Annotated in this window: 45 protein-coding genes; 24 read left to right on the top strand and 21 right to left on the bottom strand. The window is 73.0% G+C overall.

Annotated elements, in window-relative coordinates:
• The coding region (locus ACFVX6_RS27895) for a purine-cytosine permease family protein (RefSeq protein WP_389696045.1) at positions 1-1,538 on the bottom strand (1,538 nt) is incomplete at its 3' end.
• Between the two features lie 244 nt (positions 1,539-1,782).
• Between ACFVX6_RS27895 and ACFVX6_RS27900 the strand changes: the two genes are divergently transcribed.
• The 11 genes from ACFVX6_RS27900 (at position 1,783) to ACFVX6_RS27950 (ending at position 15,158) form a co-directional block, all read left to right on the top strand.
• Positions 1,783-2,511, top strand: a complete 729-nt coding sequence (locus ACFVX6_RS27900; RefSeq protein WP_389695972.1) for a TetR-like C-terminal domain-containing protein — start codon at positions 1,783-1,785, stop codon at positions 2,509-2,511.
• A 268-nt stretch (positions 2,512-2,779) separates the two neighbouring features.
• Positions 2,780-3,700 (top strand): hypothetical protein, encoded by a 921-nt coding sequence (locus ACFVX6_RS27905; protein ID WP_389695974.1) that lies wholly within the window; start codon positions 2,780-2,782, stop codon positions 3,698-3,700.
• 31 nt (positions 3,701-3,731) lie between these two features.
• Positions 3,732-4,055 carry a putative quinol monooxygenase gene (locus ACFVX6_RS27910; protein ID WP_389695976.1) on the top strand — a complete coding sequence of 108 codons (324 nt, stop codon included), beginning with the start codon at positions 3,732-3,734 and terminating at the stop codon, positions 4,053-4,055.
• Positions 4,056-4,495: 440 nt separating this feature from the next.
• Positions 4,496-5,545, top strand: a complete 1,050-nt coding sequence (locus ACFVX6_RS27915; protein ID WP_389695978.1) for a beta-ketoacyl-ACP synthase 3 — start codon at positions 4,496-4,498, stop codon at positions 5,543-5,545.
• A 230-nt stretch (positions 5,546-5,775) separates the two neighbouring features.
• Entirely contained in the window at positions 5,776-6,024 is a 249-nt protein-coding gene (locus ACFVX6_RS27920; protein ID WP_389695980.1) for a phosphopantetheine-binding protein, read from the top strand.
• Entirely contained in the window at positions 6,021-7,277 is a 1,257-nt protein-coding gene (locus tag ACFVX6_RS27925; protein ID WP_389695982.1) for a beta-ketoacyl-[acyl-carrier-protein] synthase family protein, read from the top strand. Before ACFVX6_RS27920 ends, ACFVX6_RS27925 begins: the two co-directional genes overlap by 4 nt.
• Positions 7,278-7,314: 37 nt before the next feature.
• The gene (locus ACFVX6_RS27930; RefSeq protein ID WP_389695984.1) at positions 7,315-8,310 is read left to right on the top strand and encodes a 3-oxoacyl-ACP synthase III family protein; all 996 of its coding nucleotides are present in this window, start codon (positions 7,315-7,317) and stop codon (positions 8,308-8,310) included.
• 5 nt (positions 8,311-8,315) lie between these two features.
• On the top strand, positions 8,316-8,882 hold the full coding sequence (locus tag ACFVX6_RS27935) for a carboxymuconolactone decarboxylase family protein (RefSeq protein WP_389695986.1): 567 nt from the start codon (positions 8,316-8,318) through the stop codon (positions 8,880-8,882).
• Positions 8,879-10,189: a cytochrome P450 gene (locus tag ACFVX6_RS27940; RefSeq protein WP_389695988.1), complete on the top strand. Its 1,311-nt coding sequence runs from the start codon at positions 8,879-8,881 to the stop codon at positions 10,187-10,189. The genes ACFVX6_RS27935 and ACFVX6_RS27940 overlap by 4 nt, the downstream gene beginning before the upstream one ends.
• A gap of 118 nt (positions 10,190-10,307) precedes the next feature.
• Positions 10,308-13,679 carry a S8 family serine peptidase gene (locus ACFVX6_RS27945; protein ID WP_389695990.1) on the top strand — a complete coding sequence of 1,124 codons (3,372 nt, stop codon included), beginning with the start codon at positions 10,308-10,310 and terminating at the stop codon, positions 13,677-13,679.
• A gap of 216 nt (positions 13,680-13,895) precedes the next feature.
• Positions 13,896-15,158 (top strand): MFS transporter, encoded by a 1,263-nt coding sequence (locus ACFVX6_RS27950; RefSeq protein WP_389695992.1) that lies wholly within the window; start codon positions 13,896-13,898, stop codon positions 15,156-15,158.
• A 47-nt stretch (positions 15,159-15,205) separates the two neighbouring features.
• Here ACFVX6_RS27950 and ACFVX6_RS27955 read toward each other — a convergent pair whose 3' ends face one another.
• From ACFVX6_RS27955 to ACFVX6_RS27975, 5 genes are all read right to left on the bottom strand, one after another.
• Positions 15,206-15,415 carry a hypothetical protein gene (locus ACFVX6_RS27955; protein ID WP_389695994.1) on the bottom strand — a complete coding sequence of 70 codons (210 nt, stop codon included), beginning with the start codon at positions 15,413-15,415 and terminating at the stop codon, positions 15,206-15,208.
• Positions 15,416-15,512: 97 nt separating this feature from the next.
• The gene (locus ACFVX6_RS27960; protein ID WP_389695996.1) at positions 15,513-15,992 is read right to left on the bottom strand and encodes a diadenosine tetraphosphate hydrolase; all 480 of its coding nucleotides are present in this window, start codon (positions 15,990-15,992) and stop codon (positions 15,513-15,515) included.
• A 33-nt stretch (positions 15,993-16,025) separates the two neighbouring features.
• Positions 16,026-16,439 carry a hypothetical protein gene (locus ACFVX6_RS27965; RefSeq protein WP_389695998.1) on the bottom strand — a complete coding sequence of 138 codons (414 nt, stop codon included), beginning with the start codon at positions 16,437-16,439 and terminating at the stop codon, positions 16,026-16,028.
• Between the two features lie 208 nt (positions 16,440-16,647).
• Positions 16,648-19,173: a discoidin domain-containing protein gene (locus tag ACFVX6_RS27970; protein WP_389695999.1), complete on the bottom strand. Its 2,526-nt coding sequence runs from the start codon at positions 19,171-19,173 to the stop codon at positions 16,648-16,650.
• A gap of 220 nt (positions 19,174-19,393) precedes the next feature.
• Positions 19,394-20,023, bottom strand: coding sequence for an MBL fold metallo-hydrolase (locus ACFVX6_RS27975; protein ID WP_389696047.1), 630 nt, complete (start codon positions 20,021-20,023; stop codon positions 19,394-19,396).
• A gap of 209 nt (positions 20,024-20,232) precedes the next feature.
• Here ACFVX6_RS27975 and ACFVX6_RS27980 point away from each other — a divergent pair, with 209 nt between their 5' ends.
• The 4 genes from ACFVX6_RS27980 (at position 20,233) to ACFVX6_RS27995 (ending at position 23,936) form a co-directional block, all read left to right on the top strand.
• Positions 20,233-21,141: a GlxA family transcriptional regulator gene (locus tag ACFVX6_RS27980; RefSeq protein ID WP_389696049.1), complete on the top strand. Its 909-nt coding sequence runs from the start codon at positions 20,233-20,235 to the stop codon at positions 21,139-21,141.
• A gap of 107 nt (positions 21,142-21,248) precedes the next feature.
• Positions 21,249-21,737 carry an isochorismatase family protein gene (locus tag ACFVX6_RS27985; RefSeq protein WP_389696001.1) on the top strand — a complete coding sequence of 163 codons (489 nt, stop codon included), beginning with the start codon at positions 21,249-21,251 and terminating at the stop codon, positions 21,735-21,737.
• Positions 21,738-21,792: 55 nt separating this feature from the next.
• The gene (gene thpR / locus ACFVX6_RS27990; protein WP_389696051.1) at positions 21,793-22,404 is read left to right on the top strand and encodes an RNA 2',3'-cyclic phosphodiesterase; all 612 of its coding nucleotides are present in this window, start codon (positions 21,793-21,795) and stop codon (positions 22,402-22,404) included.
• 158 nt (positions 22,405-22,562) lie between these two features.
• Positions 22,563-23,936, top strand: a complete 1,374-nt coding sequence (locus ACFVX6_RS27995; protein ID WP_389696003.1) for an MFS transporter — start codon at positions 22,563-22,565, stop codon at positions 23,934-23,936.
• A 66-nt stretch (positions 23,937-24,002) separates the two neighbouring features.
• On the opposite strand, the gene ACFVX6_RS28000 is transcribed toward ACFVX6_RS27995, so the two are convergent.
• Together ACFVX6_RS28000 and ACFVX6_RS28005 are read right to left on the bottom strand one after the other, a co-directional pair.
• Entirely contained in the window at positions 24,003-24,356 is a 354-nt protein-coding gene (locus ACFVX6_RS28000) for a VOC family protein (protein WP_389696005.1), read from the bottom strand.
• Between the two features lie 65 nt (positions 24,357-24,421).
• On the bottom strand, positions 24,422-24,790 hold the full coding sequence (locus ACFVX6_RS28005; RefSeq protein WP_389696053.1) for a GntR family transcriptional regulator: 369 nt from the start codon (positions 24,788-24,790) through the stop codon (positions 24,422-24,424).
• Positions 24,791-24,803: 13 nt separating this feature from the next.
• Between ACFVX6_RS28005 and ACFVX6_RS28010 the strand changes: the two genes are divergently transcribed.
• Positions 24,804-24,992 carry a DeoR family transcriptional regulator gene (locus ACFVX6_RS28010; protein ID WP_389696007.1) on the top strand — a complete coding sequence of 63 codons (189 nt, stop codon included), beginning with the start codon at positions 24,804-24,806 and terminating at the stop codon, positions 24,990-24,992.
• A gap of 107 nt (positions 24,993-25,099) precedes the next feature.
• Here ACFVX6_RS28010 and argG read toward each other — a convergent pair whose 3' ends face one another.
• The 3 genes from argG to ACFVX6_RS28025 all read right to left on the bottom strand — a co-directional run bounded on the left by argG (position 25,100) and on the right by ACFVX6_RS28025 (position 28,561).
• Positions 25,100-26,548, bottom strand: coding sequence for an argininosuccinate synthase (gene argG, locus ACFVX6_RS28015; protein ID WP_389696009.1), 1,449 nt, complete (start codon positions 26,546-26,548; stop codon positions 25,100-25,102).
• 160 nt (positions 26,549-26,708) lie between these two features.
• Positions 26,709-27,884 (bottom strand): GDSL-type esterase/lipase family protein, encoded by a 1,176-nt coding sequence (locus ACFVX6_RS28020; RefSeq protein ID WP_389696011.1) that lies wholly within the window; start codon positions 27,882-27,884, stop codon positions 26,709-26,711.
• Positions 27,885-27,982: 98 nt separating this feature from the next.
• A complete protein-coding gene (locus tag ACFVX6_RS28025; protein ID WP_389696055.1) occupies positions 27,983-28,561 on the bottom strand; it encodes a TetR/AcrR family transcriptional regulator in 579 nt (192 codons plus the stop codon).
• 71 nt (positions 28,562-28,632) lie between these two features.
• On the opposite strand from ACFVX6_RS28025, the gene ACFVX6_RS28030 reads away from it, so the two are divergent.
• From ACFVX6_RS28030 to ACFVX6_RS28040, 3 genes are all read left to right on the top strand, one after another.
• Complete coding sequence (locus tag ACFVX6_RS28030) at positions 28,633-29,166, top strand: FBP domain-containing protein (protein WP_389696013.1); 534 nt, start codon at positions 28,633-28,635, stop codon at positions 29,164-29,166.
• Between the two features lie 197 nt (positions 29,167-29,363).
• A complete protein-coding gene (locus ACFVX6_RS28035) occupies positions 29,364-30,776 on the top strand; it encodes an Ig-like domain-containing protein (protein ID WP_389696015.1) in 1,413 nt (470 codons plus the stop codon).
• Positions 30,777-30,831: 55 nt separating this feature from the next.
• Positions 30,832-31,740, top strand: coding sequence for a glycosyltransferase family 2 protein (locus ACFVX6_RS28040; RefSeq protein ID WP_389696017.1), 909 nt, complete (start codon positions 30,832-30,834; stop codon positions 31,738-31,740).
• Positions 31,741-31,774: 34 nt separating this feature from the next.
• On the opposite strand, the gene ACFVX6_RS28045 is transcribed toward ACFVX6_RS28040, so the two are convergent.
• Positions 31,775-33,055, bottom strand: a complete 1,281-nt coding sequence (locus ACFVX6_RS28045) for a PucR family transcriptional regulator (protein ID WP_389696019.1) — start codon at positions 33,053-33,055, stop codon at positions 31,775-31,777.
• Between the two features lie 128 nt (positions 33,056-33,183).
• Between ACFVX6_RS28045 and ACFVX6_RS28050 the strand changes: the two genes are divergently transcribed.
• A complete protein-coding gene (locus ACFVX6_RS28050; protein WP_389696021.1) occupies positions 33,184-34,074 on the top strand; it encodes an esterase/lipase family protein in 891 nt (296 codons plus the stop codon).
• A gap of 16 nt (positions 34,075-34,090) precedes the next feature.
• On the opposite strand, the gene ACFVX6_RS28055 is transcribed toward ACFVX6_RS28050, so the two are convergent.
• From ACFVX6_RS28055 to ACFVX6_RS28075, 5 genes are all read right to left on the bottom strand, one after another.
• A complete protein-coding gene (locus tag ACFVX6_RS28055; protein WP_389696023.1) occupies positions 34,091-35,050 on the bottom strand; it encodes an aldo/keto reductase family oxidoreductase in 960 nt (319 codons plus the stop codon).
• Between the two features lie 9 nt (positions 35,051-35,059).
• Complete coding sequence (locus tag ACFVX6_RS28060) at positions 35,060-37,066, bottom strand: peroxidase (protein WP_389696025.1); 2,007 nt, start codon at positions 37,064-37,066, stop codon at positions 35,060-35,062.
• Between the two features lie 86 nt (positions 37,067-37,152).
• Complete coding sequence (locus ACFVX6_RS28065; RefSeq protein ID WP_389696027.1) at positions 37,153-39,027, bottom strand: galactose oxidase-like domain-containing protein; 1,875 nt, start codon at positions 39,025-39,027, stop codon at positions 37,153-37,155.
• Positions 39,028-39,095: 68 nt separating this feature from the next.
• On the bottom strand, positions 39,096-39,860 hold the full coding sequence (locus ACFVX6_RS28070) for a hypothetical protein (RefSeq protein WP_389696029.1): 765 nt from the start codon (positions 39,858-39,860) through the stop codon (positions 39,096-39,098).
• A gap of 235 nt (positions 39,861-40,095) precedes the next feature.
• On the bottom strand, positions 40,096-40,587 hold the full coding sequence (locus ACFVX6_RS28075) for a GNAT family N-acetyltransferase (RefSeq protein WP_389696031.1): 492 nt from the start codon (positions 40,585-40,587) through the stop codon (positions 40,096-40,098).
• Between the two features lie 194 nt (positions 40,588-40,781).
• Between ACFVX6_RS28075 and ACFVX6_RS28080 the strand changes: the two genes are divergently transcribed.
• Both ACFVX6_RS28080 and ACFVX6_RS28085 read left to right on the top strand, forming a co-directional pair.
• A complete protein-coding gene (locus ACFVX6_RS28080) occupies positions 40,782-41,603 on the top strand; it encodes a hypothetical protein (RefSeq protein ID WP_389696033.1) in 822 nt (273 codons plus the stop codon).
• 112 nt (positions 41,604-41,715) lie between these two features.
• Complete coding sequence (locus tag ACFVX6_RS28085) at positions 41,716-42,387, top strand: TetR/AcrR family transcriptional regulator (RefSeq protein ID WP_389696035.1); 672 nt, start codon at positions 41,716-41,718, stop codon at positions 42,385-42,387.
• Positions 42,388-42,436: 49 nt separating this feature from the next.
• Here the strand turns inward: ACFVX6_RS28085 and ACFVX6_RS28090 are convergent, their stop codons facing one another.
• A complete protein-coding gene (locus tag ACFVX6_RS28090) occupies positions 42,437-44,338 on the bottom strand; it encodes an ATP-binding cassette domain-containing protein (protein WP_389696036.1) in 1,902 nt (633 codons plus the stop codon).
• Positions 44,339-44,811: 473 nt separating this feature from the next.
• Here ACFVX6_RS28090 and ACFVX6_RS28095 point away from each other — a divergent pair, with 473 nt between their 5' ends.
• Positions 44,812-46,764: a bifunctional metallophosphatase/5'-nucleotidase gene (locus tag ACFVX6_RS28095; RefSeq protein WP_389696038.1), complete on the top strand. Its 1,953-nt coding sequence runs from the start codon at positions 44,812-44,814 to the stop codon at positions 46,762-46,764.
• Positions 46,765-46,792: 28 nt separating this feature from the next.
• Here ACFVX6_RS28095 and ACFVX6_RS28100 read toward each other — a convergent pair whose 3' ends face one another.
• Complete coding sequence (locus ACFVX6_RS28100; protein ID WP_389696057.1) at positions 46,793-48,160, bottom strand: sensor histidine kinase; 1,368 nt, start codon at positions 48,158-48,160, stop codon at positions 46,793-46,795.
• Positions 48,161-48,308: 148 nt separating this feature from the next.
• Positions 48,309-48,986 (bottom strand): response regulator transcription factor, encoded by a 678-nt coding sequence (locus ACFVX6_RS28105; RefSeq protein WP_389696040.1) that lies wholly within the window; start codon positions 48,984-48,986, stop codon positions 48,309-48,311.
• A 132-nt stretch (positions 48,987-49,118) separates the two neighbouring features.
• Between ACFVX6_RS28105 and ACFVX6_RS28110 the strand changes: the two genes are divergently transcribed.
• Positions 49,119-49,823, top strand: a complete 705-nt coding sequence (locus tag ACFVX6_RS28110) for a PepSY domain-containing protein (RefSeq protein WP_389696042.1) — start codon at positions 49,119-49,121, stop codon at positions 49,821-49,823.
• 91 nt (positions 49,824-49,914) lie between these two features.
• Here the strand turns inward: ACFVX6_RS28110 and ACFVX6_RS28115 are convergent, their stop codons facing one another.
• Positions 49,915-51,555 carry an AMP-binding protein gene (locus ACFVX6_RS28115; RefSeq protein WP_389696043.1) on the bottom strand — a complete coding sequence of 547 codons (1,641 nt, stop codon included), beginning with the start codon at positions 51,553-51,555 and terminating at the stop codon, positions 49,915-49,917.
• Positions 51,556-51,683 lie beyond the last annotated feature (128 nt).

Raw genomic sequence — 51,683 nt, forward strand, 5'->3', positions numbered from 1 at the left:
CCACCCCCCCGCGGGGGGGCGCCGGCTCCCCGCGGGCGGCGGGGGGGGGCGCCCTCCCCCCCCTTTGGGGGGGGCAGCCCCCCCACTCGGCGCCCGCCCCCCCGGGCCCCCCCGCCCCCCCCCGGCGGCGCGGGGGCCCGACCCCGTAGGGACCGGCGCATCAGGAGCCCGTAGACGGAGGCCGCCACGACGATGCCGGCGGGCAGGGAGAGGTCCGCGCCGCCCAGGGCCCGGGCGACGGGGCCCGTGTACAGGGTGTCCACGCACAGGGCGGATGCCGCGATGCCCGCCGTCAGGGCCAGCGCGCCCGCCCAGTTGACGCCCCCGGTGTACCAGAAGGGGCCGCCCGGGGTTTCGTCGGTGAGCGCGAGGCCGTCGTAGCGGCCGCCGCGCAGCAGGATGTCGGTGGCGTAGACGGCCGTGCTGGGCCCGAGCACGACGACGGTCAGCTGGAGGAGGTTGGCGACCGTGTCGAGGAAGTCGGAGACGAGGAGCGCGTACAGGGTCACCGCGACCCCGAGCGCTCCGTCGACGAGGACTCCGAGGGAGCGGCGGACGCGGACGCCGGCGGCCTGGAGGGCGAGGCCGGAGCTGTAGGCGGTCATGGCGTTGTTGGCGATCGTGCCGAGCACGATCGCGGACAGGAAGACGGGTGAGAACCAGGAGGGCAGGATGCCCTCCAGTCCGGCCTGCGGTTCGGCCATGTCCACGACGGTCGCGGCGAGGGCGCCCAGTGAGGTGAGGAGGACGCCGGGCAGGAATCCGCCGAGCGCGGTCCAGCCCGCGACGGCCATCGGGGAGGTCGTTCGCGGCAGGTAGCGGGAGAAGTCCGCGCTGTTGGTGTACGAGAGCGGGCCCGAGGCGATGAGCGTGAGGCCGGCCGCGAGGGCGGCCCGCAGGGCGCCACCGCTCAGTGGCTCCGCGGGCTGGCGGCCGAGGTCGGCGCGAGCGCACACGAAGACGGCGACGACGGCGAACGTGACCGTGAGGGCGATCGCGATCGGCGGGTAGAGCTTCACCATGGTGGCGTGTCCGTAGACGCCGATGGCCAGGGTGAGGGCGGCGATGACCACCACGACGGCGACCTTGACACCGCTGTTGGTGTCGATGCCCGCCTTCTCCACGAGGACGAAGGCGGCGACCGCGGCGGCGGCCAGGTTGAGGGCGATGTAGCAGATGCAGAGCAGCCAGCCGTTGACGGCGATGTTCACCCGGTTGCCGCGGATGCCGTACATCGCCCGCGCGATCACCTCGCTCGGCGTGCCCGAGGCCGGGCCCGAAACGGCGAGCAGGCCGATCGGAGCCCAGAACAGGCTGCCCGCCACGATGACCGCGACGGCCTGACCCAGGCTCAGGCCCATGAGGATCAGGGCGCCGCCGACCACCATGCTCAGGTAGTTCACGTTCGCCGCCGCCCAGACGGGGAACAGCTCGCGGGCCCGGCCGTGGCGTTCCCGGTCGGGAACGTGGTCGATGCCGTGGGCCTCGATCCGGCCGGGCCGGTCCGTATCCGTATCCGTGCCCGAGCCCGAGCCCATGCCCGAGCCCGTACCGGTGCCCGTGTCCCTGGATGCCATGGAGCCCTCCGTCTGCGGTCGTACCCACCTGCGATCTTCACGCACCCGGGGCGGGGCGGCGTACGACGACATCAGCGCACTCGGGCGCCGCGGCCGGCCGGGGCCCTCGGTCCGGTGCATGGTCCGGGCCCGGGGCCGGCGCCTGGTCCGGTGCCCTACGGAGGCCGCACACAGGGCAGTTGTCGACGACAGGTACGGTTTCGGCATGGACGATTACGCAACGAATTCGACATCCGGCGACGTGATCCTGTCAGAATTGGTCAAGGACACCGCGCGGGTGCACCTGCTGAAGCTGGGCGGCGCAGGGCTGTCCCTGGACTCGGTCGCGCAGGACTGCGGTCGTGCCGCCGACGAGGTGCGAGCCCTCTTCCCGCACCGGGACGACCTGCTGACCGCGCTGGTCATCGATGCCTACGACGCGTCCGGCGCCGCCATGGAGCAGGCCGACGAGGCAGCCGCCGGCCTCGGCGCACCGGCGGGTGCGAGGCTGCTCGCGGTCACGCGTGCGCTGCGGCAGTGGTCCTTCGACCACCCCGCCGAGTTCACCCTGATCTACGGATCGCCCGTACCCGGTTACCACGCCCCGCAGGACACCGTCCTGCCCGCCTCCCGCACGCCCGGCGTCCTCGCCCGTATCGTGGGCTCGGCCCTGGAGGGCGGCGAACTCACCCCGTCCCGGCGGACGGTGCCCGGCCCGCCCCTGCTGCTGCCGGCTGCCGTGGAGGCCTTCGGCGGCTTGCCCCCGGCGCCGTTCTCGGACGTCATCGAGCGCGGGATCGTGCTGTGGAGCAGCCTGATCGGACTCCTGGTGTTCCAGGTCTTCAGCCGTACCCACGACAGCGTCCGGGACGAGGCCGCCTTCTTCGACTACGCCGTTGCCGTGGCGGCCGAAACCATCGGACTCGTGGTCCCCCTGGACGGGGACGCCCGCTGAGGACCGGAGGGACGTGACGGGGGCCTTGGCCAGGGCTTTCACGGGCGGGTTACGGTATCCCTTCATTCGAGGGGGAACAACGATGTCGCATCACACTGGGTGGGGTAACCACCCGGGTCAGCCCATGCCGCCGCAGTGGGGAGGTGGCTGGATGCCGCCTCCCGCACCACAGCCGGGCGTCATACCTCTGCGCCCGCTCGGGACGGGCGATGTGCTGGGAGGGGCCTTCGGGACTTTCCGGCGGTACTGGAAGCCCCTGATCGGCGTCATGGCCGTAGTACAGGGCATCGGGATCCTGCTCGTTGCCGCCGCTCTCGCCGTCACCTTCGTGGCCGCCCAAGACCGGTTCTCCGCCGTCTTCGATCTCGCCCCGGGGGAAGACCCCCAGGGCTCGGACGTGGCGGCCTTCTTCCTGTCCTTCGTACCGGCGGGCGTGGTGATGCTCGTCGCGATGACGGTGGGCGCGGCGATGTTCAGCGCCCTGTGCCCCGCGTTGATCCAGGAGGCGGTGCTCGGCCGCTCCGTGACCTTCGGCTCGCTCTGGCGCCGCAGTTGCTCACGGCTGCCGTCGGTGCTCGGGACCGTACTGCTCACCGCACTGATCGCGGGCGGGCCGGCGCTCGTGCTGTACGCGATCTGCATCCCGCTGATCATCACGTCCACGGACCTGGACAGCTCGGGCCCGCCGGCCGCCTTCTTCGTGCTCCTCCTGGGCCTGCTCCTGTCCGTGCCCTTCTCCATCTGGCTCATGGTCCGGTTCAGCCTCGCGCCCGCAGTGGCGGTGTGCGAAGGACTCGGCCCCGTCGCGGCCCTGCGGCGCTCTTCGCACCTGGTCCGCGACGGCTGGTGGAGGGTGTTCGGCATTTCGCTGCTCGGTTACGTCGTGGCGATGGCCGTGGGGTACGCCATCCAGACGCCGTTCGGCTTCGTCGGCATGTTCGGCCTCTTCCCGACCCTGCCGGGGACCGGCGATCCCACACCGGAGCTCAGCACCCTGATCTTCGGATTCGTGATCTACGCCGCGACCATGCTGCTCGGCGGTGTCATCAGCGCGCTGTTCCAGTTCAGCTACCCACAACTGGTCATCGCCCTGATCTACGTCGACCAGCGGATGCGCAAGGAGGACCTCGCGGCGGCGCTCACCGCCACCGCCTTCCCGGCGCCGGCGCCGGCGGCGGCGGCTCCGTAGGCCCCGGCGGGCTCGCGCCTACAATGCTCGAATGATCTTCATTGTGGTCAAATTCCCCGTCAAGTCCGAGTACGTCGACCAGTGGCCCGAGCTGGTCGCGGAGTTCACTCAGGCCACCCGTGGCGAGGCGGGCAACCTGTGGTTCGAGTGGTCCCGCAGCCTGGAAGAGCCCGACACCTACGTGCTGGTCGAGGCGTTCCAGGACGACGCCGCCGAAGCGCACGTCACCTCCGCGCACTTCGGCAAGGCCCTGGAGACCATGCGCCCCCTGGTCACCCGGACGCCGGAGATCGTCAGCACCACCATCGAGGGTGCGACCGGCTGGAGCCGGATGGGCGAACTCCAGGTCGACTGACGGCAGGCCCGCACCACTTCATTGCCCGGCCCCTCCCGGCCCCCTCCCGGCATCGCGTGCCCCGGAGCGGCCCGGGAGGGGTGCGCGTGCAACACGTTCAACAACGGCACCCCGTCCCCACCGTTGCCCTCGGGCCGTGGAAGCGGTTGATGGCCCCGAGGGCGGCAGCACCGGCAGCACCCCGGCGTCAGCAGGACGCCTGGACAGCCCTACCTGGTTCAACCTTTGGGGCGATACCCCGATGGCCCATCGGCCGTAACGTTTCTCCCTCCACACCCCCTGAGCTGCGGCGATGCCGCCAAAGCAGGCGTCCAGCACATCCGTTCCCCTTCGCCTCGGCGCCCGCCGTGATCTTGACCCGTCCTACAGTCGTGCCGCTCCCCCGAGATCCCTCCTGAGAGACGTGCGTGACCTCCCTCTTGCCTTGCCCAGAAGACCAGTTGACATCCCCGACCACCCGGTCCGCCCCGCCCGCGGCGGTGCTGGAGGGAATCGCCGGATACGTTCCGTCCCGGGTGGTCGCCAATGCCGGACTCCCCTCGGCCTGGGGCGTCGACGACACCTGGGTGCACCGCCGCACCGGGATCCGCGAGCGACGCCGGGCCGAACCCGGCGTCTCGACCGGCGAGCTCGCCCTCGAAGCGGGGCGGCGCGCCCTGGCCGTGGCGGGCGGCGCTCCGGTGGACACCGTGCTCGTGGCCACCTCCACCCCGGACCGGCCGATGCCGGCCATGGCCCCGCAACTGGCCACCCGTCTGGGCCTGGGCGGCGCTGCGGCCTGGGACGTGAACGCAGCCTGCAGCGGCTTCCTGTACGGGCTCGCAACCGCCGCCGGCGCCCTGCTGTCCGGCTGCGCGGACCGGGTCCTGCTCGTGGCGGCCGACCTGTACTCGACCCTCCTGGACCCCGAGGACCACTCGGCCGGCATCGTCTTCGGCGACGGCGCAGGTGCCGTCGTACTCCGCAGGGGGCGCTCCGGGGAACCGGGGAGCATCCTCGCCTTCGACCTCGGCAGCGACGGCTCGGGCGACGAGCTGATCGAGGTGCGCGGCGGTGGAGCCCGGGAGCGGTCGACCCCGGACGCCTACGGCCCCGGCGACCGGCACTTCCGCATGCAGGGGCGCGAGGTGTTCCAGCACGCGGTGACCCGGATGACCCAGTCCTCGCAGACCGTACTGAAACACGCAGGCTGGTCGCCCGAGGACGTGGACCGGTTCTGCGCCCACCAGGCCAACGCCCGCATCGTGAAGGCCGTCGGGGAGCGCCTGCCGGTCCCCGGTCCGCGCCAGGTGACCAACATCGAGCGGGTCGGCAACACCGGCGCCGCGTCCATCCCGCTCGCTCTGGCCGACGCCGCCTCGCGCGGCGAACTGCGCGCCGGGGAAAGGGTGTTGCTCACCACCTTCGGCGCCGGGCTCACCTGGGGCTCGGCGGCCGTGCTCTGGCCGCGGCTCGAGCGTGCGGTGCCCGGCATCGAACCGGCGCCCTGAGCTCGACCGCTCCTTCACGCCACCGGGCTCCCCACGAGGTCCCGGCTCCCCACCGCGTCGGCCACCCGCCCCGAAGCGGCCTTCGCGCCCTCAGCCGTGATCCCTGATCCCTGATCTCGATCCCCGATCCTGGCCGCTTCACCCTGCCCACTTCCCCCTGTCCGCTTCCCCCTGCCTGCTTCACCCTGCCCGCTCGCCGATCGCCACCCGTCCCGGAAGGACACCACGCCATGCCCCCGGTCCAGACCGTCCTCACCACCGTGCTCACCGAGAAGTTCGAAGTCTCCCCCGAGAGCGTCCTGCCCGACGCCACCCTGGAAAGCCTTGACCTGGACTCGCTCGCCCTCGCCGAACTGGCCCTCGCCCTCCAGGAGGAGCTCGGTGTGAAGGTCGAGGAGCACGAGGCCGCCAAGCGCACCACCATCGGCGAGCTCGTGGCCGTGCTCCACTCCAAGCGGACCGAGCAGGAAGCCCTGTGACGGGCTCCCCGCACCCCCGTGCCGTCGCCGTCACCGGCCTGGGGTTGATCACCCCGGCCGGGGTCGGCCGCGAGGACACCTGGGCCGGAGTGCTCCGGGGCCGCTCGACCGCGGACACCGATCCCGAGCTGAAGGACTGCCCGGTCGACTTCTCCTGCCGGATCCCGGCCATGACCCCCGAACAGGGACGCATCGGCGGCCGCAAGGCCTGGCGGATGGGCCGCTTCACGCAGCTCGCGGTCCTGGCGGCCCGGGAGGCCGTGGCCGACGCCGGACTCGACCCCGCCTCCTGGGACGGGGCGCGCGTGGCCGTGGTGATCGGCTCGGGACTGGCCGGAGCCGCCCACCTGGAGACCCAGACCCTGCGCCACCACCAGGGGGGACCCGACCTGGTCTCGCCCTCCCTCATCCCGATGCTCATCCCCAACATGGCCGCCGGCGAGGTGTCGGCGGACCTCGGCGCCCACGGCCCCTCCCTGGCCACCGAGACGGCCTGTTCCTCCGGGGCCACCGCCTTGGCCGTCGCCCGGGACCTGCTGCTTTCCGGCGCCTGCGACATCGCGATCGCCGGCGGCTCGGAGGCCGCCGTGACCCCGGTGGTCACCACCGGGTTCGCCCGGATGGGCGCCCTGTCCGGGCGGGTGGACCGGCCCGACCTGGCCTCCAGGCCGTTCTCGGCGGACCGGGACGGCTTCGTCATCGCCGAGGGGGCCGCAGTGCTCGTACTGGAGCGGCCGGCGGACGCGGCGGCCCGCGGGCGGCGCGGATACGCGCACCTCGCCGGAGCCGGCCTCACCTCGGACGCACACCATCCGACGGCGCCGTCCCCCGGCGGGGAGTACGCCGAGGCGGCCCTGCGGGCGGCGCTCGCCGAAGCCGGACTGTCCGCGGCCGACGTCGACCACGTCAACGCCCACGGAACCTCCACCCCCCTCAACGACCGCACCGAGGCCGCACTCATCGCACGCGTGCTGCCGCACGGCCCCAGCGTGACCGCACCCAAGGGGGTGCTCGGCCACACCCTCGGCGCCGCCGGCGCCGTGGAGGCCGCGCTCACCGCGCTCGCCATCCGGGACTCCAGGGTGCCGCCGATCGCCAACCTCACGGCGGGCGGCTCCGGTTGTGACTCCGGCTCTCCCTATGACATCGACTGCGTGACCGGCGCGGTGCGCGAGCAGCGGGTCGCCGCCGCCGTCAGTCACTCCTTCGGTTTCGGCGGGCACAACGTGGTGCTCCTCCTCACCGCGCCCTGACCGCCACCGTCCCCCTCCAGCAGAAGGCTCCGTACTCTTGGCCGTTCACAGTGCCGTCGTCCACGCCACCGTCCACGTACCGCAGGAGCGCCAGAGCGTCTCCGCGGTCGAGGACCGTTTCCGGGCGGGCAGCCCCGGCATCCCGATGTCCCGGGGTGTGCTCCAGCACATGTACGGTCTGGCCCAGCGCACGGTGGCCCCGCCCGAGGAGCAGCCCTCCGACCTGGCGGTGCACGCCGCCCGCAGGCTGCTGGATGAGAGCGGCACCCCCGCCCGGAAGGTGGACCTGCTGCTGTACGCCGGCATCCTCGCCGATATGGAGGAACCGGCCACCGCCCATGTGGTGGCGGCCAAACTCGGCCTGGACTGCCCGGTGTTCGACCTCAAGAACGCCTGCAACGGCGTGCTGAACGCGCTGGAGGTGGCCGACGCCTTCGTTCGGACCGGACAGTACCGGCGGGTGCTGATCACCAGCGGCGAGGTCAGCACCCGGGAGAGTCGCTGGAGCGTCACGGACCCGGACGAGGTGCTGGGCGCCCTGCCGAGCCTGAGCACGGGTGACATGGGCTCGGCGGTCCTGGTATCCGCGAGCACGAGGCCCGGGATCCTCGGGAGCCGCTTCTTCGCCAACTCCTGGGGCTGGCAGGCGGCGACGCTGCCCAATCCGTACGCGAACCACCGCACGATGGGCCGCCTGGAGATCGACTCGGCCCGGCTCGTGGCCTCATTCGACGGGATGCCGGCCAAGGTGCGCGGGGCGGTCCGCGAACTCGGGGTGGACGTCGAGGACTTCGACCTCGTCTGCGTGCACCAGCCGTCCGTGCCCTTCACCCGGGTGGCGTGCGGCTGGGTGGGCGTGGATCCCTCGCGGATCCTGTCCACGTTCCCCGCGCACGGCAACGTCGCGACCAACACCATCCCCCTGCAACTGGCCACCGCCCTGAACTCGGACCGGCTCCACCCGGGCGACCTGGTGGGCATGTTCGGGTTCGCGAGCGGCGCGAGCGCCGGCGTCGTCATCTGCCGGTGGTGAGCCCGATGACCGCCGAACAGCCCGAGCGCCCCGTACGCATCACCCCGCTGCCGCCCGAGCAGTGGACACCCGCGCTGCGCGCACTGCTGGCCGGATCCGCCAAGGACGGACCGGGCCGGGTGAACCTCTTCGGGACCCTCGCCCACCATCCCGGACTTGCCCACGCCTGGCTCTCCCTCGCCCGGGTCCTGACCCACGAAGGCACTTTGACGAGCCGTCAGCGTGAGCTGGTCGTCCTGCGCACCGCGCACCGCCGCGGCGGGTCCTTCGTGTTCGACCGCCACCGTGCGGTCGCCGCCGACGCCGGGCTGGACCCCCGGGAGGTGGCGGCCACCGCCTTGCCCCTTGCCCGACACCCCTGGTCCGCCCAGGATGTGGCCCTGCTGGAGGCCTCCGACGCGCTCGCGGCCGGGCAGCCTCTGCCGCAGCCGCTGTGGGACCGGCTGGCGGGCGGACTGCGCCCCGACCAGCTGATCGAACTGCTGATCCTCGCCGGGCAGTGCGCCACCATGTGCGCCACGCTCGGCGCCCTCCACACCCCGCCCGACGGCGGCCGAACCCCCTCCGGATGAGATCCGCCACCATGACCGTCACCACCACCACTCCGAGCGCCGCCGACGGCGCCGTTGCCTCCGACGCCTCCGTCGCCGACGCTGCCGCCGGCATCCCGGCCACGGTCCCGCTCGCCCTGCCCTCCCCGTACGGCGCCTGCCCCTACGACCCGCCGCCCGGCTACACGCAGGCCGCCTCCGAAGCACCGGTCAGTCTCGCCGAGCTGCCCGACGGCACCCCCTGCTGGCTCGTGACGGGTTACCCGGAGGTGCGGGCAGTGCTCGCCGACGCCCGTTTCAGCGCCGATGCGCGCACCCCCGGGTTCCCCTTCCTCTCCCCCGGCCAGCGTCAACTGGCCACCGCTCAGCCCAGCTTCATCCGGATGGACGACCCGGAGCACGCCCGGCTGCGCCGGATGGTCGCCAAGGACTTCCTGACCCGTCGGGTCCAGGAACTGCGCCCCGCCATCGCGGACGTGGTCGAGGCCGCCGTCGAGGCCATGACCGCGGACGGCCGCCGCACCGCCGACCTCGTCGCGGACTTCGCGCTGCCGGTCCCGTCGCTGGTCATCTGCCTGATGCTGGGGGTCCCGTACGAGGACCACGCGCTGTTCCAGTCGCTCAGCCGGACCCTGCTCGACAACACCACCGACCCCGGACGGGCCGCCGAGGCGCACCGCGAGCTGATGGGCTACCTGGCCGGGCTGGCCGAGCGGAAGCGGCGGGATCCCGGGGACGACATCCTCAGCCGGCTCGCCGTCCGGCCCGACCTGACCGCGCGGGAAACGGCCTCGCTCGGGTTCATGCTCCTGATCACCGGCCACGAGAGCACCACCAACATGGCGGCGCTCAGTGTCCTGGCCCTGCTGCGCCGACCCGACCAGGCCGCCCGGCTGCGGGCCGAACCGGCCCTGATTCCCGGGGCGGTGGAGGAGCTGCTGCGCTACCTCACGATCATCCACCTCGGCCTGGGCCGCGCCGCCACCGAGGACGTGACGGTCGGCGGGGCGGCGATCCGGGCCGGGGACGGGGTGATCTGCATGCTGTCCACCGCCAACCGGCAGCCGGAGCTGTTCGACTCGCCGGACGGCGCCGCGACCTGCCCCGCCGAGCTGGACGTGACCCGGGATGCGCGCCGCCACGTGGCCTTCGGTCACGGCGCCCACCAGTGCCTGGGCCACACCCTGGCGCGGGTCGAGCTCCAGATCATGCTGGAAACCGTTCTGCGCAAGCTGCCCGGTCTGCGGCTGGCCGTACCCGAGGAGCAGCTCGTGTTCCAACGGGACACCATCGTCTACGGATTGCGGGAGCTCCCCGTCACCTGGTGACCCCGCGGACGTGTTGGCGTGCGAGTTGATGTTTCTCGCGCCCGCGGAGAACCGAACGGGCCCACCCGGCGTGATACCCCACACGCATTGGCATGCACACGAACGCGGGGGAACACGGGTGGGATTCGCAAGGAAGGCCCGAACGACGGCGCTCGCCGCAGCGGTGACCGGGACGCTGATCGCGGGCACGGTGTCGGCGGGCGTCACTCCGGCGCTGGCCGCAGGCACCGCCGCACAGGACGGCAAGGGGGGTCCGGCCGAGGGCCGGGCGAAGAAGGAATCGAAGCCGTCGGCGACGGTGACCCTGATCACCGGCGACCGGGTCGTCGTCAAGGGCGACGGAAGCGTCGAACAGCTGCTCCGCGGCGCGGGCCGTGAGGGGACCGCCTTCTCGGTGCGCCGCGAGGGCGCGCACACGTACGTCATTCCGCAGGACGCCCTGCGACTGGTCGCCGACGGGGTGCTCGACCGGCGGCTGTTCGACGTCGCCCAGCTGGTGAAGGACGGGTACGACGACGCGCACCGCAGCACGCTGCCGCTGATCGTCGGCTACCGGCGCGACGCCTCGGGGGCCAAGACCTTCGGGGCCGCCGGCGACACGCTTGCGGTGGTCGCCCGCGACCGTCGCGAACTGCCCGCGGTGGCGGGCGAGGCGTTCAACGCACAGAAGGCCGACGCCGCGGCCCTCTGGACGGCGGTCACCGGACGGAGGGACGCCCGCACGCTGGGCTCCGCGCCCGTACCGCCGGTCGCGCACCTGTGGCTGGACGGCAAGGTGAGCGCCACCCTGGACAAGAGCGTGCCGCAGATAGGCGCGCCCGCCATGTGGAAGGCGGGCTTCACCGGTAAGGGCGTCAAGGTGGCGGTCCTGGACACGGGGGTCGACGAGACCCACCCGGACCTCAAGGGCGTCGAGACCCTGCAGAAGAACTTCAGCAGCTCGCCCGACTCCAAGGACCGGTACGGGCACGGTACGCACGTGGCCTCCACGATCGCCGGGTCGGGCGCGCGGTCGGGCGGCCTCTACAAGGGCGTGGCACCCGACGTGCAGCTCCTGGACGGCAAGGTCCTGGGCGACGACGGCTTCGGGTCCGACTCCGAGATCGTCAGCGGTATGCAGTGGGCCGTGGACCAGGGCGCGACGGTGGTCAACATGAGCGTGGGCTCTCCCGACCAGCCGGGCGTCGACCCCATGGAGGAAGCGGTCGCCCAGCTCTCCGGCAAGGCGCTGTTCGTGGTGGCCGCCGGGAACGAGGGCGACAAGGCCGGCACGATGCGCACGCCGGGTAGCGCCGCGGCGGCGCTCACCGTCGGCGCGGTGGACAAGCAGGACCAGCTCGCGGACTTCTCCAGCCGCGGTCCGACCGCCGATGGACTGGCCAAACCGGACATCACCGCGCCGGGCGTCGAGATCACCGCCGCCGCGACCACGCAGGGCACGGAACCCGGGCCTCCCGAGGGCTACGTAAGCATGTCGGGAACCTCGATGGCCACCCCGCACGTCGCGGGCGCCGCGGCGCTGGTCAAGCAGCAGCACCCGAACTGGAGCGCGGCCCGGATCAAGGCCCTGCTGACCGCCTCGGCCACGCCCAACCCGAAGCTCAACGCCTACCAGCAGGGCGCGGGCCGCACCGACCTGGTCCGGGCAGCCAAGGCCGTCGTCACCGCCGAGCCCGGTTCCTTCTCCTTCGGTACGCACCTCTGGCCGCATGCCGACGACAAGCCGGTGTCCAAGTCCCTCACCTACCGCAACCACGGCGCCAAGCCCGTCACGCTGAAGTTGAGCACGGCCGGTACCGACCCGTCCGGCCGCCCGGCACCGGCCGGCATGTTCACCGTCAAGGACGCCCAGCTCACGGTCCCCGCCGGCGGCAGTGCCACGACGACCGTCACCGCCGACACCCGCAAGGGCACCGTCGACGGCGCCTTCGGCGGAACCGTGCTGGCCTCCGGGGACGGGCAGCAGGTGCGCACCGGTCTCGTGGTCGAGCGTGAGGTGGAGTCCTACGACGTCACCCTGAAGCACCTGGACGTCAACGGCGCGAACCCGTCGACGTACTACACCACGATCACCAAGCTCGGCACGGGCATGGAGGGCCGCTTCGAGGTCCCGTACGACCCGAGCGGCACGGTCGTCCAGCGACTGCCCAAGGGCGACTACCTGTTGGAGGGCGTCGTCTGGGGCCCGGACTCCACCCTGGGCTTCTTCGTCCAGCCGGTGCTGAAGCTCACCGGGAAGACCACGGTCGCCTTCGACTCCCGCAAGGCCAAGCCGTTCGCCGTCACCCCGCCGGATCCGTCCGCGAAGCTGGTGAGCGCCTACGCCGGGTTCTACGACGAGGCCGCGATGGTGTCCGACATGTGGGCCACGGACGGGTCCACGAAGATCCTCACCCAGCACTTGGGCCCGGCCACGCCCACGCTGCGGGCGCAGTACAACGGTCTGTGGAAGACGCCGGGGGCGGCGGGCAAGAGCGTCGACTACCGGCTGGCCTTCAACCGTTCGGGCAGTTGGTTCAGCGGGCTCGACCGCAAGCTCACGAAGGCCGACGTCGCCGAGGTGAAACTCGGGTTCGGCGCCTCGGTCACCGGAGCGAAGGGCTTCGTCTACGCGACGCCGACGGACGCCCGCGGCTACACCTCCGGCATACAGGACCCCGCCGAGCAGAGCCTGCCGCTGGCGAGCACCCAGTACGTCAGCACCGAAGGCGGGGTGCGTTGGTCCTGGGTCGCCTCGCAGATCAACTCCCGTGGGGAGCCGAGCATGATCTACACGCATGACGTCCGGTCGTACCAGCCGGGCCGGCGGTACACGCTGAACTTCAACACCGGCGTGGTCGGCCCCGATCTGGAGGCCGGGAAGGAGCAGGCCGCGACCCGGTCCGGCGACTACGTGGACTTCAATGTCGGGCTGTTCAACGACGGCGCCGGCCACGAGGGCTCGTCCGCCACCACCGGCGGCTTCACCCGGCTGGAGTCCGGCGGTCGGGTCATCGCCGAGACGCCGCCGAACGGCTGGCTGAGCGCCGAGCTACCGGCCGGCAAGGCGACGTACCGGCTGACCAAGGAGGCGAGCCGGTCCCCCAAGGACACCTCGACCAGCACGAAGGTGAGCGCGATCTGGACGTTCACCTCGGCCCGTCCGGCCACGGACGAGTCCGTGGCGTTGCCGCTGTCCACGGTGCGGCTCGCGCCGAAGCTGAGCCTGAGCGGAACGGCACCGGCGGGCGGCGCGCTGAAGGTGCCGCTCCGGCTGGGCGGTGCGGCCGCCGGGGAGGGGCAGGTCGCCGCTCTGGCGGTCAGGGTCTCCTTCGACGGGGGCACGACCTGGCGGCTCCTCACGGTGGCCACGGACGCGGCGGGTGCGCGGTCGGTGACCGTGCAGCACCCGGCGGCGGCCAAGGCCGTGTCGTTCCGGGTGGACCTGAAGGACAAGGCCGGCAACACCGTCCGGGAGACGATCACGAACGCCTACCGGCTCGCTCCCTGAGCCGGCCGTACGACGCTCCGGCCCGGCCCGGCCCCGCATCGCGCGGGTGCCGGGCCGGACCCGTGCCGGGCCGTGTGCGGCGCGGGCTCCGCGGCGTCGTTTGACCAGGGGGTGTGCCGCTCGCTTTGATTGCTCCGGTCGACACGAGTAGATTCGTACGCTTGTTCGTGGAACCGTGTGCACGAGAGAGCGAGGGCTGCGCCGATCATGCCGATCATGCCGATCACGAGGACCAGGCGGTCGCTGGGACGGCAGTTCGGGTGGCTCTGGGCGGCGTACGCGGTCAGCACGCTCGGCACCTGGCTCGCGTTCGACGCCTTCGCCCTGATCGCGATCCTCGCCCTGCACGCCGGTCCGGCCGAGGTGTCCGCGCTGGCGGCCGCGGGGCCGGCCGTCGCCGCGGTGGTGGCACTGCCGCTCGGCCCCTGGGTGGAGTTCCGCCGCAAGCGGCCGGTGATGATCACCATGGACCTGATCCGGTTCGCGGCGCTGATGAGCGTGCCCGCGGCGTACGCGCTCGGGATGCTCGGCCTCACCCAGCTCCTGGTCGTGTCGGTCGTCGTCGGCGCCGCGGACATCGCCTTCACGGCGGCCAGTGGCGCCTGCGTGAAGGCGCTCGTCCGGCCGGAGGACCTGATCGTCGCGAACGGCCGCTTCGAATCCACCACCTGGACCGCCACCATGCTCGGACCCCCGCTCGGGGGCGTCGCGATCGCCGTGTTCGGGCCGGTGATGACGGTGGTGGGCAACGCGGTGAGCTACCTGCTCTCGGCGGCGGGGATCCGCGCGATCGGCGGCGCGGAGACGCGCCCCGCCGCACCGGCCTCGCCCGCGGGAGCTCCGCCACGGCTGCGCTTTCGCGACCTGTTCGAGGGCTGGCGGTACATCCTGGCCGACTCCGAGCTGCGCCCGCTCTTCGCGAACACGATCCTGGTCAACGGCCTGATCATGGCGACCGCACCGCTGCTCGCCGTCCTCATGCTCGGCCCGCTCGGGTTCTCGCCCTGGCAGTACGGGCTCGCCTTCGCCGTGCCCTGCGTCGGCGGCCTGCTCGGCTCACGGCTGGCCCCGCGGCTCGTCGAGCGGTTCGGGCAGCACCGGGTCATGATCACCGCCGGGGTGCTGCGGGCGTGTTGGCTGCCCTGGCTGGCTCTCGTCCACTCCGGGGCCGGCGGGCTCGTACTCGTCATGGCCGTCGAGTTCGGGCTGATCACCTGCATGGGCGTGTTCAACCCGGTGTTCGCCACCCGCCGGCTCACCCGGACCCCGCCCGACCGGGTCGCCCGCGTCCTGTCCGCGTGGTCGGTCACCAGCAAGGCATCCATTGCCGCACTGACCGCCCTGTGGGGCCTGCTGGCCGCCTTCACCGGCCCCCGCACCGCCCTCGCGGCCGCCGGTCTCCTGGCCATGACCACCCCGCTCCTGCTCCCCCGGCGCGACCGCGCGTCACAGGGGAAGCAGCGCGCGCCGCTGGGCTGAGGCCGAGCCCCGGCCGGGCCGCTCCGGTGGCCGGCGGGCCACCGGAGTCAGGGCGTGGTGGAGGAGCCCGGTTCGGGCAGCCAGTCGCGGGCCGGGTCGTACTCCAGCCGGCGGGTGCGCCCGGCTTCCGCAGCGAAGGCTTCCAGCAGCGTGTCCGGCAAGGGGTGCCCGTGGTCGCCGTAGTCGACGTCGCCGTGTCCTCCCCCTCGCCCACCCTCACCACGCCACAGGAGCCCCACCACCACGGACTGGCTCACCACAACCCTCACCGCCCCCACGCAAGCCACGTAGCCTGCCCGGATGCGGGTATCCGCCGCATTGGCCGGCGACGGGCGGCTCGGAGGCTGCCCGGAGTCAGTTCTCTGGGCGCAGGTGGTCCAGTTCGTCCGTGATCGCCTTGCGGAGTGGGGCGTGCCGGGGAGCGAGGGCGGACTGTGCGTCGGACCAGCGGTCGCGGGGGTAGAGCCAGACCGGGCTGCCCACCACGTCGGGCGGCTCCCAGTCGAAGCGGGGCCATACGTGGGCGTGCAGGAACCCGTCGGTGTTGCCCAGGATCTCCAGGTTGACCCGCCGGAAGGCCGGGTCCGCGCGACGGCACGCTCGCTCGACGGCCTCTGCGAGGTGGTCCATGTCGGAGAGGAAGGCCAGCCGTTTCGCCCGGGGGAGGTCGGAGAGCCTCTCCGCGTCGGGATCGTCCGCCAGGAGCACCGAGTAGCCCGGCAGGAACTGCACGTCGCCGATCACCGCGAACCCCGCCGCCAAGCGCCGCAGCACCGTCGGGTTTTCGCCGCGCAGCGCGCTCCCGATCCGGTCCGTCCGCCAGTCGTCTGCCATGGGCAGAGCGTAGTGGCGCCACGGTGCCGGATGTCAGGGGCCGACGGCCGCTTCGCACACGGCCGGGCGGCCCGGGGCCGGGGAGGTGGCGGTTGCGAGGGTCTTGTGGGCGTCCAGGAGGATCGTGCAGGTGGCCACCGCACCCTTGGCGGGCGTTACCGTCACCCTGGCCTTCTTGCCGTCGGCCATGACGACCTCGCGCCGCCAGTCCCCCGTCGTACCGGGGTCGGTGTGCCTGCGGATGCCGGTGTCCTCCCACGGGTAGCGGCCCTTGGTGTCCTGGTAGGTGACCTCGTAGGGGGCGGATCCCGGCGCCTGAGCCGTGTAGGTGATCGCCCAGGCCTTGCCGAGATCGCCACTGAACCGGACCGTCGCGAAGAGCCCGAGCAGGGCCAGCACCCCCACGACCAGGGGCGTCACACAGCAGGCCGTACTCCGCGCACTCATCGCACCACTCCGTCCGGGCGCCCGTCTTGGGCGGCTTCCTCTGCCTTCCATCCAAATCGAGCGAAGGCCGCGGATCGTCACCATCAGGGTGGAACGGCGCATGCGCCGGAAGTCTGATGGCGATGGCCGAAAGGGCTATCCCGGGAGGAGAGAGGGGGCGGCCCGGCCGGACCGTGGGGGCTCCGGCCGGGCGGGCGGCGTACGGGGGTCAGGAGATGGTGAGGAAGCGGGCCGTGCTCGGTACTCCCTGGGCATCGAGGGCGAAGAGCATGTAGTTCCCCGGCAGGACCACGCCGGGGTCGGCGGGTATGGACACCCTGTAGGTGCCGGTTCCCGTGGCCGTGGACGCGAGGGGGACCCGTCGCTGGTCGTTGTCGGTGGAGTGGGTCGCGGCTGCCGCCCGCATCAGGACGAAGGATGCGGCCGGGCTGGCGGCGGAGGTGGAGGTGGTGAGCGTCAGGGAGGTGCCCGGGGACGTCCTGGCGGGGACGTTGCCCGTGATCTCGGGGCGGGGTTTCGGCGATCCGTCCGGGTTGAGCAGGTACGGCGGTGTGAAGACCGCTCCGTCGGCGTGGTTGGTGGCGCAGTCCCCGCACAGGCCTCCACCGCCGGAGAAGACCCGGCCGTCCGGCAACAGGTTGGCCACGCTGTGGTAGTTGCGCGGCACGGCCATGGTGGCGAGCGGGGTGAAGGCGCCGGTCGCGGGGTCCCACAGTTCGGGGGTCAGGACCGAGGTCGCGTCGCTGAAGGGGACCGGGTAGCCCTGCCCGCCGAAGACGATCACCTTGCCGTCGGGCAGGACCACGCTGTTGGCGAAGGCCCTGGCGTACGCCATGTCTCCGGTACGGGCGGTTTCGACCTGGGTGCCGGCGATGCTCACGGTGTAGGCGCGGCTCGTGGCGGGGGTGTTCTGGTAGGCGGGCGAGCCGCCCAGGGTGAGCAGTTTGCCGATGTCGTAGGCGACGGCGTTGCCCGTCATGGCGTCGGCGCTGTCGGCCCGGGTGCCGGCAGGGGTGATGCTGCCCGTACCGGTGGTCGAGATCCAGTTCATCTGCTTGCTCGGGCCCAGTTGCAGCACCTTGCCGCCCGAAGTGGCGTGCAGCCACATGTGGTTGTCGGCGCGGTAGGGTCCGGCCGGGTCGGCCGTGGAGGCCTGGAGGGCGGGGACTCCCGGGAGCCCGCGCCAGGTTCGGGTGACCGGTGACCAGGCCTCGGCGGCCTTGTCGCCCGCGGGCCCGCTCCAGGATCCGCCCAGGACGAAGGCCTCGCCGGTGGAGAGCAGCGTCATGGCCTGGTAGCCGCGGGGGATGTTCATGGCGGCGGTGGCGGTCCAGCTGCCGGTGGCGGGGTCGTAGATGCTGGCCTTCTCCGCGTTGCTGCCCCCGGTGACCAGCACGCGGCCGTCGGCCAGCATGGCTATGCCGGGGCAGAACATGTCGTGCCCGGTGTTGTCGATGCGGCGCTGGGTGACCTTGCCGGTCTTCAGGTCGAGGATCGCGGTCTGGGTGTAGCCCTTGCTGCCGCCGAAGCGGTCCACCGCGTACGCGGACCAGGCCAGCAGTTTGTCCCCCGGCAGGACGGCGGTGGCCACGGGAACCAGGGGGAAGCCGGTGATCCGGCCCCAGGATCCGTGGGCGGCGGGGGCGGCCGGCCCGCTCAGGCGGATCTCGGCGGCGGAGGTCCACGGGCCGCGGGCGCCGGCCTCGGTGGTCACGGTCAGCCGTACGAAGCGGGCGTTCGCGGTACGGGTGAAGGTGGCGGTCTTGACGGTGTCGTCGTCGCGCCAGGTGCCCGCGGCCACCGGTGCACCGAAGGCGGCTCCGTCGGTGCTCGTGGTGACGGTGTAGGCGCCCGCCCGGCCGTTGATGCCGTTCGTGCGGGGGTGGTAGACGAGTGCGGAGACCGCGGCCGTGCGGTGCATGTCGATGGTGATGCCGTGCGGGAGGGGGGCCGGTGTGCCCGACCACCTGCTGTGCCAGAGGGTGCCGGTGTCACCGTCGAGGACCTGGGAGGCACGACCGTTCTCGCGGACCGTCTCCTCGTCGCTCGCCACGGCCGTCCATCCGGTGCGGGCCAGGTCCACGGTGGCTTCCGGGGTGCCGGGGTCGCCGAGCAGGTTGATCTCGGCGGCGGAGGTCCACGGGCCGCGACCGCCGGCCTCGGTGAGCGCCGTCAGCCGTACGAACCGGGCCCCCTGCGGGGCGAACCCGAGCGTCTTGGCGCTCCCGTCGTCCGCGAGCGTGCCGCCGGCGACCGGGGCCGGCCAGCTCACTCCGTCCGCGCTGACACTGAGGGTGTACTCGCCGACGCGCCCGTTGGCCCCGTTGGTGCGCGGGGTGTAGACGAGCGCCGAGACGACCGCCGTGCGGTGCATGTCGATGGTGATGCTGTGCGGGAGGGGGGCCGGGGTGCCCGACCACCTGCTGTGCCAGATCGTGGCCGTGTCACCGTCGAGGACCTGGGAGGCACGGCCGTTCTCCCGGACCGTCTCCTCGTCGCTCGCCACGGCCGTCCATCCGGTCCGGTCGAGGACGGGGGCCGTCGGCTCCATGGCATTGGCCGGTGCGATGCCGTGGTGCGGCGACTGCTTCGCCGCCTGGTCTCCGAAGGGCGCGGGGAACGGCACGGACGCGGATCGGGGGTCCGGGCCCCGGCCGGCCGCGGCCTGGCTCGCGACCCCGAGCCACGGCGTGAAGCCGATCAGCAGCGCGCCGAGGCCGAAGGCGATGAGCAAACGGGATCGGCGTAGCGCGCGGGGTGGGGCGAGGAAGCGCCTGGACTGCAATCTGACCTCCTGGGGCGAACCGGTATGCCCCATGGAAGATAGGTCAGCATGGCAACAACTCACCTAAATGAGCGGAGAGTTGACGCAAAACCGCAGCCACCGACGCGATCCGGGAGAGAGGAGGGAGCGAAGAGAGAGCAAGGCGGGAGGCGCGAGGGAGGGGGCAGGCCTAGACCGGCACGGTGTCGCCGGCGGCGAACGGGCCGCCGTGACCGGGGACGATCAGGTCCGCCGCGGCGAGCACCCGCAGCCGGGAAGCGCGCAGCACCTCGCGGTCCGGGGCCACCGGGTCGTCGGCGGGACCCTGCGCGTGCCACCACAGGTCGCCGGCGAACGCCACCACACCCGAGTCGGTCCCGGCCAGCAGGGTGATGTCCTCGTGACTGTGTCCCGGCGTACGGATCAGGCGCAGGGAGGGGGTGAGTTCGTAGCCCTCGGCGTCCCGGTTCGTCCACTGGTCGCCCTGGTACTCCACCTTGTGGTCGTGCACCCGGGCCCGGCCGAACAGGCCCACGTTCATGGTGTTGTCCGGGTGGTGGTGGCTGAGCACCACGTCGGTGATGTCCTCGGGGCCCAGCCCCAGTTCCGCGAGCGGGCCGAGGATGTCCGCGTGGCTCGCCACCATGCCCGGGTCGAAGATGAAGTGCCGGCCGGCATCGGATACGTAGGAGACGGTGGCGGCGACCCCGGGGCCGGTGGAGCCGACGTAGCCGGTGGTCAGGATCTTGTAGACGGCGCTGCGGCCGAGCGGCGCGTCGGTGCGCAGGTCCTGCGCGGTGACCGTTGCGTCCGCCGCCATCTCTGCCGTGTTGTCAACCGTGTTGTCGGTCGTGGTGTCGGTCGCGAAGTCCGTCGTCGTGTTCGTCATGGCCGTAATCCTGCCGCGCCGACCAGGAGCGTACGAGTGGCACACCTGCCAGTGATCGCAGGATTCGTGCCACAACTGGCAGACTGCCCCCCGTGCCCCCTTTCGCGACCGTCGCCGCGTACGTCCCGCCCGGTGTCGGCATGCTCGCCGTCGGGATCGTCTCCGAGGTCTTCGGCCCGCACGGGCAGGGGCTGCCCGGCTTCGACTTCGCCCTGTGCGCCGAGCGGCCCGGGCCGGTGCCCACCGACATCGGCGTGCCGCTCGCCATCGAGCACGGTCTCGACCGGCTGGCCGCCGCCGATCTGGTGATCGCCCTGCCGGGGGCCGGTTTCCGTAAGCCGCCCGGTCCGGCGGTGCTGGAGGCGCTGGTCTCCGCGTACGGGGGCGGCTCCGTGATCGCGGCCCACTGCGTCGGCACGTTCGCGCTCGCCGAGGCGGGGCTGCTCGACGGGCTACGGGCCACCACGCACTGGCGGTTCGCCGAACTGCTGGCCCACCGCCATCCGGACGTCGCCGTCGAAGCGGACGCCCTGTACATCGACGAGGGCAGGATCGTCACGGGCGCCGGAGCCGCCGCCGGCTTCGACCTGTGCCTGCACCTGCTGCGCCGGGAGCACGGGGCCGCCATGGCCAACGGCGTCGCCCGGGACATGGTGCTGCCCTCGCACCGCGACGGCGGGCAGGCCCAGTACCTGGCCGCGCCCGTCCCCGAGGACTGCCGGGACGAGCGGCTCTCCGAGGTGCTCGCCTGGGCCCGTGACCACCTCCACGAGCCGCTCCCCGTCACGGAACTGGCCCGCCGCGCCATGATGAGCAAGCGCTCCTTCGCCCGCCGGTTCACCGCCGCCACGGGCACCACCCCGCACGCCTGGCTGCGGAACCTGCGGCTGAGCAGCGCGGAGGAGCTCCTGGAGAGCACGGACCTGCCGGTCGAGGAGATCGCCCGCCGGGTCGGCTACGGCAGCGCGGCGGTCCTGCGCGAACAGTTCGTGCGACGCCGGGGAGTTCCGCCCCGCTCCTACCGCCGCTCCTTCACGAGCACGCCCTAGCTAGGGGGTGTCTTGTCGATCAGGCTGTCCTGCCGCGCGACCCCTGTCGCCCGGCCCCTCCCGCCGGGACCCCGGCGCCAGTACGGCCCTGTCCTATGATCGTTCCCGTGACCTCCGCACTGATCCTCATCGACCTGATGCCCCGCATCATCGACATGCCGGTCGCCCCTCACTCCGGTGACGAGGTACTGGCCCGCTGCCTGCGGCTGGCCGAGGCCTTCAGGGCGAACGGGCGCCCGGTGGTGCTCGTCCGAGTGGACCGGCCGGGCGTCGCCGAGCAGCCGCCGGGCAGCGGCTTCGCCGACGGTCTGGTGCGGCCGGGCGACGTACTGATCGTCAAGCACACCGTGGGGGCGTTCCACGACACCGGCCTGGACGACCGGTTGCGCGGCTTGGGGGTGGACACGCTGGTGCTCGGCGGGCTGGTCACCACGATGGGGGTGGAGTCCACGGCGCGGGCCGCGAGCGACCTCGGCTACGAGCTGGAGTTCGTGGCCGACGCCATGTCCGGTTTCGCCGCCGACGAGCACGAGTTCACCGTGGAGCGGATCTTCCCCAGGTTCGGCGACGTGCACAACACGGCGGACTACACCTGATCACGATGAACGACCCGACCGCCCGAAGCACTGTACGAAGTCTCCTGTGAACGATGTGAGCGAACAGACCGGGCCCGCGACCGTTCGCGTGTTCATCGCCCTCGCCCCGCCCGACGACGCGAAGGAGGAGCTCGCGCGCGAGCTGGGCCCCGCGTACGCCGCGTACCCGCACATGCGGTGGAACCGCATCGAGGACTGGCACATCACCCTGGCGTTCCTCGGCGAACTGCCGGTCGAGGCCGTACCGCTCCTGCGGCCGCCGCTCGCGGAGCTCGCGGCGGCGCGCGGTCCCGTTCGCCTGGCCCTGCACGGGGGCGGCCACTTCGGTGAGCGGGTGCTCTGGAGCGGGATCGACGGGGACCTCGACGGGCTGCACCGGCTCGCCGGCGATGTCCGCGCCGTGGTCAAGGAGTGCGGCATCCCCTTCGAAGTCCGGCCGCTGCGACCCCATTTGACGCTGGCCCGCGCCCGTCGGAACGACGTCTCCTCGGCGGTGGAGGCCGCCGCCGGACTCGCCGGGTTCGCCGGTCGCCGCTGGCGGACGGAGCGTCTGCACCTGGTCGGCAGCAACATCGGCCGCGGCCCGGGGCCGATCCACTACCGCGACATCGAGGCGTGGAACCTCGGCGGCGGGGAGGATCCCGGCACGGACGGCCGGGAGGGCTGAACCTCAACACCCCTCCGCGGCTTGCGCGTTCGGTGATCCACGGACGACAGGCGCACGACGGGCAGGCGACCTCCCCTCGCGACGCGCATAAACCCCTTGACGCAAAGTAGCTTAATGCTAAGCTACTTCCTAGCAATCTAATCGGGGGAGAGATCGACGTGATCAAGGGCATGCGCGAGGAACGGGTGGCGGCCGAACGGTCGCTGCTCCTCGGGGTGGGAATCAGCGCGATCGGGATCGGGATGTACATCCCCTTCTCGCTCGTCTTCTTCCACCACGTCACCGGCCTCTCCTTCGCCCTCGTCGGCATCGTGCTGACGGCGACCGGCCTGGCCGGACTCGCGGTCATGCCGCTCGCCGGATCGGCCGTCGACCGGTTCGGGGCCAGGAAGGTCAACCTGCTGCTCTACGCGGTACGGGCCCTCGGCTTCGCCCTCTACCCGCTCGCCGGGTCGCTCCCCGCCTTCGCCGCCGTCGCGCTGGTCACGGCCCTCGCCGACCGCTCCTTCCCCATCGTGCAGCAGTCGCTCATCGGGGAAGTGGCCCGGGGCGGCGCCCGCGACCGCCTCCAGGCCTCCATCCGGGCCCTGCAGAACGCGGGCATGGGCGCCGGCGCGCTGGTCGTCTCCGGGGTCCTGGCCCTGTGGGGCACGGAGGGCTTCACCTACACGGCCTGGGGCAACGCGGTCGCCTTCGCGCTCGCCGGACTGCTCGTCAGCCGCGTGAAGCCGGTACGGGACCACGTGAACGGCGAGCCCGGCACCAGCAGCGGCGCACCCGCCTCGGCCAAGCGTCCGCCCGCGGGCTACCGGATGGTGCTCGCCGACCGGCCCTTCCTGGGCCTGACCGCCGCCAACTTCCTGACTGCGCTCGGGTACGCGGCCCTGTCCGTCCTCTTCCCGCTCTACATCAGCACCTGGCTGCACGGACCCGATTCCCTCACCGGTGCGGCGTTCACGGTCAACACCGCCCTCTGCGCCGGGATCGGCGTCCTGATCGCCGGCCGGGTCCGCCGTTCCGGAGCCCGACGCACCCGCTCCGCGGCCCTCGGGGCACTGCTCTTCGCCGCAGCCTTCGTGGGGCAGATCGTGCTCGGCACGGTCCGGCCCGGACAGACGGCGACGCTGGTCGCCCTACTGGTGATCGTGGTGGTCTACACGGTCGGCGAACTGGTCCACAGCCCCTCGGGCGGCGCCCTGTCGGTCTCGGCCGCGCCCGAGGCCGTGCGCGGCCGCTACCTCGCCACCTACCAGCTGTCGTACTCCCTGGCCACCGCGCTGGCCCCGTCCCTCTTCACGGGGCTGCTCGCGCTCGACGGCCGCCTGCCCTGGGCGTTCCTGACCGTCGCCGCGCTGGGCGCCGCGCTCGCCCTGACCCGGCTGGAGCGCCACCTCCCCGCGGAGGCGGTGTACGCCGGCCAGCCGTCCGCGACTCCGGCCCCGTCGGCTCCGGCCCCGGCTCCGGCCCCGGCTTCGGCGCCGGCTTCGGCGCCGGCCACCCGCGAACCGGCTACCGAAGCCACCGCCGCCTGAGGGACGCGCTCCCCCGCCGAAAGCCCAGCAGCCCGCCCGATCACGGTCCTCCGCCCGACATCGCGATCAGGCGGGCTGCCAGAGCTCGATCCGGTTGCCCTCGGGATCGGTGACCCAGCCGAACCGGCCCACGCCGTCCATGTCCTGGGTCTCCCGGGCCACGTCCGCCCCCTTGGCACGCAGTTGCGCGAGCATCGCGTCCAGGTCGCGGACGCGGAAGTTGAGCATGGTCTGCTGGGTGGGGGAACCGAAGTAGTCGGTCCCGGACTCGAACGGCGCGAACACCGTCGGCCCGGCTCCCTGACGCCACAGACCGTGCTCGTCCGAGTCCAGCCCCAGGCAGTCCCGGTACCAGGCGCCCAGGGCCGCCGGATCCGCGGCCCGCATGAAATATCCACCGATTCCCAGTACACGTTCCATACCGCGATCCTGCCAGGACGCCGTCGGAATTCCTTGGCGAGCGCGCCCGGCACCTCATCGGCCCCTCAGTCCCGCCCGGGACCGGCCGTCAGGGTCGCGTGGAAGCGGTAGCGGTCGGCTCGGTAGACGACGCGGTCGTACTCGCAGGGCCGGCCGTGCTGGTCGTAGGTGAGCTGCTCGATGTGGAGTACGGGAGCCCCCTCGTCCAGGTCGAGCAGGGGGGCCTCGTCCGGGGCGGCGAGAGAGGAGTGCACGGTGTAGCTCGCACGGGTGGGGACGATGCCGCGTGCGGTGAGCTCGGTGTACATCGAGGCGGTGGTGTAGTCGGCCTCGCCGATCCCCGGGGCGCGCTCGGCCGGGACGAGGGTGACGGAGTGGCACATGACCGCCTCGTCGAAGAGCCGTACCCGGTCCTCTTCCTGTAGCGCGTGCAGCGCCTTGCGGAGCGTGACCCGGCTGACGCCGAGGCGCTCGCAGAGGTGCCGCGAGGGCTACGTCTCCCTCGAACGGCTCGTCCGCGAACTGGACGTCAGCGCGATGACCATCCACCGCGACCTCCGGCTCCTGGACTCCCGGGGCCAGGTGCGCCGGGTCCGTGGCGGCGCGGTCGCCCCCTGGATGACCACGGCTGGATGAGCAGGCCCGGATGAGCACGGCCCCGTGACCGACAAGAACGCCGCCCGCGGTCCCCACGGGGACCACGGGCGGCGCGTCACGTCCTGCTGCCGGCAGCGACCAAGCGACTAGTCGGTGCCGAACTCCATCGCGGCACGGTCCAGCAGCTCGTCGTCGCCGGAGACCTCGCCGCGCGAGGCGATCGCCTCGGCGCCACCCTCGGGCATGGCGCCGATCAGGCCGGAGCCGGGCGCCTCGACGGCGCCGATCAGCGCGGGGTGCGTGGTGCCGACGATGCCGAGGCCCGCGTACTGCTCCAGCTTCGCGCGGGAGTCGGCGATGTCGAGGTTGCGCATGGTGAGCTGGCCGATGCGGTCCACCGGGCCGAACGCCGAGTCCTCGGTGCGCTCCATGGACAGCTTGTCCGGGTGGTAGCTGAAGGCCGGGCCCGTGGTGTTCATGATCGAGTAGTCCTCGCCGCGGCGCAGGCGCAGCGTCACCTCACCGGTGATCGCCGTACCCACCCAGCGCTGCAGGGACTCGCGGATCATCAGCGCCTGCGGGTCCAGCCAGCGGCCCTCGTACATGAGGCGGCCGAGGCGGCGGCCCTCGTTGTGGTACTGGGCGACCGTGTCCTCGTTGTGGATCGCGTTGACGAGGCGCTCGTACGCGGCGTGCAGCAGGGCCAGGCCCGGAGCCTCGTAGATGCCGCGGCTCTTGGCCTCGATGATCCGGTTCTCGATCTGGTCCGACATGCCCAGGCCGTGGCGGCCGCCGATGGCGTTCGCCTCCATGACCAGGTCGACGGCGGAGGCGAACTCCTTGCCGTTGATCGTGACCGGGCGGCCCTGCTCGAAGCCGATGGTCACGTCCTCGGTGGCGATCTCGACCGAGGGGTCCCAGAACCGGACGCCCATGATCGGCTCGACGGTCTCCACACCGGTGTCGAGGTGCTCCAGGGTCTTCGCCTCGTGGGTGGCGCCCCAGATGTTGGCGTCGGTCGAGTACGCCTTCTCGGTGCTGTCGCGGTAAGGCAGCTCGTGGGCGAGCAGCCACTCCGACATCTCCTTGCGACCGCCGAGCTCGGTGACGAAGTCCGCGTCGAGCCAGGGCTTGTAGATGCGCAGGTGCGGGTTGGCGAGCAGGCCGTAGCGGTAGAACCGCTCGATGTCATTGCCCTTGAAGGTCGACCCGTCGCCCCAGATCTGCACGTCGTCCTCGAGCATCGCGCGGACCAGCAGGGTGCCGGTCACGGCGCGGCCGAGGGGCGTCGTGTTGAAGTAGGCGCGGCCGCCCGAGCGGATGTGGAACGCGCCGCAGGCGAGAGCGGCCAGGCCCTCTTCCACGAGCGCCGCACGGCAGTCGACCAGGCGCGCGATCTCGGCACCGTACGCCGTGGCCCGCGCGGGCACCGACGCGATGTCGGGCTCGTCGTACTGGCCGATGTCGGCGGTGTAGGTGCAGGGGACGGCACCCTTGTCGCGCATCCAGGCGACGGCGACGGAGGTGTCGAGGCCTCCGGAGAAGGCGATACCGACGCGCTCGCCGGTGGGCAGGGAGGTGAGAACCTTTGACATGGGATGAGTATGCGCGATGATGCATGATCATGCAAAATGGCGGGCCGCTGATGTTCTGGGCACTGGGCGCGCGTGCCGTCATTGTGACGCGCGGCCGTGTGCGCGGCGAGTCCGGCGGGGCTCCGTGGGGCCGCCCCGCCGGGCCGCGGCGCGGGGTGGTTCAGCCGGCCGACGGGGCGAAGGGGCCCCCGGCGGCGAAGGCGTGGCGGGCGAAGTTCTCGGCGATGCGTACGTGGCCCGCGGAGTCGGGGTGCAGGTCGTCCGGCAGCGGCAGCTCGGCGTGGTCCGCAGCGCCGTAGAGGTCGCGGCCGTCGAGGTAGTGCAAGTGCGGGTCCGCGGCCGCCCGCTGGGCGACGATGCCGGCGAGCGCATCGCGGACGACGTTGAGCGTCAGGCGTCCGGCGGCCCGTTCGGCCGGGTCGCCCAGGGCCTTGAACCGCAGGGTCCCGGTGCTGAAGTCGGTGGTGAGGGGGCCGGGGGTGTCCTCCTGGATCGGGCACAGGATGGGCGACACCACGAGGAGCGGCGTCTTCGGATGGCCCTCGCGGAGGGTGTCGAGGAAGCCGTGGACCGCAGGGGCGAAGGCGCGCAGCCGCATCACGTCCAGATTCACGATGTTGATGCCGACCTTGACGCTGATCAGGTCGGCGGGGGTGTCGCGCATCGCGCGGGCCGTGAAGGGGTCCAGCAGGGCGCTGCCGGAGAACCCCATGTTGAGCAGGTCCACCGCACCCTGCGCCGCGGCCAGTGCCGGCCAGGTGCCGGTGGGACGCGCCGCGTTCGAGCCGTGGCTGATGGAGCTGCCGTGGTGCAGCCACACCCTGCGGCCGCTGTCCGGCGCCGAAGTGACGGGAGCGTCGGTGCGCAGCGCGATCAGCTCGGTGACCTCGGTGTGGGGGAGCCAGATCTCGACGTCCTTGTCCCGCGCGGGGAGATCCGCGAAGCGGGCGGTGCCGGGCGGCCCCTCTTCGAGTTCGACCGCCTGGGTGGCCAGGTCGAGGGTGCGGACCCTGCCGCCGGGCACGGTGGCCCGGGCCGTGAGCACGCCGTCGATCACGAGGTCGTACGCGCCGTCCGGTGGGACCGGGAAGCCCCGGTAGGTCCTCTTCGTGGGCAGGGCGTCCAGCTCGATGACGGTGGCGCGGGTACGGAAGGCGAGGCGCACGCCGGACGGGCGGGCCTCGGCCGTGGCCAGCTGGTCGTCGGGGATCTGCAGGCGGGCCCGGGCGGGCAGCCGGTGGGGCAGCAGGCCGTGCTCGGTGCGTTCCACGTCGGCCGCGCCGCGCAGGAGGTCCTCGGTGATCGGCGTGGTGATCCGGTCGTGGTCGGTGGTCATCGCCTCAGCCTCGTGGAGATCGGGGTTACGGGGTCATGGGGGTTACGGGGTTACGGAGTTACGGGGTTGCAGAGCTACGGAGTTTCGGGGTTGCAGAGCTACGGAGTTTCGGGGTTCCGGGGCTTGCGCAGCATCGCGTCGAGCGAGTCCACGATCCAGTCCCAGGACTCCTGCGGGTCCACGGCGGTGTGGCTGAAGCCGCCGCCCAGCTCCAGGCTGACGTAGCCGTGGAAGACGCTGCCGAGCATCCGGACCGCGTGCGTCTGGTCGGGTTCCGTCAGGTCGTAGCCGCGCAGGATCGCCCGCGTCATCTGGGCGTGCCGGACGCCCGCACTGGCGGCCGCCGTCTCGGGGTCGAGCCGGAGCCGGGCGGCGTCGTAGCGACCGGGGTGCTGCCGGGCGTAGTCCCGGTACGCGTCCGCGAAGGCGGCGAGGGCGTCCCTGCCGGCCCGCCCGGCCAGGGCCGCCGCGACCCGGTCGGCCAGTTCCTCCAGGGCGAAGAGGGCGATCCGGGTCCTGAGGTCCTGGGAGTTCTTCAGGTGCGAGTAGAGGCTCGCGACCTTGACGTCGAACCGCCGGGCGAGCGCCGAGACGGTCACCTGCTCGAAGCCGACCTCGTCGGCGAGCTCCGCGCCCGCCCGGGTCAGCCGCTCGGTGGTGAGTCCTGCTCGAACCATCATGTGCCTCCTAGCTGGCGATAGCCATTATGCATTTGCCTAAAACCTTTAGGCAAATTAGCCTGCCGCTCATGAAGCCGTTGACCGAGCAAGAGATCCGTACCGCCTTCGTGAACTGCACCAAGGGCGAGGCCAAGCGCCTGTCCGTGCCCCGCGACCTGGCCGAGCGCCCCTGGGCCGACCTGGACTTCCTCGGCTGGTGGGACCCCAAGGCACCCGAGCGCGCCTACCTCGTCACCGAGCTGGACGGCCGCCCGGTCGCCCTCGCGCTGCGCTCCTCCGGCGTCGCCTCCTCGCAGGCGCGGCGCAGCATGTGCTCGCTGTGTCTGACCACCCACACCGGGGGCGTCTCGCTGATGGTCGCGCCGAAGGCGGGCAAGGCCGGGCAGCAGGGCAACACCGTGGGCGCCTACATCTGCGGGGACCTCGCCTGCTCGCTCTACGTACGGGGCAAGAAGGACGCGGGCCCGGACGGGCGGCTCCACGAGTCGCTCACCCTGGAGGAGAAGATCCAGCGGACGGTCGCGAACCTCGCCGCTTTCATCGGCAACGTCACAGCCGTCGCCAAGGTCACCGCCGTCGCCGACGTCACGGCGACGGCCTGAAGCACCCCTCCCCCTACTCCGTACGAGCCCTCTTCGGTGCCCGTTCGGCCCCATGGGCCGAGTTCATGATCATCGGGCTGCCCGGAAATCGTTTTGATGCTGCCATCCGGCCGAAGGCGATCTGGGAGGGCTGCGTGGCGCGCATGCTGTCATCGACACACCGTGGAGGACTCCGGCGACGGGGCAAGGCGTTGAGCGTGGCCGGGGCGGTGGCCGGGGTGGTCTTCGTCGTCGCCGCCGCGCCGCAGTCCGCGTCGCGTTCCGGTGACGGACCGCAGACCGGCGGCGAGCCCGCCGGCTCCGTCGAGCTATTGGTCGGCCGGGTGCTGGACGACGGGGGCCGGCGGTGCGCGATGGACGCCTTCCGGGCCGGACTGTGCGGCGGACTGGAGGAGCAGCTGGTCCGGGCCACCGCCAGCGGAGCCGGTTCCGTGGTCCGCGATCCCTCGTCCCGCGGCGCGGCCCGGGCGGTGGCGCACACGGTCGTCCTGCCCACCGACGCGGCCGGCCCCCTGGAGATCGCCCTCGCCGGACCGGGGCTGCTCACCTACGTCACCGTCCACGACGGCCACGGCCGCTACGTGGGCGGCGCCCTGGGCGCCCGGGGGCACCACTGGAGCAACACCGAGCCGTTGCGGGCCGGCGAGACCTACACCGTCCAGGTCGGCGCCCAGGACGTGGCGGGGACTCCGGTCGGCGTGACCATGGCCTTCCGGACCGCGCCGACGGTGCAGGACGACCGGCTCACCGCCGAGTTCGGGCCCCGGCCGGGCATGTACGGGGCCGGGCAGATCGTGACGGCCTCCCTGAGCCACCCCGTCCCGGCCTCCGACCCGGCGGCGCGGGCCAGGCTGGAGCGTGCCTTGCAGGTCACCTCGGAACCGGCGGTCGAGGGGGCCTGGCACTGGGTCGACGACTCGACCCTGCACTACCGGCCCCGTACCTACTGGCCCGCCCACGCCGTGGTGCACGTGGTCAGCGGCCTTGACGGCGTCGAGGTCGGGGAACGGCAGTACGGCGGCCCCTCCGAGTCGCTCCGGTTCACCATCGGGGACCGGATCGAGGCGGTCACCGACGCCGCCGCGCACGAGATGACCGTACGGCGCAACGGCCGGACCGTCCGGACCATCCCGGTGACCACCGGCAAGGCGGGCTTCCTGACGCGCACCGGCATCAAGGTCGTGCTCGGCAAGGAGCGCAAGGTGCGCATGCGCGGGGACACGGTCGGCATCAAGCGCGGCACGAGCGAGTTCTACGACCTGCCCGTCTTCTACGCGACCCGGGTGACGTGGAGCGGGGAGTACGTGCACGCCGCGCCCTGGTCGGTCGACGCGCAGGGCGAGGAGAACGTCAGTCACGGCTGCACCGGCATGAGCACCGCCGACGCGGCCTGGTTCTTCGACACGGTGCGGGAGGGGGACGTGGTGTCGGTGGTGAACAGTGGCGGTGAGCCGATGGCCCCGTTCGCCAACGGGTTCGGGGACTGGAACCTCGGCTGGGACGCCTGGCTGGCCGGCAGTGCGCTGGGCGCCGCCACCGATGCTCCGCTCGCGTCCGCCTCCGCGCTCGCGTCGGCGCACGGACCGTCCCGGCTGCTCCCCCTCACCTGAACCGTCCCGGCTTCCCGTCGGGGGCGGGCGCGGCGGCTCCGATAACATCCGGTCCGTGCCCGCCTCCTCCTCCCCCACCTCCCACTCCCCCGCCGCGACCGGGATCGACGTCGTCCTGCTGACGATGAACGACCGCCCCGACGAGGAAGCCGCGGCCGTCCGCACGCTCCTCGCGCAGGAGGACGTCGAGCTCCACCTCGTCATCGTCGGCAACGGCTGCGATCCCTCGCTCTCGGTGGACGGGGCCACCGTCGTCACCCTCCCGGAGAACCTCGGCATCCCCGAGGGCCGCAACCGCGGGGCGCTCGCCCTGCGGGACACGGGCAGCGAGTTCCTCTTCTTCCTCGACAACGACGCCTCCTTCCCCCGGCCCGACGTCCTGTCCCGGCTGGTGGCCGAAGCCCGCCGGCGCCCGGAGGCCGCGTACGTCCAGCCGCGGTTGACCGGGCCCGACGACACCACCACGCCGCGCCGTTGGGTGCCCCGGCTGCGCGCCGGCGATCCGGGGCGGCCCGGCACGATCGCCACCATGACCGAAGGCGTGGTCATGGTCCGCCGGGACGCCTTCGACACGGCCGGGGGCTGGCCCGACTTCTTCCTGTACCACGAGGGCATCGACCTCGCGTACCGGCTCTGGGATCAGGGCGGCACCGGCTGGTACGCGGCGCAGGTCCGGATGCACCACCCGGTCACCAGCCCCACCCGGCACGCGCTCTTCCACCGGCTGGCCGCCCGCAACCGCGTCTGGCTCGCCTACCGCAACCTCCCCGCGCCCCTCATCCCCGCGTACCTCGGCATCTGGACGGTCGTCACGGCACTGCGCGGGCTGCGCGGCGGCGGACTCCGGGACTCGCTCCAGGGCCTGCGCGAAGGATGGGCGGCCCGGCACGACCAACTGCGGCGGCCCCTCCGCTGGCGCACCGTGGCACGCCTCACGGCCGCGGGCCGACCGCCGGTCCTCTGAGGAACGGGGTGGGCAAGCGGCCCGCCGGTGTGTCTCAGGGGCCTGTGCGGCGGGCTGCGCCGTACGCCGTGAGGGCGGCCGCGAGGTGGCGGGCTCCCGTGGGGTCGGTGGCGTCGTGGCCGGTGAGCAGCCGGATGCGGCCCAGGCGGTAGGTCAGGGTGTTGCGGTGGACGGTGAGGGCTTCGGCGGCCTCGGCGCGCCGGTAGCCGGCCGCGATGAACTCCCGCAGTGTGGCGATCAGATGGGGCTGGTCGTCGAGGGGTGTCAGGACGCGGGCCAGGGCGTCGCGGGCCGGGCCGGGCTGCACGAGCTGGTACTCGACGGCGAGGTCGGCCAGTCGGTAGAGCCCCGGCGGGCGCCCCAAGTCCTCGGCCAGGGAGAGCACTTCGGAGGCCTCCGCCTGGGCCTGAGGGATCGACCCGTGGTCCTCGGCGACGGCGGCCGCCGCCGTGCACCGCAGTTCGGCCGCCGTGTCGAGCCGGCCGAGCAGCCGCCGGGTCGCGCCGTCCGGGCCGGGCGGGGCGAGTGCCCCGAGCGGACCGGGCGGGGCGAGCGGGACCAGGAGGACGCCGCCTTCGCCCTTGAAGGTGGCCAGTACCTCCGGGTTGCCGTCCAGTTCGGAGCGCAGGGCGCGCAGGATCCGGTTCGTCGCACCGCCGGGTGCCTCGGGCAGGCGAAGGACGAGCACCTCGTACCGTTCGGCGAGGGTTCGGCCGTACCGCTCGGCCGCGCGGCGCGCCGGGCGGCCCGCGAGCAGGACTCCGGCGAGGTTGCGGCCGTGTTCGCGCTGCTCCCAGTCGAGGTCGGCCTGTTCCCGCAGGTAGGCCTCGGCGACCTTGGGCATGACCTCGCCGAGGAACGCCAGCAGGCCTGTGACCAGGGCGTACGGATCGGCGACGGGGTCCGGGCCGGCCGCGGCGAGCTCCCAGGCGCGGCGGGCGCCGAGCGGGTAGACCCGTAGCACCGCCTCCAGGGGGACCCCGTCCCGGGCCCGCTCGGCGCCCCAGGCGACGGGGGCGGCCAGCTCTGCTTCGGTGGGTGCCCGCCCTTCGGCGACGGTGGTGAAGAACAGTTTCAGCACGGCTTCGGTGTTCGCGACGAGGTCCCCGCCGAGGACGCTGTCGGGCAGCAGCCGGTAGGCGGGGATGGCGGCGGTCAGCCGGGCGACGGTCTCGGCCGCCATCTCCGGTATCCGGGGCAGCAGCGCGGCGGCGAGCTCCTGCGCGGCCGCGAACTCCCCACCGGCCGCCCCGTCCGCCGTCCCACCTGACACCACTCCCGCCGCCACGCCCGCCGTCCCGCCCGCGTCGTCCATCCCCGCATTGTCACCGTGCACAAACGCGGGAGGAAGCATTCTGCGCGTACCGCCAGGGGACAGGGGCGGCGCGCCGGAGCATTCTGTGCAGTCCGACCAGTGCACGACCCCCCGTCAGGAGATGTCGTATGGCCCGCCGTACCCGTGCGTCGCGCACCCGCACCCTGCTCGCCAGGGCCGCCCTCCCGCTGGCCCTCATGATGGGCGTCGCCTTCCCGGCGAACGCCGCCACCGAGGGCGTCACGGGAGGCGGGGTCAACGACTTCTCCTGCCGGCCGAGCGCCGCGCACCCCGAGCCCGTGGTGCTCCTCCACGGCACCTTCGCCACCTGGTACGAGGACCTCAACTTCCTCCAGCTCGACCTCGCCGCCCGCGGCTACTGCACCTTCGCCCTGACCTACGGCGCCTACGACGGCTTCCCGCTGGTCGGCGGCCTCGAGCCGGTGGCCGTCTCGAACCTGGAGATCAAGGAGTACGTGGAGAAGGTGCGCGGCGCGACCGGCGCGGACAAGGTCTCCGTCGTCGGCCACTCCGAGGGCGGGCTCCAGGCCCTCTACCTCGCCAAGATGCAGGGCATCCAGCCCCACATCAAGGCGGTCGTGGCCATCGCTCCCCCGACCCACGGCACGAACGCCGCCGGGCTGCTGGACCTGGGCGACAAGCTGATCGGCCGGGCCACCATGGAGAAGATCGTGACCACCATCGGCATCCCGGTGCTCGCCGACGAGGTCCCCGGCGGGCCCGCGATCCTGGCGCTGAACGACGGTCCGGTGGCCCAGCCCGGGATCGCGTACACCATCATCACCTCGCGCTACGACGAGCTGGTGACCCCGACCGAGACCGCGTTCGTCCGCGAGCCGGGGGTCAAGAACCAGTACGTGCAGGACTTCTGCCCCTTCGACCCGGTGGGCCACATCGGCGAGGCCTACGACCTCAACGTCTGGCACATGGTCCGCAACGCCCTCGACCCGCGCCGGGCCACCCCGATCCTGGTGTGCGCGGTCGGTTCGCCCGGCTAGGCGCGAACGGCACGCCTTAGGGAAGCGGCCCGCCCCGGGCCGTGAGCCACAGGGAGTACCACTCCTCGTGGCCGAGGTCCGGGGCGCGCAGCGCGGCGTCGCGGCAGGCCCGGATGCGCTCGGGGCGGCCGGTGCCGATCACGGGGGCGATCCGGGCCGGGTGGCGTTGCAGCCACCACAGCAGGATCGCCTCCGGCGTCGTGTCCTTCGCCTTGGCCAGGGCGCGCAGGTGCTCGGCGGTCGCGTGCTCCCCCACGCTCGACTCCCTTCCGGTGAAGCGTCCTTGGGCCAGGGCCCCGTAGGCCTGGAGGCGGACTCCGTTCGCCGTGCAGTACTCGACGGTGCCGGCGGGGAAGCCGACGGCAGCCGCGGCCGGGGTGTTCACGAGGACCCCGTCCTCGAGCCAGTCCCGCCGGTGCAGGCTCATCTCCAGCTGGTTGGCGACGAGCGGGAGGTCGAGGTGGCGTTGCAGGTGGGCGCACTGGGCGGCGCTCATGTTGGAGACGCCGAACTGCCGCACGAGGCCCTGGCGGTGCAGCGAGGTGAGTGCCTCGGCGATGTCCGCCGGGTCGGCCAGGGGGTCGGGCCGGTGCAGGAGCAGGACGTCGATGACATCGGTGCGCAGCCGCGTGAGGCTCTCCTCGACGCGGCGGACGATGCTCGCGCCCCGCAGGTCGTAGATGCCGGGGCGGTCGCCTTCGGCGAGCCGGATGCCGCACTTGGTCTGCAGGGTGATGCGCTCGCGCAGGCCGGGGGTGCGGGCGAGCACCTCGCCGAAGACGCCTTCCGCCTTGCCGTGCCGGTAGATGTCGGCGTGGTCGAACATCGTGATCCCGCTGTCGAGGGCGGCCTCGATCACCGCCTCCGCCTCGTCGATGTCCTCGGCCCGGTACGGGCCGGGCTCCCAGCTCCCGCCGAGAGCCATGCAGCCGTAGATCAGCCGGGTGTCGCCTGTCACTGGTGCCGTGATCGCCATGCGGTCACCCTACGAGGCGGAGGCCTTCCACAGCACCCGCTTCCCGTCCAGGATCACCAGCTCTCCGGTGGGGCGCAGCAGCAGGCGTGCGCCGGGGTGGCCGCCGGTCCCGCTGGACCAGACCGTGGCGCCGTCGGCGTCGCGCACGAGCAGTTCGCCGTCCTGGGTGAGCACGGCGTCGTGGCCGACGCCACCGGTGTACGTGCGCCAAGTACGGGTGCCCCGGGTGTCGAGCAGGGCGAGGTCGCCCGAGGCGTCGAGGGTCAGCCGGGCCTTCCCCGCGTCGAGGACGTCGCCGGGGCGCAGGACGGAACCGGTGTGGAACTCGATGGACGCGTCGAGTTCCCCCTTGGCCAGGGCGCGCAGGACGGGGAGGGAGGGGCTGAAGGCGTAGACCGAGCCCTCGGTGCGCACGAACCGGCCGAAGTGGAGGGTGTTGGCCCGGCTGCCGGTGCCGTCCGCCGAGGGGGTCTCGAACGCGATGGGCGAGTCGGGGCCGAGCACCGGGTCGCAGCCGGTGCGTGGGTTGCGCCCGGCCGGGAAGTCCGGCTCGTTCACCCACTTGCGCATCACCAGTTCGAACTGCCCCACCAGGTCCGACTGGTGGCAGACGAAGACCAGCCCGCGCGGGGCCTGCGGACCGTGCTCCTCGCCCAGTTCGGGCTTGTAGACGGGGCCGTACGGGATTCCGCGCCGCATCAGGCGCCGCGCGTCGAGCTCCGCCTGGTTCACCGGGGGACGGCCCGGGGTGAGGACGAGGCCGCCGCGCGGGTTCCCCTTGCGGATGTGCGCGAACAGCGGCATCCGCCAGCCCTGCGGGTCCTGGCTGTAGTCGAGTCCGGCGTCGGGATGCTTGCCCGGCACGGGCAGTTCCTCCGCCGCGGGGCACAGGGAGACCGGCATGCCGCCCGGCCAGCGGCCCATCAGGCGGGCTCCGAGCCATTCCCGGCCGGCGTCGGCGGGAGCGGCGCCGGCGCGCTGGAGATCGGCGAGGCGCAGGGCGACCTGGGTCCACCAGCCGGGCACGTCCTGCGCGAGGCGGCGTACCACCTGGAAGGCGCCGCCGGTGGCCCAGGCGGGCAGGCCGGTGGGGCGCTTGTTCACCCGCTCGGGGCCGACGACGAACTCGCCGGCGGGGATGAGCCGTGTTCCGGGCTTGCCCAGCACGCCGGTGGGGTCGGCCGGATCGGGCTCGTCGAAGCCGCGTACGCCGGGCTGGCTGATGCAGTCGAGGAACCCGAAGTGCTCGTGCCCGCGCAGCGCGCCGGGGAGTGTGGCCCCGTCCTGGCGGAACAGGACCGTCCCGCCGGCCGCGGCCGCGCCCGCGCGGTGTTCGGCGACTGCGGTGGTGAGGCGTTCGGGCTGGTCGGCGGCGAGCGTGAGGACGGCGTGCACCGCGCGGCCGGGCTCCTCGGCGCCGAACAGCCAGGACTGCGGGGCGCTGGTGCCGGTGTCGCCGAGCTGCTGCGCGCGGGCGGCGGAACCCTGGGTGAAGGCCTCGGCGCTGGAGCCGGGCGGAGCGGCGGGGAAGGGTTCCTTGCCCGCGAACAGGCGCAGCCCCGGGTGGGTCAGGCCGATCCCGGTCCACAGGGTGGCCATGGAGGCGGGGTCGGTGCCGCCGCTGCGCCGGCGGGCCCTGCTGAAGGCCCGGTTGAAGCGGGCCACTTCCTCGGTGGTGGAGATCGAGGGCAGCAGGCCGGTCAGCCAGCGCCTGGCCTTGTCGGCGTCGCCGAAGTGGAGGAACAGGAAGCAGGCGTGGTCCTTGCGGAACCCGGCGAGGATGTCGCCCTGGGAGTTTCGGTCGGTGCGCAGCGGGAGGGCTTCGGGGGCCGTGTCCCTCAGTGCGGGCTCCGCGGCCGGGCCCGCCGCCGGGCGGGCCGGGGCCTCGGCGGCCCGGGCCGTGGGCGCGAGGCCCGCGGTGATGCCGGCGGCGGCGAGGGCCGCCGCCTGGACCACGGTCCTACGGGCGGGTCCGGTGTGGGGGCAGCCCGGGGGCGGCGACGGGGCGAGGGCCATCGACTTGCTCCAAGTGGCGAAGGGGCGGGGGACGGGGAGGGAGGGAGGGAGGGAGGGAGGGAGAGAACGCCGGAGATCGGCCGGGTTCAGCGCAGCGGCGCCGCGGGCACTCCGGAGTCGAGCTTGATCCACTGGGCGACGCTGGGCACTCCCTTGGCGTCGAGGAGGAAGAGCATGTAGTAGCCGGGCGGCGCGGCGGCGGCGGTCGGCGGGGCCTGCAGGGTGAGGGTGTCGCCTGCGCGCCGCTTGATCCGCAGTTCCACGTGGCGCTGGCTGGTGTTGACCGCGTGCGTGGCGGTGGTGGGCGCCAGCAGTACGGCCCGCTCGACCTGGTCGGGGGTGCGCGTGGTGACCTCGAAGCGGGTGTCGTGGCCGACGGGGCCGGCGGGCACCTTGCCGAGGGCGGGCCTGGCCCCCTGGTGGAGGTAGGAGGGCTCGTAGATCTCGATGGTGCCGTTCATCCCGTCGGTGATGTCGGCGTCGTTGGCGAGCTGCTGGAGCTCGTCGCCGGTGACCACGACCCGGCCGTCGGGCAGGACCACGGCATTGGAGTGGTAGCCGCGGGGAAGCCGCTGGGCGGGGCCGAGCTTCCAGTTCCCCTGCCCGTCGCGCATCTCGAACTGCCGGTACTTCAGATCGGCGTTGGGGTTCAGGACCCCGTTCCCGTAGTCGCGGATGTCGTATCCGCCGCCCGCCGTCAGCAGCGTTCCGTTCGGCATCAGCAGGGTGTTGTCCTGGGTGCGGCCGAAGGCACGGGGCTTGTCGACGGTCCAGCGGCCTCCGGACAGCTTGTACGTGTTCGGGTCGGTGCGGTCCCCGCCGATGATCAGGGCCGCCTTGGGGCCCTCGTACCCGCCGGGCAGCGGCACGGCTCCCCCGTACAGCCGCATGCTGCCGTCGGGACGGGGCGGCAGGTCGGTGCGGGTCTCCTTGACGGGGTCGAAGGCCCACTGTTCGTCGTGGACCCGGCCGAGCCCGTAGACCAGGCCGTCGCGGAGCGAGAAGAGATGGGGGTAATCGCGGGTGAAGGGGGCCTTCGCCTTGAACGGGCCGACCGGGACGTCGCGCGGGACGTCCGTCTTCTCCCGGGGCACGGGGTGCGCGAGGGCGGGGAAGCGCTCCACGAGCGGGGTCGGGGTGCCCCAGCCCAGCTCGGACTGGCCGGACATGATGAGCTGGCGGCCGTCCGCGGCGGTCACCACGGAGGGGTACCAGCGCCCGGTGGCCATGTCCTGGTTGCGGCTCCAGGTCTCCGTCCACGGGTCGAAGACCAGCGAGAGCTTGGCGCCGCTGCCTCCGTTGGAGCCGAGGTTGCCGCCGAAGACCCCGAGCATGCCGTTGGGCAGGAAGGAGTGGCCGGAGCAGAAGAACGGTGCGGGGCGCGGCGAGTCGGTCCCGTCGGGCATGTCGACCACCGGCGGGGTGACCTTGGTGAACGCCGCCGCGCCGGTGCCCTTGGCCGGGTCCCAGAGGAAGGCGCGGCCGGCGTTGGTGGCGCCGATGATGTTGGTGGGGGCGGGTTCCTTGGTGGGGTTGGTCTCGATCCGCTCGAAGGAGAAGAGCAGCACCTTGCCGGTGGGCAGCAGCGCGATGTGGGCGGCGAAGTCCGGCGAGTCGAAGTACTCCTTGAACACGCCGTACTTCTCCGGCGCCAGCCCGGCGTTGGCCTCGGCCTGGGACTCGGTGAGGGCCTTCAGGCGGGCGCGGCGGGTGGTGTCGGGGTAGTCGGCGGCGTCCCGCAGCGCGAGGCGGGTCCGGGCGTGCTCCTCGGCGTGGTCCTCACCGAGGCTCAGCCGCTCGTCCGCGCTGATCTCGCGGCGCACCCGCTCGGGGGCGACGTACGGTGCCGGCCGCGCGGCGTCCGGATCGTACGGCGCTTCGTGCGCGGCCGCGGGGCCCGCGGGGAGCAGGCCGAGGAGGGTGCCTGCGACCAGGGCGCGGGCGACTCCGGGACGGAACATGGGGAACCCTTACGTGGGGGAAAGGGGAAGCGGGAGGGGGGAAGCGGGAGGGGGGGAAGCGGGGTGTCTCAGATGCCGTGGGCGGTCACGAAGGCCATCCGGCGCAGTGCCTCGTGGAAGGCGGCGGGCTCGATGTGGACGCCCGAGGCGTAGGCGTGGTTGAGCTGGAGGACCAGCCAGACGCCGTACCCGCAGATGCCGCCGAGCGCGGCGATGCCGAGGACCCCGCGCAGGCCCTTGGGCCAGCCGATCAGGACCAAGAAGGCCACCGAGAGGACGGCCGCGCCGATCAGGGTGACCACCATGATGGCCGGCAGCCCGCCCTGGATGTCCGCCACCCGGACGCGGCGCTGTGCGAGCAGCCGGGTGACCGCGTCCCGCGCGTCGTCGACTGCCTTCGGCGGGGTCTCCGCGGGGGCCTTGGCGACCAGTTGGTAGAGCCCGTAGGCCATGGCCCAGGTCTCCTCGTCGGTCTCGCCCTCGCGCATCCTGGGCCACTCGCGGTCGATGACCATGTGGGCGTACTTCTCGGAGTGGCCGCGCACCTCGGCCTTGGTGGCGGCCGGCATCCGGTCGGCGGCGAGGTAGAGGTCTATCAGCGCGCCGGCTTCCGCGTAGTTGCCCTTGCGCGCGACGGCCAGCTCCTGGGCGGAACTCACCATCAGGAAGGCCAGGGTGAGGATGAAGAAGGAGAAGACCACTCCCGCGGCGGTGCCGACGGCGGGACCCACGTCCGGCATCGTGCGGTTGCGTGCCACGTGGTGGCCGAGCTTCGCGGCGCCCATCGCGACGAGGGCGGCGCACAAGACGGAGAGGACGGCGGCGACAGCCATGGGGCCGGGGACTCCTCAGTGCGGGGGCCGACGGGCAGCGCGCGCTGCCGGTGATCAACACACTCGGTGATCAACGCCGTGCGCGCGCGCCGGGGCCACCGATGGGGTGACGGGTCCCTGGCGGGCCGTCACCCGTACGCACCAGACCCGGGGCTGTCGCCCCGTCGGGGCGGGGCGGAGGGCCGGAGGGGCAGCGGGCCGGAGGGGCAGAGGGCCGGCGGCCGGGCCGGACCGGTCAGTCCTCTGCCGTGAGTGCCCGCCGGTAGGTCAGCCCGGGGCAGCCGTCCAGCACGGTCTCCCCCACCACCGTGAACCCGGTCCGCCGGAGCACCGCCGCCGATGCCGGGTTGTCCAGGGCCGCGGACGCGGTGAGGACGCCGAGCCCGTACTCCGTGGCGGCGATCCGGCAGACCTCCCGTACGGCCGCGGTGGCCGCGCCGCGGCCCGCCGCCCCTTCGCCGATCCGGTAGCCGAGGTCGGCGGCGCCGTCCGCCAGGTCCACCAGGTTGACGCGTCCGATCAGCTCCCCCGCACCGTCCAGCACCACGTGGAAGCGGCACGCGCCCGTGTCCTGTTCCGCGAGCAGGGCGCGGTGTCGGTCGGCGAACTCCGCGAAGTACGCGTCCCCGCGGTCCGGTACGGAGCGGGCGAAGTACGCCCGGTTGTCCCGCTCGAAGGCCAGCAGGGCGTCTTCGTGATCGGCCCGCAGGCGTTCGAGTCGCAGCATGCCAGGCAGGATATACGGGCTGCTCGGACGGGCGCCGCGAGTTTTCGGGTGGCCTCTCGGGGAGCCTTCCGGGGGACATCGCGACGGGGCGGTGGGGCCCGAATTCTTCGCTCCCCGTCCGGGAGTTGTGCAAGCGTTGGGGCGACCGGGTCCTGTCCGGGGGGCGGGGACGACAACGGAGCAAGGGGTGGGGAATGAAGGCAGCAGCAGTCACCACGAGCATCGCGGCGGCCGTGATCGTGACGGCGGGCCTGAGCGGCTGTACGGCCGGGGCCTCGGTGGGCAAGAAGGCGGCGGACTCGGCGGAGACGCTGGTCGCGAGGCTCACGAAGGCCTCGGACGAGGCCTCCAAGGCGGGCTCGGCCGAGATCGAGATGAACGTGACGATGCCCGACACGGGCGGCAAGCCGGTCCAGGTGAACGGCACCTACTCCTGGGGCAACGGCCTCGCGATGGAAGCCGAGATGCCGGCCGCGGACCTCCAGATGCAGGACCTGGTCGCCGACGGCACGATCACGTACCGGCTCGTCCAGGGGGCGTACTACTACGGCATCGATCCGGCGCCGAGCGGCCCCTTCGCGGGCAAGACCTGGCTGAAGATCGAGGCCTCGGCCGTGCTGGGCGCGCAGGGCGCCGCCGGGATGAGCGCGGGCAACAACGACCCGACGGCCGGACTGAAGTCGCTCAAGTGGGCCGGCAACATCACCGAGGTCGGCCGGGAGGACGTCAACGGCAAGAGCTCCGTCCACTACCGGGCCACGATTCCGGTGGACAAGATGGGCGACGCCAAGGCGGTCTTCGGCGCAGTGGGCGGGGGCGGTGCGACCGAGCTCGTCTCGGACGTCTGGGTCGACGACAAGGGCATGCCCTCGCGGCTGAACCAGGTCTTCGGAAACGTCACCGTCAACATCGACTTCCTGTCCTTCGGCGTGGCGAAGGACATCGCGGTCCCCTCGGCCGCCGACACGGCCGACATCACCGAGGCCGTCAAGAAGGGCGGCGCGGCGCAGGGCTGACCCGGGCCGGTGCCGGGGCCGGGCACGCGGTGCGTACCGAACGGTTCGGTTCCTAGACTGGCCCCGGCACTCACCTCCCCCACGCCACCCCGCAGGTACGAAGGACTCCCCCATGGAAGCCGAAACGGCGAACACCACCGACGCCTATGGCATCCCGGTCATCCCCGCGTCCTCCGACGCCGTCCGGCGCAAGCGCCGGGCGATCGTCGACGCGGCCGCCGCGGAGTTCCTCGCCGAGGGGTACGCGGGCGCCTCCATGGACGCGATCACCAGCCGCTCGGGGGTCTCCAAGGCGACGCTCTACAAGCATTTCGGCACCAAGGAGCGACTGTTCCTCGCCGTCATCGGCGGCATCCTGCGCGAGACCTACGCCGGCCTCGAACCGGACGGCTCCGCCCTGGTGGAAGCCGCCGATCTGCGCGCCGCCCTGATCGCCCTCACCGGTGGCTGGGCCACGCTCCTGCTGCGCCCCGACATCATGACGCTGCGCCGCCTGGTGATCGGGGAGACCGGCCGCTTCCCCCAGCTGGGCCGGCTCTGGTACCGGGTCACGTACGACATGTACAACGGGCCCCTCGTCGAGGCCTTCAGCGAACTCGACCGGTGCGGAAGGCTCCACGTCGCGGACCCCGAGCTCGCCGTCCGGCAGCTCGTCGCCGCCACCGTCGGCGTCCCCCAACTGGCGCACACCTTCGCGCCCGGCACCGAGACCGACCCGGCGGAGCTGACCCGCGTCGTCGCCTCGGGGGTCGACCTCTTCCTGGCCCGCTACGCCGCTCCATAGCCGCGGCGGTGCAGGGCCCCGCTCCGGTCGTCCGGAGCGGGGCGCACGGTCAGCGGTCCTGGGAGAGCCCGTACAGCTCGGCGAACGTGCCGTCGAGGGCGGTCAGTTCGGCGAACGTACCGGTCTCGATGACCCGGCCCTTGTCCAGGACGATGATCCGGTCGGCCAGGCGGCAGTTCTCCATCCGGTGGGTGACGATCATGGTGATCCGGTCCTCCTTCATCCCCTGCAGGCCGGTGAAGATCTGGTGTTCCCCGCGGGCGTCCATCGCCGAGGTGGGCTCGTCCATGATCAGCAGCCGGGGCCGGCGGTGGAAGGCGCGGGCGCACGCCAGGCGCTGCCACTGCCCCCCGGAGAGTTCGTGGCCGCCCCACAGCGAGCGGGCCAGGAGCGTGTCGAGTCCGTGCGGGTAGCCCTGGACCGCCTCGCGCATGCCGACCGCGTCGAGCGCGTCCCACACGGCGTCCTCACCCCGCGCGTCGGGTTGCCCCAGGGTGATGTTGTCGCGCACCGTGAACGGCCACTGCGCGTAGGACTGGGCGACCAGCCCGACGTGGGTCCACAGGGTGCGCTGGTCGTGCGCGCGGGTGGGGGTGCCGTCCCAGTACGCCTCCCCGTCGCTCGGGACCGTGAGGCCGGTCAACAGCCGGATGAGGGTGGACTTCCCGGCGCCGTTCTCGCCGACGACGGCGATGATCTCACCGCGGGAGAGCGACAGGCTGACCGGGCCGAGCGCCGGAGTGTCCTTGCCCGGGTAGGTGTACGAGGCGTTCTCCAGGCTGACCTTCTCCGGCGGCCCCGCCTCCACGCGGCCCCGGGTGACGGCCAGTTCGCGGGCCTGCTCCAGGAAGAGGCGGTAGTCCTCGAGGTAGAGGGCGTGCTGGAACATGGCGGCGCCGTAGACCACCAGGCTGGACAGGGCGGAGGCCGAGGTCCGCATGGCGACGATGGCGGTGCCGGCTGCCGCCAGGGCCATGGAGCCGGCCAGGACCAGGGCGGCCAGCGCGGCCCAGGTTCCGAGCTGGAAGAGGCCGCCGAGGGCCGCGGCGAGGAGCGAGACCCGCAGGTGGCGCGGGGCGGAGCCGACGAGTTTGGCGTCGATGCGGGCGCAGACCGCGGCGTACCAGGCGTGCGCGTGGGGACGCATGGAATTGCAGCGCAGCTCGTCGCCGAGCTTGTGGGTGGTGAGGTACCAGCGCATCATCCCGCGGACGTTGCGGGAGGCGATCGTCTCGTTGTGGAGGGCGTAGTCCAGGCGGGCGGCGAAGACGGCGCCCGCGCCGCGCGGGACGACGGAGAGCAGGAGCAGCGGCATCAGGACGGGGTGGACGACGGCGAGGACCCCGGCCACCGCCACCAGGTTGACCAGGCCGTTGGTGAAGGCCATCGCGTCCTTGACGAGCATGGAGGACCGGGCCGCGCCGATCTCGGCCGCCTCCGAGCGGTCGGAGAAGGCGGGCTCGTCGTAGGCGGATACCTCCACGTCCATGTGGGCGTCGACCATGTCCAGGTCGGCCGTCGTGGCCAGGCGCGGGGTGAGCCGGCGGGCCGCGCCGCCGGCGACGATCTGGGCCGTCGTACCGACCCCGGCCGCGACGGCGGCGACGGCCAGCGGCCGGGCGGCGTCCGCGATGCGCTCGCCCGCGCCACCGCCGGTCAGGAGCGGGCCCATCGCTTCGGCGACGGCCCCGAGGGAGGCTGCCGTACAGACCCCGGCGAGGATCTGGCCCGCCAGCAGCAGGGTCGCGGAGGCGGGGTCGAGGCGCCAGGCCATCCGCGCGGTCTGCGCGAGGGCGGCGGGCAGCCGTGCGGCCATCTCCCGGAGCGAGAGCTGCTCCATGGCCTCCTGGTGGGCGCCGTGGGCGAACGTGAACTCGGGTGGGTCGGCGGGCGCCCGATCACCTGGTGCCACCGGTTTGCCCTGGGTGCTCCCTGCCGTCTCCTCAGCCACGTGCAGCTCCTTCACGTCGTCGTCGAACAGCGGCGTTCCCCGCCGGACGGCGCCGCTCCGCGGCATGGCGGAGCGGGGCCGCGGTGCGTCCCGGGGGAACCCTCGTCGAGTGGTTGGATGGTCGAGTGAGGGAGTACATCCGAGCCCGGAGCGCGGAGTAACGAGAACCGGCCTTCGTCGCCGACCGGCGGGAACGGGCGCGCGGGGCACCCGGGGACGGGGGTCCGGAGCGGGCACGGGGGCCAGAACGGCCTGATCCCGACGGAGCGCGGAGGAAAGGCCTTGCACGCCCCCGGCTCACGCCGGGAGCCGGGTCTGCAAGGGTCCCGGAGGAGGGGCGTTCGTCACCGGGGTGAAGTTCCCCGGAATTTCGCCCCGGTGACGAATGCCGCGCCACGGACGGTCATCGGGCGCGTACAGACTGCTTCCGAGCGTGCGGGAGTTGACCCGCCGGCGGATCGGGGGCGGCGCTGATGGAGCGGTTCGGCCGGCGCCGGTTCCTGGCCCGGGCCGCCGGAGCCGCCGGGGCCTTCGGCGTCAAGGCGCTCACCGGCGCCGCGGCGGTCGCCACCGGCGCGGCGCAGGACGCCGCGAGCGCGGCCGGGTACGTGGACGTACAGCTACTGCACATCACCGACCTGCACGGCTACCTCTCCGCTCCCCCGGCCCGGGATTCCGTCATCACCGGCGCGGGCGGCCGTACGTACGCGGTCGGCGGGGTCGCCTACATGGCCACCCATCTGGCCCGGTTGCGGGCCGGACGGGCCAACTCCTTCTTCTTCGCGCCGGGCGACCTGTTCTCCGGCTGGGAGTTCCCCGCCTTCACCCTCGCCGACGAGCCGACCATCGAGGCACTGAACCGGCTCGGCCTGGACTTCGCGACCGCCGGCAACCACGAGTTCGACCGCACGCCCGGCTTCCTGCGCCGGCACATGGAGCAGGGGGTCCCCTATGAGGGAGCGGGGCTGACCAACGCGTTCCCGGACTCGGGCGGCGCCCCTTTCCACGGCGCCGACTTCCGCTACTACAGCGCCAACGCCGTGTCCGCGGCGAGCGGGGAGACGGTGCTCCCGCCGTACAACATCGAGTACGTGGACGCGCCGGGCGGGCAGCGGCTGCCCATCGGGTTCATCCACCTGACGGCCGTCGGCACCGAGACCTTCGGGAACTCCTTCCAGCCCGGCCTGACCACGCTGGACCAGCTCGCCTCCGCCAACCTCTGCGCCGCCCGGCTCAAGGCACTCGGGGTGGGCGCCATCGTGCTGAGCATGCACGACGGGGCGGTGGCGGGCAGCGACTTCGATTCCGGCAGCGAACCCAGCGGTCCGGCCTACGAGCTGGCGCTGCGCGTGTCCCCGGACATCGACGCGATCGTGACCGGCCACTGGCACTGCGCCTTCAACATGATGCTCCCGGGTCCCGACGGACGGCCGAGGCCCTTCGTCGAGGCCGGCTGCCACGGGCAGATCATCGGCGAGATCACCCTGCGGCTCGACCCCGGCAACGGTACGGTCGTCCGCGCCCTCACCAGCTCCGTCAACCACCCCAACACCCGTGACGTGGACCCCGATCCGGTGCTCAAGGAGGTCGTCGACCACTGGACCGTCTCCGCGCAGCGGCACGGGGCGGGCGTCATCGGACGCCAGCGCGCCTCCTTCCGCCGCCGGCTCTCCCCGGCCGGGGAGTCCACCATGGGCAACCTCGTCGCCGACTGGGCGCTGTGGGCCGCCCGTCAGGCGCCCGACTCCTTCGACACCAGCCCCCGGCCCGCGCGCTCCGGCGCGGACCTGGCGCTCATCGCGGTCGCCCCGCGCGTGGGCCGCAGCGTGATCAACACCGACCTGCTCGCCGGTGCCGCCCTGGACGACCCGGTCAGCTTCGAGCGGGCTTGGCGGGCCGTCGGCTACGGGTGCCCCCTGGTCAGCGCCGAGGTGAGCGGGCGCAGGCTCCACGACGCCCTGGAGCAACAGTGGGCGCTGGACGCCTCCGGCGTGCTCACGTACGCCCCGCTCGCGGTGTCGGACAACGTCCGGTACTCCTTCGACGCGGCGGGGCCCGTCGGGGACCGGGTGGCCCCGGGCGACGTGCTCGTCGACGGTGCTCCGCTGCGGCCGGAGGCCTCGTACCGGGTCGTGACCACCTCGTACACGCTCACCGGGCAGGACGGCTACCCGGCCCTCGGTGACTACCGGGAGCCGGCCCGCCACCGGCGGGACACGGACAGCTTCCCGGCGTACGTCTCGGCCCTCGGCACCCTGGAGGCCGTCTCCACGGGCCGGGTCTCCGTGAAACCCGCTCCGCTCTTCGACCCCCCGGGCCGCGAAGGCCTGCTGCTGACCCCGCCCGATCCGGTACCGGGGGTGCCCGCGCCCGTTGCGGCGGAGGAGGAGGCCGCACGGGACGCGGGACGCCGGCCGGTCTGCTGAGCGGGCACCGTCGGGATCCCGGGCACGGTCAGGGAGCCAGCGGGAGCGTGGCGACCAGGCGGGCCCCCTTCGGGGAGTCCCGGACGGCGAGGGTGCCCCCGAGGCGCAGGGCGATGTCGCGGGCGATGGCCAGGCCCAGGCCGGTGCCGCCCTCGTCGCGGGCGCGGGCGTCGTCGAGCCGGGTGAAGCGTTCGAAGACCCGTTCGCGCTCGGCGGGCGCGATGCCCGCGCCGTCGTCGGTCACTTCGAGGACGGCCTCGCCCCGGGACTCGTCCACGCGCAGGGCGACGGTGACGTGCTGTTCGGCGTGGCGGCCGGCGTTGTCCAGCAGGTTGGTGACGAGCCGCGACAGCCAGATCGTGCTGCCGCGGACCGCGATCCCGGGGGCGATGTCTGCCCGGACGGGCACCCGCTCGCCCCTGCGCGTACGGGCCGCTTCGCGGACCACCTCCGTGAGGTCGACGGCGGCGGCCGGCGGCGGCTCCGAGGTGTCGAGCCGGGCCAGCAGGAGCAGGTCGGCCGCCAGGTCCTGGAGCCGTACGGTGTCCTCCAGCGCGCCGCTGACCAGCTCGCCCCACAGCTCGGGATCCGGGTGGGCCTGCGCGACCTCCAGCTGGGTCCGGAGCACCGTGATCGGGCTGCGCAGTTCGTGCGAGGCGTCCGCGATGAAGCGGCGCTGGCGGATGCCGGCGGCCTCCAGCCGGTCCAGGGTGGCGTTCATGGTGACGGCGAGCCGGGCCACCTCGTCGCGGGTGGCCGGAACGGGCACCCGGCGGTGCAGTTCGCGGTCGCCGATCTCGGCGACCTCGGCACGGATCGCCTCCACGGGACGCAGGGCCCAGCCGGTGACCCGCCAGGTGATCAGGGCCACGACCAGGACGAGCAGCGGGACCACGAAGGCCAGCACCGCCATGATGGTCTCGTCGGCGGTGTCGGCGTCCCGCAGCGAGGTCCCCGCGTAGACGGTGACCAGGCCCTTCGCGGTGACGGTGGTGACCTGCACGACGCGCTGGCGGTGCTCCTGGCGGACCCGGCCGCCCTTCCAGGTGTCGCGGACCGTGCCGGGTGCGACGGGTGGTTCGGGGACGAGGGCGGGGCGGCCGCGGAGGTTGGGGCTGGCCGCGATGACGCGGCCCTGCGCGTCGACGACCTGGACGAAGTCCGTGCCGCGGCCCGGGGGCGGCACGGGGTCCAGCCGGCCGGTCGCGGCCAGCGCGGCCACCCTGACGGCATGCTGTTCGGCGTCGGCCTGGGCGCTCCTGGTCATGTTGGTCTCCAGAGCCCCGAGCAGGGCGAAGGAGGCCACGCCGAGGGCCAGCGCCACCACCGCGGAGGCCCCGAGGGTGGCCTGAGCCCGGACCGACCGAGGGCGAAGCCGGGCCGCGGCCCGGCGCAGCCGGTACGGGAACTCGCGCAGCCGGTACGCCACCGCGCGCGGGCCGTACGCCGCCACGCGCGGCCGGTCACGGTCCTCGCCGGGCCGGCCCCGATCCTCGCCGGGCCGGTCCCGGTCCTCGTGGGGCCGGTCCCGGTTCTCGTCGGGCTCAGCCACCGTCGGCCGCCAGCCGGTATCCGGCGCCCCGGACGGTCTCCACCGCTGCCCGGCCGAAGGGCGCGTCTATCTTCCGGCGCAGGGCGCTGACGTGGACCTCCACGACGTTGAGGTCCCCTTCGTAGGCGGTGTCCCAGACGTGGTCGAGGATGTCCCGCTTGGGTACGACCTCGCCGGCCCGGCGCGCCAGGTGCAGCAGGACGGCGAACTCGCGCGCGGTCAGCCGGGCTTCGACGCCGCCGCGCGTGCAGCGCTGCCGGGCCGGGTCGACGAGGAGGTCGCCGAACTCCATGACCTGCGGGCTGCGGCGGCCGGTGCGCCGGATCAGGGCCCGCAGGCGGGCCACGAGGACCACGTAGGAGAAGGGCTTGGAGAGGAAGTCGTCGGCTCCGGTGTCCAGCGCCTCCGCCTCGTCGTACTCGCCGTCCTTGGCGGTGAGCATGAGGATGCCGGACTCGCAGCCGGCCGCGCGCAGCCTGGCGCAGACCCGGTAGCCGTTCAGGCCGGGCAGCATGATGTCGAGCACGATGGCGTCGTAGTCGTGTTCGCCGGCCATCCACAGGCCTTGCGGGCCGTCGTGTGCCGTGTCCACAGTGAAGCCCTCGGCCCGCAGACCACGTTGCAGGGCGGCGGCCAGCCGCCGCTCGTCCTCGACCACCAGTACGCGCATGGGGCAAGGTTCTCAGGTCGCGCCGCCGGCTTGCTGAAGGGTTCTTCAGCTCGCTTCAGCGGGGCTTCAGCATCCTGCTCGCAGGATCGGCCGAGCCGGGCACGTGGCCCGGAGAACGCGAGGAGCTTTCAGATGACTCAGTCCAGTCCGCAGCCGCCCCAATTCCCCCCGGCCGCTGTTCCCGGGGAGGGTGGCGGCGAGGGCGAGGGCAACCTCGCCCCGGCCGGCAAGGCGGCGGGGCGCGGCGCCCGGATCGCCCGCTTCACCCGGTTCGCCCGTGAGGGCCGGGGACGCTGGGTGGCGCTCGGGCTCGTGGTGGTGGCGTCCGCCGGAGCGGGGGCGGCGGCGGTGGCCGTGACGGACCACGAGCACGATGTCCGCCGCACGCGCGCGGAGCGGATGTGGGACCGGTTCGACGTCGAGCGGGAAGGCGGCGGTATGACGGCTCCGCTGCCCGCGCGCCCGGGGAAGCCGGGCGAGCCCGGCAAGCCCGGCCTGCGGGGTCAGAAGGGCGAGCGGGGTGCCTTCCCGCCGGACGGACCGGGGCGGCCCGGGACGACCGACGGCGAGGAGGGGTTCGTCGTGGACGGGCCCGGCCGGGCCCCCGTACCGCTGCCCGCGCTGCCGGCGGCCCAGGCCCTGGAGAAGGCGGAGGCCGCCGTGCCCGGCGGCAAGGCCGAGGCGCTGCGCGTGATCGCCCAGGAGGGCGGCGGGAGCGCCTGGCGCGTGGTGGTCCTCGGCTCCGACGGGGTCCGGCACGCCGTGACCCTGGCCGGCGCCGACGGCGCGGTCACGAGCAACACGGTCGCGGGGAAGGGCGCCGGGGCGGCCCGCTGAGCGGGTGCGGGCTCCGCCCGCCCGGTGTCCCGTACCGCAGCGACGGTGGCGGTACGGGGCACCGGGCGGGCCGGTCGCCGGTGCGCCTGCGTCAGGAGGGAAGGCCCAGCAGCCGGGCCGCGGTCTCCCGCATCTCGATCTTGCGGATCTTGCCCGTCACCGTCATGGGGAACTCCTCCACGACGTGGACGTAGCGCGGGATCTTGAAGTGGGCCAGCCGGCCCTCGCAGTACGCGCGCACGGCCGCCGCGGTCAGCGGCTCGGCGCCCTCGCGCATCCGCACCCACGCCATGAGCTCCTCCCCGTACTTCGGGTCGGGCACGCCGATGACCTGGACGTCCATGACGTCGGGGTGGGCGTGCAGGAACTCCTCGATCTCGCGCGGGTACAGGTTCTCTCCGCCTCGGATCACCATGTCCTTGATCCGGCCGGTGATGCTCAGGTACCCGTCCCCGTCCATGACGGCGAGGTCTCCGGTGTGCATCCAGCGGGCCGCGTCGACGGCCTCGGCGGTGCGCTCGGGCTGGTCCCAGTAGCCGAGCATGACGGAGTAGCCCCGGGTGCACAGTTCGCCCGGTTCGCCGCGCGGGACGGTACGGCCGGTGGCCGGGTCGACCACCTTGACCTCCAGATGCGGTCCGACCCGGCCCACGGTCGAGACGCGGCGCTCCACGGAGTCGTCCACGCGGGTCTGGGTGGAGACCGGCGAGGTCTCCGTCATGCCGTAGCAGATGGACACCTCGCGCATGCCCATCCGGTCGATGACCTCCTTCATCACCTCGACCGGACAGGGCGAGCCCGCCATGATGCCCGTGCGCAGGCTGGAGAGGTCGTAGGTCTCGAAGTCCGGGTGGGCCAGCTCGGCGATGAACATGGTGGGGACCCCGTAGAGGGAGGTGCAGGCCTCCGCCTGGACGGCGGCCAGGGTGGCCCCCGGGTCGAAGGCGGGCGCGGGGATGACCATGGCAGCGCCGTGGCTGGTGCAGGCGAGGTTCCCCATGACCATGCCGAAGCAGTGGTAGAAGGGCACCGGGATGCAGACCCGGTCCAGCTCCGTGTAGTGGCACAACTCGCCCACGAAGTAGGCATTGTTGAGGATGTTGTGGTGCGAGAGGGTCGCACCTTTGGGGAAGCCGGTCGTCCCAGAGGTGTATTGGATGTTGACCGGGTCGTCGGGGCTCAGCGCGGACTGGGCGCGCAGCAGTTCGGCCCGGTCGGCGCGGCGGCCGCGTTCCGGGAGGGAGTTCCAGAGCGGACCGTCGAGCAGGGCGATGAACTCCAGGTCCGGGCACCGCGGCCCGACCTCCTCGATCATGGCCGCGTAGTCGGAGGTCTTGAACCGGTCCGCCGCCACCAGCAGCCGGATACCGGACTGGCGCAGGACGTACTCCAGCTCGTGGGACCGGTAGGCCGGGTTCACGGTGACGAGGACCGCGCCGATCCTGGCGGTGGCGTACTGCACCATCGTCCACTCGGGGCGATTGGGTGCCCAGATGCCGACCCGGTCCCCCTTGACGATCCCGAGGTCCAGCAGGCCGAGCGCGAGGGCGTCCACCTCAGCGGCGAACTCCGCGTACGTCCACCGGCGCCCGGAGGCCATGTCGACGAGGGCGTCACGGCCGGGGAACCTGCGGACGGTGCGGTCCAGGTTCTCGCCGATGGTGTCGCCCAGCAGCGGCACCTCGCCGGCCCCGGACGCGTAACTCGGCTCGACGGACGACGCGGACTGCACGGACGGCACGGACGGCACATGGACCCCCTGGGCTCGGTGGCGCGCGCCGGGGCCCCATCGCTCCGGCACCCCCTCATGATCCACGCGACCCACGGCCGGGGCCAGACCCCCCGTGGCCGGGACCGCGG

Source organism: Streptomyces sp. NPDC058289 (assembly GCF_042880975.1).
Taxonomy (GTDB): domain Bacteria; phylum Actinomycetota; class Actinomycetes; order Streptomycetales; family Streptomycetaceae; genus Streptomyces; species Streptomyces stoeckheimensis.

What these genes read in the sequence shown, in the direction of transcription:
- ACFVX6_RS27980 (WP_389696049.1), top strand. Translation starts at nt 20,233, where the DNA reads ATGCTCGCCGTCGGGATCGTCTCCGAGGTCTTCGGCCCGCACGGGCAG.
- ACFVX6_RS28105 (WP_389696040.1), bottom strand. Translation starts at nt 48,986, where the DNA reads ATGCGCGTACTGGTGGTCGAGGACGAGCGGCGGCTGGCCGCCGCCCTG.
- ACFVX6_RS28045 (WP_389696019.1), bottom strand. Translation starts at nt 33,055, where the DNA reads ATGGACGACGCGGGCGGGACGGCGGGCGTGGCGGCGGGAGTGGTGTCA.
- ACFVX6_RS28055 (WP_389696023.1), bottom strand. Translation starts at nt 35,050, where the DNA reads ATGGCGATCACGGCACCAGTGACAGGCGACACCCGGCTGATCTACGGC.
- ACFVX6_RS27975 (WP_389696047.1), bottom strand. Translation starts at nt 20,023, where the DNA reads ATGGCGGCGGACGCAACGGTCACCGCGCAGGACCTGCGCACCGACGCG.
- ACFVX6_RS28110 (WP_389696042.1), top strand. Translation starts at nt 49,119, where the DNA reads ATGACTCAGTCCAGTCCGCAGCCGCCCCAATTCCCCCCGGCCGCTGTT.
- ACFVX6_RS28000 (WP_389696005.1), bottom strand. Translation starts at nt 24,356, where the DNA reads ATGGAACGTGTACTGGGAATCGGTGGATATTTCATGCGGGCCGCGGAT.
- ACFVX6_RS28095 (WP_389696038.1), top strand. Translation starts at nt 44,812, where the DNA reads ATGGAGCGGTTCGGCCGGCGCCGGTTCCTGGCCCGGGCCGCCGGAGCC.
- ACFVX6_RS28065 (WP_389696027.1), bottom strand. Translation starts at nt 39,027, where the DNA reads ATGTTCCGTCCCGGAGTCGCCCGCGCCCTGGTCGCAGGCACCCTCCTC.
- ACFVX6_RS28025 (WP_389696055.1), bottom strand. Translation starts at nt 28,561, where the DNA reads ATGGTTCGAGCAGGACTCACCACCGAGCGGCTGACCCGGGCGGGCGCG.
- ACFVX6_RS28070 (WP_389696029.1), bottom strand. Translation starts at nt 39,860, where the DNA reads ATGGCTGTCGCCGCCGTCCTCTCCGTCTTGTGCGCCGCCCTCGTCGCG.
- ACFVX6_RS27960 (WP_389695996.1), bottom strand. Translation starts at nt 15,992, where the DNA reads ATGGCAGACGACTGGCGGACGGACCGGATCGGGAGCGCGCTGCGCGGC.
- ACFVX6_RS28085 (WP_389696035.1), top strand. Translation starts at nt 41,716, where the DNA reads ATGGAAGCCGAAACGGCGAACACCACCGACGCCTATGGCATCCCGGTC.
- ACFVX6_RS27950 (WP_389695992.1), top strand. Translation starts at nt 13,896, where the DNA reads ATGCCGATCACGAGGACCAGGCGGTCGCTGGGACGGCAGTTCGGGTGG.
- argG (WP_389696009.1), bottom strand. Translation starts at nt 26,548, where the DNA reads ATGTCAAAGGTTCTCACCTCCCTGCCCACCGGCGAGCGCGTCGGTATC.
- ACFVX6_RS27965 (WP_389695998.1), bottom strand. Translation starts at nt 16,439, where the DNA reads ATGAGTGCGCGGAGTACGGCCTGCTGTGTGACGCCCCTGGTCGTGGGG.
- ACFVX6_RS27905 (WP_389695974.1), top strand. Translation starts at nt 2,780, where the DNA reads ATGGCCGTAGTACAGGGCATCGGGATCCTGCTCGTTGCCGCCGCTCTC.
- ACFVX6_RS27940 (WP_389695988.1), top strand. Translation starts at nt 8,879, where the DNA reads ATGAGATCCGCCACCATGACCGTCACCACCACCACTCCGAGCGCCGCC.
- ACFVX6_RS28080 (WP_389696033.1), top strand. Translation starts at nt 40,782, where the DNA reads ATGAAGGCAGCAGCAGTCACCACGAGCATCGCGGCGGCCGTGATCGTG.
- ACFVX6_RS27910 (WP_389695976.1), top strand. Translation starts at nt 3,732, where the DNA reads ATGATCTTCATTGTGGTCAAATTCCCCGTCAAGTCCGAGTACGTCGAC.
- ACFVX6_RS28050 (WP_389696021.1), top strand. Translation starts at nt 33,184, where the DNA reads ATGGCCCGCCGTACCCGTGCGTCGCGCACCCGCACCCTGCTCGCCAGG.
- ACFVX6_RS28075 (WP_389696031.1), bottom strand. Translation starts at nt 40,587, where the DNA reads ATGCTGCGACTCGAACGCCTGCGGGCCGATCACGAAGACGCCCTGCTG.
- ACFVX6_RS27920 (WP_389695980.1), top strand. Translation starts at nt 5,776, where the DNA reads ATGCCCCCGGTCCAGACCGTCCTCACCACCGTGCTCACCGAGAAGTTC.
- ACFVX6_RS28060 (WP_389696025.1), bottom strand. Translation starts at nt 37,066, where the DNA reads ATGGCCCTCGCCCCGTCGCCGCCCCCGGGCTGCCCCCACACCGGACCC.
- ACFVX6_RS27935 (WP_389695986.1), top strand. Translation starts at nt 8,316, where the DNA reads ATGACCGCCGAACAGCCCGAGCGCCCCGTACGCATCACCCCGCTGCCG.
- ACFVX6_RS28020 (WP_389696011.1), bottom strand. Translation starts at nt 27,884, where the DNA reads ATGACCACCGACCACGACCGGATCACCACGCCGATCACCGAGGACCTC.
- ACFVX6_RS27900 (WP_389695972.1), top strand. Translation starts at nt 1,783, where the DNA reads ATGGACGATTACGCAACGAATTCGACATCCGGCGACGTGATCCTGTCA.
- ACFVX6_RS28030 (WP_389696013.1), top strand. Translation starts at nt 28,633, where the DNA reads ATGAAGCCGTTGACCGAGCAAGAGATCCGTACCGCCTTCGTGAACTGC.